Origin of the sequence: Psychrobacter sp. T6-4 (assembly GCF_052258425.1) — a bacterium.
GTDB lineage: Bacteria > Pseudomonadota > Gammaproteobacteria > Pseudomonadales > Moraxellaceae > Psychrobacter.
In genome coordinates, this window is sequence record NZ_JBQQEZ010000014.1 from 1 (window position 1) to 57671 (window position 57671).

Annotated in this window: 54 protein-coding genes (1 of these 54 running past the window's edge); 26 read left to right on the top strand and 28 right to left on the bottom strand. The window is 44.8% G+C overall.

Annotation, left to right across the window (positions count from 1 at the left end):
* Window positions 1–308: 308 nt before the first annotated feature.
* From fusA to ACTXGE_RS10335, 4 genes are all read right to left on the bottom strand, one after another.
* Window positions 309–2435, bottom strand: a complete 2127-nt coding sequence (gene fusA, locus ACTXGE_RS10320) for an elongation factor G (RefSeq protein ID WP_317200588.1) — start codon at window positions 2433–2435, stop codon at window positions 309–311.
* Window positions 2436–2846: 411 nt separating this feature from the next.
* On the bottom strand, window positions 2847–3320 hold the full coding sequence (rpsG, locus tag ACTXGE_RS10325) for a 30S ribosomal protein S7 (protein WP_317200587.1): 474 nt from the start codon (window positions 3318–3320) through the stop codon (window positions 2847–2849).
* Between the two features lie 232 nt (window positions 3321–3552).
* On the bottom strand, window positions 3553–3927 hold the full coding sequence (gene rpsL / locus ACTXGE_RS10330) for a 30S ribosomal protein S12 (RefSeq protein ID WP_201557636.1): 375 nt from the start codon (window positions 3925–3927) through the stop codon (window positions 3553–3555).
* Window positions 3928–4273: 346 nt separating this feature from the next.
* The gene (locus ACTXGE_RS10335) at window positions 4274–5401 is read right to left on the bottom strand and encodes an EcsC family protein (protein ID WP_443543350.1); all 1128 of its coding nucleotides are present in this window, start codon (window positions 5399–5401) and stop codon (window positions 4274–4276) included.
* Between the two features lie 284 nt (window positions 5402–5685).
* Between ACTXGE_RS10335 and ACTXGE_RS10340 the strand changes: the two genes are divergently transcribed.
* Both ACTXGE_RS10340 and ACTXGE_RS10345 read left to right on the top strand, forming a co-directional pair.
* Window positions 5686–6921, top strand: a complete 1236-nt coding sequence (locus ACTXGE_RS10340) for a beta-ketoacyl-ACP synthase II (protein WP_443543348.1) — start codon at window positions 5686–5688, stop codon at window positions 6919–6921.
* A gap of 11 nt (window positions 6922–6932) precedes the next feature.
* A complete protein-coding gene (locus tag ACTXGE_RS10345) occupies window positions 6933–8594 on the top strand; it encodes an anthranilate synthase component I family protein (protein WP_443543346.1) in 1662 nt (553 codons plus the stop codon).
* Between the two features lie 2 nt (window positions 8595–8596).
* On the opposite strand, the gene hisC is transcribed toward ACTXGE_RS10345, so the two are convergent.
* The 9 genes from hisC to ACTXGE_RS10390 all read right to left on the bottom strand — a co-directional run bounded on the left by hisC (window position 8597) and on the right by ACTXGE_RS10390 (window position 17478).
* A complete protein-coding gene (hisC, locus tag ACTXGE_RS10350) occupies window positions 8597–9724 on the bottom strand; it encodes a histidinol-phosphate transaminase (protein WP_443543344.1) in 1128 nt (375 codons plus the stop codon).
* Window positions 9725–9864: 140 nt separating this feature from the next.
* Window positions 9865–11160 carry a histidinol dehydrogenase gene (gene hisD / locus ACTXGE_RS10355; protein ID WP_435949700.1) on the bottom strand — a complete coding sequence of 432 codons (1296 nt, stop codon included), beginning with the start codon at window positions 11158–11160 and terminating at the stop codon, window positions 9865–9867.
* A 186-nt stretch (window positions 11161–11346) separates the two neighbouring features.
* Window positions 11347–12042 (bottom strand): ATP phosphoribosyltransferase, encoded by a 696-nt coding sequence (gene hisG / locus ACTXGE_RS10360; RefSeq protein ID WP_443543342.1) that lies wholly within the window; start codon window positions 12040–12042, stop codon window positions 11347–11349.
* A gap of 82 nt (window positions 12043–12124) precedes the next feature.
* Complete coding sequence (murA, locus tag ACTXGE_RS10365) at window positions 12125–13393, bottom strand: UDP-N-acetylglucosamine 1-carboxyvinyltransferase (protein ID WP_317200580.1); 1269 nt, start codon at window positions 13391–13393, stop codon at window positions 12125–12127.
* Between the two features lie 118 nt (window positions 13394–13511).
* Window positions 13512–13757, bottom strand: a complete 246-nt coding sequence (locus ACTXGE_RS10370) for a BolA family protein (RefSeq protein WP_443543358.1) — start codon at window positions 13755–13757, stop codon at window positions 13512–13514.
* Window positions 13758–13946: 189 nt separating this feature from the next.
* Complete coding sequence (locus ACTXGE_RS10375; protein ID WP_443543339.1) at window positions 13947–14414, bottom strand: hypothetical protein; 468 nt, start codon at window positions 14412–14414, stop codon at window positions 13947–13949.
* 281 nt (window positions 14415–14695) lie between these two features.
* Window positions 14696–15709 carry an alpha/beta hydrolase gene (locus ACTXGE_RS10380; protein WP_443543337.1) on the bottom strand — a complete coding sequence of 338 codons (1014 nt, stop codon included), beginning with the start codon at window positions 15707–15709 and terminating at the stop codon, window positions 14696–14698.
* Between the two features lie 233 nt (window positions 15710–15942).
* Window positions 15943–16833, bottom strand: coding sequence for a BON domain-containing protein (locus tag ACTXGE_RS10385; protein WP_443543335.1), 891 nt, complete (start codon window positions 16831–16833; stop codon window positions 15943–15945).
* 168 nt (window positions 16834–17001) lie between these two features.
* Window positions 17002–17478 carry a YraN family protein gene (locus tag ACTXGE_RS10390; RefSeq protein WP_443543333.1) on the bottom strand — a complete coding sequence of 159 codons (477 nt, stop codon included), beginning with the start codon at window positions 17476–17478 and terminating at the stop codon, window positions 17002–17004.
* Window positions 17479–17610: 132 nt separating this feature from the next.
* Between ACTXGE_RS10390 and rsmI the strand changes: the two genes are divergently transcribed.
* Window positions 17611–18555 (top strand): 16S rRNA (cytidine(1402)-2'-O)-methyltransferase, encoded by a 945-nt coding sequence (gene rsmI, locus ACTXGE_RS10395; protein WP_443543331.1) that lies wholly within the window; start codon window positions 17611–17613, stop codon window positions 18553–18555.
* Window positions 18556–18609: 54 nt separating this feature from the next.
* Window positions 18610–19644 (top strand): adenosine kinase, encoded by a 1035-nt coding sequence (locus ACTXGE_RS10400; RefSeq protein WP_443543329.1) that lies wholly within the window; start codon window positions 18610–18612, stop codon window positions 19642–19644.
* 96 nt (window positions 19645–19740) lie between these two features.
* Here the strand turns inward: ACTXGE_RS10400 and ACTXGE_RS10405 are convergent, their stop codons facing one another.
* Both ACTXGE_RS10405 and nfuA read right to left on the bottom strand, forming a co-directional pair.
* Window positions 19741–21054 (bottom strand): O-acetylhomoserine aminocarboxypropyltransferase/cysteine synthase family protein, encoded by a 1314-nt coding sequence (locus ACTXGE_RS10405; RefSeq protein WP_443543327.1) that lies wholly within the window; start codon window positions 21052–21054, stop codon window positions 19741–19743.
* Window positions 21055–21194: 140 nt separating this feature from the next.
* Window positions 21195–21884: a Fe-S biogenesis protein NfuA gene (nfuA, locus tag ACTXGE_RS10410; protein WP_317200572.1), complete on the bottom strand. Its 690-nt coding sequence runs from the start codon at window positions 21882–21884 to the stop codon at window positions 21195–21197.
* A gap of 365 nt (window positions 21885–22249) precedes the next feature.
* Here nfuA and ACTXGE_RS10415 point away from each other — a divergent pair, with 365 nt between their 5' ends.
* The 6 genes from ACTXGE_RS10415 to ACTXGE_RS10440 all read left to right on the top strand — a co-directional run bounded on the left by ACTXGE_RS10415 (window position 22250) and on the right by ACTXGE_RS10440 (window position 27562).
* On the top strand, window positions 22250–23206 hold the full coding sequence (locus ACTXGE_RS10415) for an alpha/beta fold hydrolase (RefSeq protein WP_443543325.1): 957 nt from the start codon (window positions 22250–22252) through the stop codon (window positions 23204–23206).
* A gap of 69 nt (window positions 23207–23275) precedes the next feature.
* Window positions 23276–23569 (top strand): glutathione S-transferase N-terminal domain-containing protein, encoded by a 294-nt coding sequence (locus ACTXGE_RS10420; RefSeq protein WP_443543323.1) that lies wholly within the window; start codon window positions 23276–23278, stop codon window positions 23567–23569.
* A gap of 12 nt (window positions 23570–23581) precedes the next feature.
* A complete protein-coding gene (locus tag ACTXGE_RS10425; RefSeq protein ID WP_443543321.1) occupies window positions 23582–23920 on the top strand; it encodes a glutathione binding-like protein in 339 nt (112 codons plus the stop codon).
* A 195-nt stretch (window positions 23921–24115) separates the two neighbouring features.
* Window positions 24116–25168: a bifunctional nicotinamide-nucleotide adenylyltransferase/Nudix hydroxylase gene (locus ACTXGE_RS10430; RefSeq protein ID WP_443543319.1), complete on the top strand. Its 1053-nt coding sequence runs from the start codon at window positions 24116–24118 to the stop codon at window positions 25166–25168.
* Between the two features lie 166 nt (window positions 25169–25334).
* Window positions 25335–26732, top strand: coding sequence for a nicotinate phosphoribosyltransferase (locus ACTXGE_RS10435; protein ID WP_443543317.1), 1398 nt, complete (start codon window positions 25335–25337; stop codon window positions 26730–26732).
* Window positions 26726–27562, top strand: coding sequence for an SGNH/GDSL hydrolase family protein (locus ACTXGE_RS10440; RefSeq protein WP_443543316.1), 837 nt, complete (start codon window positions 26726–26728; stop codon window positions 27560–27562). The genes ACTXGE_RS10435 and ACTXGE_RS10440 overlap by 7 nt, the downstream gene beginning before the upstream one ends.
* A 90-nt stretch (window positions 27563–27652) precedes the next feature.
* Here the strand turns inward: ACTXGE_RS10440 and ACTXGE_RS10445 are convergent, their stop codons facing one another.
* Window positions 27653–27928: a type B 50S ribosomal protein L31 gene (locus ACTXGE_RS10445; protein WP_317200566.1), complete on the bottom strand. Its 276-nt coding sequence runs from the start codon at window positions 27926–27928 to the stop codon at window positions 27653–27655.
* A gap of 484 nt (window positions 27929–28412) precedes the next feature.
* Here ACTXGE_RS10445 and ACTXGE_RS10450 point away from each other — a divergent pair, with 484 nt between their 5' ends.
* Window positions 28413–29516: a GNAT family N-acetyltransferase gene (locus ACTXGE_RS10450; RefSeq protein WP_443543314.1), complete on the top strand. Its 1104-nt coding sequence runs from the start codon at window positions 28413–28415 to the stop codon at window positions 29514–29516.
* 84 nt (window positions 29517–29600) lie between these two features.
* Here the strand turns inward: ACTXGE_RS10450 and ACTXGE_RS10455 are convergent, their stop codons facing one another.
* Window positions 29601–30038 (bottom strand): COG4315 family predicted lipoprotein, encoded by a 438-nt coding sequence (locus tag ACTXGE_RS10455; RefSeq protein ID WP_317200564.1) that lies wholly within the window; start codon window positions 30036–30038, stop codon window positions 29601–29603.
* 721 nt (window positions 30039–30759) lie between these two features.
* On the opposite strand from ACTXGE_RS10455, the gene ACTXGE_RS10460 reads away from it, so the two are divergent.
* The gene (locus ACTXGE_RS10460; RefSeq protein ID WP_443543356.1) at window positions 30760–32301 is read left to right on the top strand and encodes an FAD-dependent oxidoreductase; all 1542 of its coding nucleotides are present in this window, start codon (window positions 30760–30762) and stop codon (window positions 32299–32301) included.
* Between the two features lie 107 nt (window positions 32302–32408).
* Here ACTXGE_RS10460 and ACTXGE_RS10465 read toward each other — a convergent pair whose 3' ends face one another.
* On the bottom strand, window positions 32409–33086 hold the full coding sequence (locus tag ACTXGE_RS10465; protein WP_435949712.1) for an LOG family protein: 678 nt from the start codon (window positions 33084–33086) through the stop codon (window positions 32409–32411).
* Between the two features lie 228 nt (window positions 33087–33314).
* Between ACTXGE_RS10465 and ACTXGE_RS10470 the strand changes: the two genes are divergently transcribed.
* Window positions 33315–34253 carry an alpha/beta hydrolase family protein gene (locus ACTXGE_RS10470; RefSeq protein WP_443543312.1) on the top strand — a complete coding sequence of 313 codons (939 nt, stop codon included), beginning with the start codon at window positions 33315–33317 and terminating at the stop codon, window positions 34251–34253.
* Between the two features lie 8 nt (window positions 34254–34261).
* Here the strand turns inward: ACTXGE_RS10470 and ACTXGE_RS10475 are convergent, their stop codons facing one another.
* Window positions 34262–34951, bottom strand: a complete 690-nt coding sequence (locus tag ACTXGE_RS10475) for a 3'-5' exonuclease (protein ID WP_317200560.1) — start codon at window positions 34949–34951, stop codon at window positions 34262–34264.
* Between the two features lie 127 nt (window positions 34952–35078).
* Between ACTXGE_RS10475 and ACTXGE_RS10480 the strand changes: the two genes are divergently transcribed.
* Window positions 35079–35699 (top strand): M23 family metallopeptidase, encoded by a 621-nt coding sequence (locus ACTXGE_RS10480; protein WP_443560307.1) that lies wholly within the window; start codon window positions 35079–35081, stop codon window positions 35697–35699.
* A gap of 58 nt (window positions 35700–35757) precedes the next feature.
* On the opposite strand, the gene phoR is transcribed toward ACTXGE_RS10480, so the two are convergent.
* The 3 genes from phoR to dtd form a co-directional block, all read right to left on the bottom strand.
* Entirely contained in the window at window positions 35758–36855 is a 1098-nt protein-coding gene (gene phoR, locus ACTXGE_RS10485) for a phosphate regulon sensor histidine kinase PhoR (RefSeq protein WP_443543309.1), read from the bottom strand.
* Between the two features lie 48 nt (window positions 36856–36903).
* On the bottom strand, window positions 36904–37611 hold the full coding sequence (gene phoB / locus ACTXGE_RS10490; RefSeq protein ID WP_435949717.1) for a phosphate regulon transcriptional regulator PhoB: 708 nt from the start codon (window positions 37609–37611) through the stop codon (window positions 36904–36906).
* 140 nt (window positions 37612–37751) lie between these two features.
* On the bottom strand, window positions 37752–38192 hold the full coding sequence (dtd, locus tag ACTXGE_RS10495; RefSeq protein WP_435949718.1) for a D-aminoacyl-tRNA deacylase: 441 nt from the start codon (window positions 38190–38192) through the stop codon (window positions 37752–37754).
* 320 nt (window positions 38193–38512) lie between these two features.
* On the opposite strand from dtd, the gene asd reads away from it, so the two are divergent.
* The gene (asd, locus tag ACTXGE_RS10500; protein ID WP_443543306.1) at window positions 38513–39346 is read left to right on the top strand and encodes an archaetidylserine decarboxylase; all 834 of its coding nucleotides are present in this window, start codon (window positions 38513–38515) and stop codon (window positions 39344–39346) included.
* Window positions 39347–39540: 194 nt separating this feature from the next.
* Here the strand turns inward: asd and ACTXGE_RS10505 are convergent, their stop codons facing one another.
* A complete protein-coding gene (locus ACTXGE_RS10505) occupies window positions 39541–40068 on the bottom strand; it encodes a peroxiredoxin (protein ID WP_435949720.1) in 528 nt (175 codons plus the stop codon).
* A 568-nt stretch (window positions 40069–40636) separates the two neighbouring features.
* On the opposite strand from ACTXGE_RS10505, the gene pstS reads away from it, so the two are divergent.
* The 5 genes from pstS to phoU all read left to right on the top strand — a co-directional run bounded on the left by pstS (window position 40637) and on the right by phoU (window position 45516).
* Window positions 40637–41746 (top strand): phosphate ABC transporter substrate-binding protein PstS, encoded by a 1110-nt coding sequence (gene pstS / locus ACTXGE_RS10510; protein ID WP_443543304.1) that lies wholly within the window; start codon window positions 40637–40639, stop codon window positions 41744–41746.
* Window positions 41747–41798: 52 nt separating this feature from the next.
* Window positions 41799–42749 (top strand): phosphate ABC transporter permease subunit PstC, encoded by a 951-nt coding sequence (gene pstC, locus ACTXGE_RS10515; RefSeq protein WP_443543302.1) that lies wholly within the window; start codon window positions 41799–41801, stop codon window positions 42747–42749.
* Window positions 42750–42826: 77 nt separating this feature from the next.
* A complete protein-coding gene (gene pstA / locus ACTXGE_RS10520) occupies window positions 42827–43723 on the top strand; it encodes a phosphate ABC transporter permease PstA (protein ID WP_443543300.1) in 897 nt (298 codons plus the stop codon).
* Window positions 43724–43806: 83 nt separating this feature from the next.
* Window positions 43807–44715 carry a phosphate ABC transporter ATP-binding protein PstB gene (pstB, locus tag ACTXGE_RS10525; RefSeq protein ID WP_443543298.1) on the top strand — a complete coding sequence of 303 codons (909 nt, stop codon included), beginning with the start codon at window positions 43807–43809 and terminating at the stop codon, window positions 44713–44715.
* 78 nt (window positions 44716–44793) lie between these two features.
* Complete coding sequence (gene phoU / locus ACTXGE_RS10530) at window positions 44794–45516, top strand: phosphate signaling complex protein PhoU (RefSeq protein ID WP_435949725.1); 723 nt, start codon at window positions 44794–44796, stop codon at window positions 45514–45516.
* Between the two features lie 146 nt (window positions 45517–45662).
* Here phoU and ACTXGE_RS10535 read toward each other — a convergent pair whose 3' ends face one another.
* The 4 genes from ACTXGE_RS10535 to fadB form a co-directional block, all read right to left on the bottom strand.
* Window positions 45663–46274: an HD domain-containing protein gene (locus ACTXGE_RS10535; RefSeq protein ID WP_443543296.1), complete on the bottom strand. Its 612-nt coding sequence runs from the start codon at window positions 46272–46274 to the stop codon at window positions 45663–45665.
* A 41-nt stretch (window positions 46275–46315) separates the two neighbouring features.
* Window positions 46316–46891 (bottom strand): isochorismatase family protein, encoded by a 576-nt coding sequence (locus ACTXGE_RS10540; RefSeq protein ID WP_317200548.1) that lies wholly within the window; start codon window positions 46889–46891, stop codon window positions 46316–46318.
* Between the two features lie 233 nt (window positions 46892–47124).
* The gene (gene fadA / locus ACTXGE_RS10545; protein WP_443543293.1) at window positions 47125–48297 is read right to left on the bottom strand and encodes an acetyl-CoA C-acyltransferase FadA; all 1173 of its coding nucleotides are present in this window, start codon (window positions 48295–48297) and stop codon (window positions 47125–47127) included.
* A 100-nt stretch (window positions 48298–48397) separates the two neighbouring features.
* Window positions 48398–50557 carry a fatty acid oxidation complex subunit alpha FadB gene (fadB, locus tag ACTXGE_RS10550; RefSeq protein ID WP_443543291.1) on the bottom strand — a complete coding sequence of 720 codons (2160 nt, stop codon included), beginning with the start codon at window positions 50555–50557 and terminating at the stop codon, window positions 48398–48400.
* 647 nt (window positions 50558–51204) lie between these two features.
* Here fadB and ACTXGE_RS10555 point away from each other — a divergent pair.
* The 4 genes from ACTXGE_RS10555 to ACTXGE_RS10570 all read left to right on the top strand — a co-directional run bounded on the left by ACTXGE_RS10555 (window position 51205) and on the right by ACTXGE_RS10570 (window position 55091).
* Window positions 51205–52266, top strand: a complete 1062-nt coding sequence (locus ACTXGE_RS10555; RefSeq protein ID WP_443543289.1) for a polyprenyl synthetase family protein — start codon at window positions 51205–51207, stop codon at window positions 52264–52266.
* 43 nt (window positions 52267–52309) lie between these two features.
* Window positions 52310–53128, top strand: a complete 819-nt coding sequence (locus tag ACTXGE_RS10560) for a DUF72 domain-containing protein (RefSeq protein ID WP_443543287.1) — start codon at window positions 52310–52312, stop codon at window positions 53126–53128.
* Between the two features lie 181 nt (window positions 53129–53309).
* A complete protein-coding gene (locus ACTXGE_RS10565; RefSeq protein ID WP_443543285.1) occupies window positions 53310–54458 on the top strand; it encodes a metal-dependent hydrolase in 1149 nt (382 codons plus the stop codon).
* A 225-nt stretch (window positions 54459–54683) separates the two neighbouring features.
* The gene (locus tag ACTXGE_RS10570; protein WP_443543284.1) at window positions 54684–55091 is read left to right on the top strand and encodes a GFA family protein; all 408 of its coding nucleotides are present in this window, start codon (window positions 54684–54686) and stop codon (window positions 55089–55091) included.
* A 339-nt stretch (window positions 55092–55430) separates the two neighbouring features.
* On the opposite strand, the gene ACTXGE_RS10575 is transcribed toward ACTXGE_RS10570, so the two are convergent.
* Window positions 55431–56066: a superoxide dismutase gene (locus ACTXGE_RS10575; protein WP_443543282.1), complete on the bottom strand. Its 636-nt coding sequence runs from the start codon at window positions 56064–56066 to the stop codon at window positions 55431–55433.
* 345 nt (window positions 56067–56411) lie between these two features.
* Between ACTXGE_RS10575 and rdgB the strand changes: the two genes are divergently transcribed.
* Together rdgB and tig are read left to right on the top strand one after the other, a co-directional pair.
* On the top strand, window positions 56412–57062 hold the full coding sequence (gene rdgB / locus ACTXGE_RS10580; protein WP_443543280.1) for an RdgB/HAM1 family non-canonical purine NTP pyrophosphatase: 651 nt from the start codon (window positions 56412–56414) through the stop codon (window positions 57060–57062).
* A gap of 291 nt (window positions 57063–57353) precedes the next feature.
* Window positions 57354–57671, top strand: partial view of a trigger factor gene (tig, locus tag ACTXGE_RS10585; protein WP_443543279.1) — the 5' end (the start) only. It continues 1026 nt past the right edge of the window; the window shows 318 of its 1344 coding nt (coding positions 1–318); it begins with the start codon at window positions 57354–57356; its stop codon lies off the right edge, out of view.

The window sequence follows — 57671 nt, forward strand, 5'->3', positions numbered from 1 at the left end:
ACGTGTCCGATGGTGCCGACGTTAACGTGGGGCTTTACGCGTTCAAACTTGGCCTTTGCCATGAGGTTTTCCTTTTTATGTGGAGTCAGCCTTTAGCCTATAATCTTATAGAAGATAAGAGTAAGGGTTAAAACAAGCTGAGCCCTTAAGATAATGAGTAAGGGTTGCACTTTTAGTGTGCAGATATTATAAGAAAATTACGACCAATAACAAGTCTTTTAACCAATTATTGGCGTATTCTATAGTGGCAATACAGAAATAAAGCCTGTATTGCCCTTGTTTAATTAAATTATAGCGAGCAAATAAATTTACTCGTCGTCATCTTTTGAGTTGAACTTAGCGATGATCTCAGCAGATACTGACTTTGGAATCTCAGCGTACTTTTGGAATTCCATTGAGTAAGTAGCACGTCCTTGCGACATAGAGCGCATTTGCGTGGCATAACCAAACATCTCTGCTAGTGGTACTTCAGCGCGGATCTGTTTAGTTCCACCAGGTAAGTCTTCCATGCCTTGTACCATACCGCGGCGACGGTTAAGATCGCCCATGATATCGCCCATGTAGTCTTCTGGCGTTTCAACTTCAACCTTCATGACAGGCTCAAGTAGCGCAGGATTGGCCGCTAAGAAACCTTTTCTAAAGGCCATAGAACCTGCCATCTTAAATGACAACTCATCCGAGTCAACGTCATGGTAAGAACCATCATACAAAGTCGCTTTGACACCGACAACTGGGTAGCCTGCAAGTACGCCATTTTTCATGCGCTCTTGGATACCTTTGTCGACCGCACCGTGGAACTCTTTTGGTACCGTACCACCAACAACTTCTTCAGCGAACTCATATTCTGTGTCGCCTGCTGGATCGAGTGGCTCAAGGCGTAACCAGACGTGACCGAATTTACCACGACCACCAGTCTGACGGACAAACTTGCCTTCTTGCTCAACGGTTTCGCGGATAGTTTCGCGATAAGCAACCTGCGGCGCACCGATGTTAGCATCAACACTGAACTCACGCTTCATGCGATCAACCAAGATCTCAAGATGCAGCTCGCCCATACCACTGATGATCGTCTGACCAGACTCTTCATCCGTATGTACACGGAATGAGGGATCTTCTTTTGCCAAACGGCCAAGCGCAATAGACATTTTTTCTTGATCCGCTTTAGTCTTAGGCTCAACCGCTAGGCTGATAACTGGATCTGGGAATTCCATACGCTCTAGCGTGATGACGTTGTCTTCATCACACAAGGTGTCACCAGTTGTCACATCTTTCATACCAACCAAAGCTGCGATATCACCAGTACGAATCTCGCTCAACTCTTCTTGCGAGTTTGCCATCATCTGTACGATACGGCCAACACGCTCACGCTTCATCTTAACTGGGTTATAGACGCTGCTACCTTGCTTAAGTACACCAGAATAAACACGAACGAAGGTTAAGTTACCAACGAACTTGTCATTCATGATTTTGAATGCTAGTGCTGAGAACGGGCCTTCATCCGACGCTTCACGAGTACCTTCAGATTCGTCTTTGTCGTTTAAGATACCGCGAATAGCCGGTACATCCATAGGTGCTGGAAGATACTGAATAACAGCGTCCAACATCTTTTGTACCCCTTTGTTTTTAAAGGCAGTACCACAAAGAAGTGGGATGATTTCGTTATCGATAGTGAGCTTACGAATAGCATCGTTGATTTGATCAACAGACAATTCGCCATTCTCTAGGTAAGCATCCATAAGCTCTTCTGATGCTTCAGCCGCGCTTTCAACAAGATATTCACGATACTCTTCTGCTTTATCTTGTAGCTCGCTTGGGATTTCACGCTCTTCAAACTCCATACCTTGAGACGCTTCATCCCAATATAGAGCTTTCATAGTCACAAGATCAACAACGCCTTCAAAATCGTCTTCTTTGCCAATTGGAATAACCAAAGGCACAGGCTTGCCGCCTAGGCGAGTTTTGATCTGCTCAATGACGCGGTAAAAATCAGCACCAACGCGATCCATTTTGTTAACGAATGCTAAGCGAGGTACTTTGTACTTGTTCGCCTGACGCCATACGGTTTCAGACTGTGGCTGTACGCCACCAACAGCACAATAAACCATACACGCGCCGTCAAGAACACGCATAGAACGTTCAACTTCGATCGTGAAGTCAACGTGACCTGGGGTGTCAATAATATTGATGCGATGCTCATCAAACTGCTTAGCCATACCTGACCAAAAGCAAGTCGTTGCCGCTGAGGTGATAGTAATACCACGCTCTTGCTCTTGCTCCATCCAATCCATGGTAGCTGCGCCGTCATGGACTTCACCAAGCTTGTGGCTAACGCCAGTATAAAATAAAACACGCTCAGTAGTAGTGGTCTTACCAGCATCAATGTGTGCTGAGATACCAATATTGCGATAGCGTTTTAGGGGAGTTTTACGAGCCATAGTATTTTCCTAAGAAAAGTCGTGAATGTATTAATATAGGGTGGTGCTCTACCTCACAATCTCAATAAAAGCGCTATCTAGATAAAAGCAATCGGCTTTTATACTTTTAGCTTTTATATTTTCAGCTTTTATACCTGAAGCTTTTAAACGCTCAGCTTTTACAAAACATAAAAAGCGATAGGTCAATAAAAAGAGATAATACGAAAATATGGAGGCATCGAATTTGGAATACTGCTAAAGCACTAACTATAAAACAACGCGCTCAAAACAGTATCAGGATAGATGTCCGCCATCTACATGCTTATAATTTAAACTTAAAACATAAGCAATCTAAACGATGGCGGCAATCAGTAGAATAAATAAACGTCAAACCATCACAGCAAAACTTGTGATTTAAAACAGGCAATGTGCCTAGAAGCGGTAATGTGAGAACGCTTTGTTCGCATCAGCCATACGGTGAACTTCATCACGCTTTTTCATAGCATTACCTTTGCCTTCTGATGCATCTCCAAGCTCGCCTGCAAGGCGTAGAGCCATAGATTTTTCAGAACGCTTAGCAGCCGCTTCAGCAAGCCATCTCATAGCCAAAGCAGTACGACGGGAGGGACGTACTTCCATAGGTACTTGATAGGTTGCACCGCCGACGCGGCGAGCTTTTACTTCTACCATAGGGCGAACGTTTTCTAGTACGTCTTCAAAGAACGCAACAGGATCTTCAACGTTACGTTTTTCACCGATAGTCTCAAGAGCACCGTAAACGATACGCTCAGCGGTAGATTTTTTGCCATCACTCATGATGTGGTTGATGAATTTGGCGATGGTTTGGCTACCAAACTTAGGATCCGGTAGGATCTCACGGGTAGCGACGACGCGACGTCTTGGCATAATATAGTCCTTGTCTTCAGGAATGTCTGACATTCACAACATCTCACTGCTTAGCAGGAATGATAAAGTTGTCAGTCAGCCTTACTGCATAGTGGTATGTTATTTATACAACACCAAGCCTATGCACAGTTAATGGGGGTAGTACTAACTTTTTAAGTTTAAAAGCTTAAGGTAAGTTAAGTTTAAAAGCTTAATGAGTCTAAAAGCTTATTTAATAACTGATTATCAGTGATTAAACTTTAGGCTTCTTAGCACCATATTTAGAGCGACCTTGCTTACGGTCTTTTACGCCTGCGCAATCTAATGCACCGCGAACGGTGTGATAACGTACACCTGGCAAGTCTTTTACACGACCGCCGCGGATAAGAACAACACTGTGCTCTTGTAAGTTATGACCTTCGCCGCCGATGTAGCTTGATACTTCATAACCTGAAGTTAAGCGTACACGGCATACTTTACGCATGGCAGAGTTAGGTTTTTTTGGCGTAGTTGTATATACACGAGTACATACACCACGGCGCTGTGGGCACGCTTGCAACGCAGGAACTTTTGACTTTTCCTTGATGGTTTTGCGACCCTTACGAATCAATTGGTTAGTTGTTGCCATAAGGCATCCTTCTCCCGTTGGGTATAAAACAAAAAAATGGGCCAATCCGGCAAAATCTTGTCAAAAACAACATTTTGTGGCACCCATTTTTAGGACAATGTATTATAAAGACTTGTTACTGTTATTTCAACTACTTATAAGCAGGCTAACTTTTCGCTATCACTGCAAAACAGGCACCTTGATATCGTCTTTGAGAAGCAAGTACTTCTCTACAGACAGACGCTTTTGACGTATAGGCATTAGCCAGTAGTGTCTTTAAGAATAAGTAAATGGCGCTATTAGTCTATTTTTCAAGAGCTTATTGAGTAATAGCGTCATTCAAATAAAAAATTATTATGGCTAAAGATTATTTGCTGCTAGCGGCCTTTTCACTATCCGCTGTTTTTTCTTCCTTATCGCTACTCTCTTGTTTGTCATCAGACTTGCTATCAGCAGCAGAGTTGTCTTGTTTTTCCTTCTCTGCATCCTCTACTTTATCGTCATCTTTTTTGGCATCAGCATCAACATCCACCTTGGCTTCGCTAGCGCTGTCATCAGTAATAGCAGGACTGGCAAGCTTTGGCTCTGGACCAAAGGTCGCTTTGGCAACACCAATCACTTCATCAATCAGGCGGCTATTATAGCTCATACCGATAGCGACCGCGGTCACAGGTAAGAAGCGGCGTAACCAAGCAAGGTTGATATTATCAAGGTCTATGCCGACTTGACTTGCGATACTGTCGACTTGCTCAGCGTAGTAGTTGACGTTTTGATTTTTTAGACCTAGGTTCTTAAGCTCGCTGTGTAGACCGCTGCTTTGTGCGTTGTCTAGTAAGCCTTTACCAACGCCTAGACCTGCTAGCAGTGCCTGTTTTTCTTGCATCTTACTCAAATCAGCGCTCGAGAGTAGCTCATAAGCCATCTTGATCCCTTGCTTACCTGTCAGTGGCTTATCGTATACTGCTGCTAGTTGATAAACCGTACGTAACGACACCAGTAACAACCAAAGCGTATCGGCGAGCAGTCCTGGCAATCCAGCGAGACCTGTAATACCGCCTAAAGTCGCTAGAGCGCGGTTTTGATTGGCGATATCAGTGGCTAACGCATAGCGCTGTTCGTCATCTAAATCAGTGATGTCCGCAAAACGGTGTTCGTTTGGTAAGTCAATCTGGCTCCAAGTGGCGGCAAGTTTAGCCACTTGTGCAAATGCACCATCTACCGTGTTTTGAAATAGGCTATTTGGCACAACCTTTTTGGCATACTTACCGTAAGTGGCAAAGCGCGTACCTATGAGCTGCTGGGTTGCTTTTAGCGTTTGCTCACGAAACAAGTCTTGCTGGTAATCGTCATCGCCTAGGTTTACCGCTTTGTATTGACGCGGTTTGCCCGCCTTGGCATTGACCCCATCGATAAGCGAGCCCATACGTTCAAGATTGTTACGCGTAAAATGACCTACTAAACTGATGCCTTTGTTCAAAGGGTTCTGCTTTGCCATAATGCTATCCTTAATATAGTTTTGATGAGATATTATTTTAATAGAAACACTTAAACTCAAAGTCTAACTGCTTTGCCGCTTAAATTCAGCCTATCAGTTTACTCAAATTGCGCAGGCTTTGTCAGTGCCAACAATGTTATTGCTCATATAAATTTGTATCAAAGTTTTGGTTGGCTACAAATGTTAATAGTAGGGTTATGGCAAAAGCCTCACTTGTGCCATAATGCTACTTATTATAGGTATAAAAATTTAGAGTCAAACACCGCTATTATAAGGAGTAGAATATGCGCCGAGTTGTTATTACAGGAGCAGGGATCGTCTCTTGTATCGGACACGATTTGGACGCTGTGACTACAGCGCTAAAACAAGGCCAGTCTGGTATTACCTTCAACGAGTCCTACGCTGAGCACGGATTTAAGTCGCAGATAAGCGGCAGTATCAACAAAGAAGAGCTAGATACAGCCGGTATCGACCGTAAGCTCAAGCGTTTTTTTAGTGATGCCAGCCTCTATGCTTATGTCAGCGCGCTAAACGCTATTGAGCAAGCTGGCTTATCGCTTGAGACTATTAACAACAACCCGCGAGTAGCACTAGTGGCCAGCTCAGGTGGCGCCTCTACTGAAAATATTGTCAACGCGGTAGACGCTATGCGAGACAAAGGGCTGCGCGGCGTTGGCGCTATGGCTGTACCAAAAACTATGGGCAGCTCGGTATCAGCAGCGCTGGCGACGGGTCTTAAAATTCAAGGCGTCTCCTACTCGCTTGCCTCCGCGTGCGCCACCTCTACTCACTGCATCGGTCACGCCGCCGAGCTTATCCAATTAGGTAAAGCGGATGTGGTGCTCGCAGGCGGCAGTGAGGCGGAGCACTGGACACAGTCTTGTATGTTTGATGCGATGGGCGCAGTCAGCACCCAGTACAATGACACCCCAAAGCAAGCCTCAAGAGCCTATGATAAAGATCGCGATGGTTTTGTAATTGCTGCAGGGGGTGCGATGGTTGTGGTTGAGAGCTTAGAGCATGCCGAGGCACGCGGCGCAAATATCTTGGCTGAAATCGTCGGTTACGGTGCCAGCTCAGATGGCGCTGAGATGGTCGCCCCAAGCGGTGAAGGCGCTGTACGTTGCATGCAGCAGGCTTTGAGCGAGGCAGGACTTAAGACTGTCGATTATATCAATAGTCATGGTACCAGCACCCCGCTCGGTGATATCACTGAGCTCAAAGCCATCGCCAAAGTGTTCGGTGATAATATCAGTCAAGTCCCTGCCATTAGCTCTACTAAATCTATGACAGGTCATAGCTTAGGTGCAGTTGGGGCGCAAGAGCTGATCTACTGCTTACTAATGCTACAAGATGGCTTTATCGCGCCTAGTATCAATGTTAAAGAGCTAGATCCTGCTGCTAAAGGGTTTGATATCGTCACTCAAAAACGTGATGTGGATCTAAACACTTTGATGAGTAATAGCTTTGGTTTTGGTGGTACTAATGCCACTTTAATTATCAAGAAATTTACCCCTTAGACAATACCTTTATGAGCTTATTAAAAAACCCATATCCTCTAACAACGCCAGTTATTCAAAGTAATAGCTGGCGTTTTGGTGATTTGGCGGCAGCTGATTTGTTGCCGATACTGCAGCGGCATCTATTGGCGCAAGACCAAAAGGCGAGATGGCAACTGGTCTGGCTCAATAATAAGGATCAGCCTGTTATCGGTCTACTACCTAAGGTCAGCTGGCAGGTTTATCCTGATAGCTCTTATCAAAATGACATCGATAACAGCGCGACTTATCAAATTATTAAACACTGCCGTGATACTGGCTCAAATAATGATAAAACAAGTAACGATAAAACCTGCACTAAAATAATGACTTATCATGCTTGGCAAAATGAGCTCATCACCTATAGCGAAGACTATAGAAGCGGTAATAACCACTCAGCTCTAACTGATGCACCTAAATATCATCATGGGCTAATGGGTTTTATCGGCTACGATATTGCCGCGCATCACTTAAGTCCAAACTCAAATATCAAGCAAGCGCATCAACCCTGCGCGGTACTTGGGCACTACGATATTTATTTAAGTGCTGATAAAGATCAAACGCAGTGGACACTACAGGTAACATCAGATAATAGTGCTTTACCTCAAGACTCAAAAGCGGCGCTCATAAAAAAGCTGATAACTTATTTAGATGTATTAAATAGCCAATTAGCGATGACAAACACTTTTAAATCGGCAACCAAGCCTTTAGTGCTTACAGCAAAATGGCAAAAGAGCGATTACCAGCAAGCCTTTATTCAAACTCAGAATTATCTACAGCAAGGCGACTGCTATCAGATCAACTTGACGCAAGCGTGGCTTGGTAGTTTTGATGCTGATGCGAGTTTTAATGATAAATCAGCGACGCAGCTTCTTGATTACTTGCCTGCTCTGCATCGCAATACCCAAGCGCCGTTTGCTGGATATATGAGTGTGACTCCCTCTATTCAACATAGCCAGATAGATAGACAGAAGGCGCATTTTGAATTACTAAGCTGCTCACCTGAGTTGTTCTTTACTTTTATCAGTGATAGCAAAACTAGTACGCATCATATCCGTACCAAACCTATCAAAGGCACGCAGCCGCGCGGCGCAACTGCTGAGCAAGATAAAAGGCTCAAACAGCAACTCATCAATAGCGCTAAGGATCGCTCTGAGAACGTGATGATTGTGGATTTGCTGCGTAATGACTTGGGCAAATATGCCAAGATAGGTAGCGTTAAGGTGCCGCAGTTATTTGATATTGAGAGCTTTAGTAACGTGCATCATATGGTGAGTACCATTACCGCTGAGCTAAAGCCAGATACCCATCCATTAGCGGTATTATTTGGCAGTTTGCCTGCAGGCTCGATCACAGGCACACCAAAAAAACGTGCGGTTGAGATTATCGCAGAACTAGAAACCGTGCCACGCGGTGCCTACTGCGGCACCATGGGCTACATGAATTTTAATGGTAGTGGTCAGTGGAATGTATTGATTCGCACGCTACAAGCTCAGCATAACCCTAAAAATAACAGTGATAGCCAAGTGAGCTTGTGGGCAGGTGGCGGGATAACAGTGGCGTCTGACTGCTCCGATGAGTATCAAGAATGCCTCGATAAAGTCGGTAATTTACTTGCTGTATTGCACCAAAACAAAGACAAGACAGCAAGCTAATATCAAGAAGACAAGGCGTCCTGATTTTGATCTATCTTATCATGAAGCACCGTTAGAGCGTCGATTAGACGTTTGTGCTGATCAGGCGTACCAACCGTGATGCGCACATATTCATTAATCCGCGCCTTATCAAAATGACGTACGATAATGCCCTGCTCGCGCAATTGGCTTGCGATTTCTTGCGCATTACCCAAAGGCGGACGCGCAAATACAAAATTGGCGTGGGACGGTAGCACCTCATAACCAAGCGCGCTCAAACCAGCCGTTAGTGACTGACGCAAATCTATAACTCGCTGGCAAGTTTGCTTAAAGTAGTCGCTATCTAAAACACTAGCCTTTGCCCCTGCTTGCGCCAGCTTATCGAGCGGGTAGCTGTTAAAGCTGTTTTTCATACGCGTTAGCGCTTCAATGAGCGAGAGGTTGCCAAAGGCCATCCCTACCCGCAAGCCTGCAAGTGAGCGCGATTTTGAAAAGGTCTGCGTCACTAGCAAATTATCAAATTCATTGATGAGACTAATCGCTGAAACATCCTCATCTTCTGCAAAATCAATATAAGCTTCATCGATAACAATCACAGCATTAGTGTGCTCGCTGGCAAGCTTGCTAATATCAGCTAGTGACAAAAGCAGCCCTGTTGGCGCATTAGGATTGGCTATGATAATCCCGCTACAAGGCTGGCGATAGGCGTCAGGATCAATACTAAAGTCAGACTCTAGCGCTATCTGCACCAGCTCCACGCCAAAGGTTTGTGCATATACTGGATAAAAACTATAGCTGATATCAGGTGCAAGCACAGGGCGCTCTTTCATAAAAAAGCTGGCAAAGACTAGGGCCAATACCTCATCAGAACCATTACCGACAAACACTTGATCACGCTCAAGGTCATAATGCTCTGCTAGTGCTGTGCGTAGCTCATCAGACTCAGGATCAGGATAAAGGCGCAAATTGTCCGCTTGCTGCGCGAGCATATGCGTAATTGCCTCGCCGACTTTCGGTGACGGCGGGAAGGGATTTTCATTGGTATTTAATTTGCACAAATTGTCGTGCTGGGGCTGCTCACCTGGCACATAAGGTGATAAGTTACGCGCTTTAGCTGACCATAATCTGTTGTCTATTCTTTGCTCGCTCATAATTTATCCTAAAGCTAATCGATAACTATTTATCGCATCATTTATGACATCTCTATGTCAAGAGCATAATCGAATACTGCTCATCAATGGTGCTTTATTTCTACTGTTTTGTCTATTTAATCAGCGTTAACATCAACTGATTACTGATAGCGATAACGCGCTGATCTGGCGTGTGCCTCTAGATCTTCGTGCTGCGCGAGGATATCTGCCGTTCTTGCCAGCGCTTGACTGCCGCTTTGCGTACAATAAATTATTGAAGATTTTTTTTGAAAATCATAAACCCCAAGCGGTGATGAGAACCTTGCAGTACCTGAAGTTGGCAGTACGTGGTTGGGGCCTGCGCAGTAGTCACCGATAGCCTCTGGCGTATGACGACCCATAAATATCGCACCTGCATGACGAATATCGTTAAGTAAGATATCAGGATCATCCACGGATAATTCTAAATGCTCAGGCGCAATACGGTTAATCAGTGCCATGCCCTCGGCTCTATCTCTGACCAGTATTAACGCGCCGCGGTTCTCAAGAGAGTCACGTGCAATATCCGCTTTTGGTAACTCAGCCAACGCTTTTTCGATCTCTATCGCCACTTCTTTAAGCTGTGACGCACTGGTCGTTACAAAGATAGCTTGCGCAATACGGTCATGCTCGGCTTGTGAGAGTAGATCCATTGCCAGCCAGTCAGCGCGATCCGCCGCTTCGCCCTCAGCATAAACCAAGACCTCGGATGGGCCTGCGATCATATCGATGCCGACTTTACCAAATACCGCACGCTTGGCAGCCGCTACGTATTTGTTACCAGGCCCTGTAATTTTATCAACCGCTGGAATCGTCTTAGTACCGTAAGCCAGTGCTGCGACGGCTTGCGCGCCGCCAATAGTAAAGACACGGTCCACTTGAGCCAGATGAGCGGCAGCCAATACTAAAGGATTAAGCACCCCTTTGGGCGCAGGTACGACCATGATGATTTCAGTTACGCCTGCAACTTTTGCAGGAATCGCGTTCATGAGTACTGAAGAAGGATAAGACGCTAGACCACCTGGCACGTAGATACCAACGCGATCGAGTGGCGTGACTTTTTGTCCTAAACGGTTACCCAGCTCATCCTCGTACTGCCAAGTCTCTTGTACTTGGCGCTCATGGAAACTCTGAACTCGGGTCGCCGCCGTAGTCAAAGCGTCACGAACTTCATCATCAAGGCTATCGAAAGCTTTAGCTAATGCCTCTTTAGATAATTCAAGCTCACTCATTGATGTTGCTGGATGCTGATCAAACTTCTGCGTCAACGCCAGTACCACATCGTCGCCATCAGCGCGAACTTGCGCGATGATGTCATCAACGGTGCTTAGTAATTTGGCATCGTTGACGGTCTCAAAAGCTAACAACTGCGTCAATTGACTATCAAAATCAGTATCCAAAGTGCTTAACTGGCGCATAATTTGTCCTATATTCTATCTATTTGACTAAAAATAATGAGGGCGGCCTAACCGTAGACACAACAAAACCAGTTTAGCATGCCATATTCCTTTTATAGCGCTCAACTGGTTTTATAATCTGTATAACTGTGTTTAATTTTATGCTTACTATCAGTACTGACAGCTAACGTTATCATTAGAGATGAGCTAGGCTGTGGCAGCAATACTGTCTTTAAAACTGTTTAAAATAGGCTCAAGCAAAGCAAATTTACGCTTATAGCTGACTTGATTAACGATTAAGCGCGAAGACACATCACAGATATGATCGCGCGGCTCAAGTCCGTTAGCACGCAGGGTATTGCCTGTATCGACCACATCAACGATCAAATCGCCCAAACCGACTAAAGGCGCAAGCTCCATCGAACCGTACAGCTTAATCAAATCGACCTGCTGACCTTGACTAGCAAAGTAAGCACGGGCAACGTTGACGTATTTAGTCGCAATACGCAGACGGCGGTTAGGAAGCGCGGCTCCCTTAATGCCTGCGGTCATCAGCTTACACTGGGCAATGCGTAGATCAAGCAGCTCGTACACATGATTGGCCCCATGCTCAAGCAAGACATCTTTACCCGCTACGCCAAAATCAGCCGCACCGTGCTCTACATAAGTCGGTACATCACTTGCGCGCAGGATTAGTACGCGCACGTTGGGATTAGATGTCGGAAAAATAAGTTTACGCGAGGCCTCTGGGTCTTCTAATAAGTCAACACCAGCCGCTTGGAGTAGCGGCATAGTCTCCTCTAAGATACGCCCTTTAGATAACGCTAAGGTTAAACCTGAAAACTCATCGTTTACTTCGTTTAGTAAGCCACTATTTGAGTCGTGCTTGGTTGCTTCGGTCATAATGACACAGTGTCCATTTGCTATTTATAGTCTAATTGAAATCGGTATTGATACTAATTTTGTTCTTAGTGCTTAATGACTACTAATCATTAGTATTGACGCGCTCAATATTCACGCCTAACGCGCGTAGCTTGTTTTCGACGTCTTCATAACCGCGATCAATATGATAAATGCGATCGATGAGGCTCTCGCCTTCAGCCGCTGCCGCTGCCATAACGAGTGACATAGAGGCGCGCAGATCAGTCGCCATTACGGGAGCAGCAGTGAATCTCTCAACCCCTCTGACGACTGCAGTGTGACCATCGACCTGAATAGAGGCGCCGAGACGATTAAGCTCAGGCACATGCATATAACGGTTTTCAAAAATGTTTTCTATAAAAGTGCTAGTACCATCAGCCAAACAGGCAATCGCCATCACTTGCGCCTGCATATCAGTTGGGAATCCTGGATGCGGCTGGGTACGAATATCGACAGGCAAAGGACGACCACTCATTTGGGCGCGAATCCAATCATCACCTGTGGTAATGACTGCACCCATGTCTTCAAACTTCTCTAGCACCGGCGTTAATAGTAGCGCTGAAGTGTTTTTAGTGAGTACATCACCGTGCGTCATTAAAGCGCCAGCCAAATAAGAGCCGGTCTCAATACGATCAGGAACGACTGAATACTCGCAGCCATGCAAGCGCTCAACGCCTTCGATGGTCATGATCGAGGTACCAATGCCGCTTATCTTGGCACCCATCGCAACTAGCATATTCGCCAAATCAACGACTTCTGGCTCAAGCGCGCAGTTACCTAGTACTGTCGTACCTTTGGCAAGAGCGGCTGCCATAATGACGTTTTCAGTACCGCCAACAGTCACCATATCAAAAGAAAAATGACAGCCTAGCAGTTTGCCACCTTTAGGTGCTTGCGCTTTGACGTAGCCATTCTCAACCGAGATCTGTGCGCCCATCGCTTCAAAAGCTTTGAGATGTTGATCCACAGGACGTGAGCCAATAGCGCAGCCGCCTGGCAAGGAGACTTCTGCCTCACCAAAACGCGCCAGCAAAGGCCCAAGCACCAAGATGGAGGCGCGCATAGTTTTAACTAAATCGTAAGGCGCGTAAAAGCTGTCGATATTTTTGGTATCGCAAGTAACAGTATCCTCTTGCTTTTGAATGTCGATACCCATACCACCGATCAGCTTAATCAAGGTTCGCACGTCTTGTAGTGAAGGGACATTATGCAAAGTCGTCGGACTCTCAGCTAGTATCATCGCTGCAAGCAGTGGTAATGCTGCGTTCTTGGCCCCTGAAATAGTAACTTCCCCTGCGATACGACTACTACCGGTGATTAAAAACTGATCCATAAAGGTAACAACCTAGCTGTGCTTGCAAATAAAAGTATGCAGGCGAATAAATAGAAAAAGAACAAAGGTAAAAGTGCTAAATGAGTTCACTTCAAATTTTGATCAAATACAAAAGCCATTAGCCTTTGGACTGAATATCCCACTCTGCTGGCGTAAGCGCTTGAATGTTAAGCGCATGGATATCGCCGCTTGCAATCTTATCGTTGACCAAGGCATAGATGGCCTGCTGACGCTGAACGGTGCGTTTGCCCTCAAAGCTGGCGTCCACCACGCGGACATCAAACTTGTTGCCTTGGTTAGCGGCTTGAATAAAAGCCTCTGGATAATGCTGCTGTAAAAAGGCGATAAGATCGTCGGCATTCATGCTCATAGAGTAACCTGTTATTAGATGTTTGGATAAATTAGTGGACGTATTATAACAAGAGTTTAGCTATCTTACAGCACTGTCTGTGTATAAGCGCACATGACATATACACAGACGATATTCACATTACTATAGTGAGATAATAACGGCTTTTACGATTATGCAAAAGCGAAGCGCTTTATCTTAGCTTTAACGCATTCTCATCTGCGCAACACGCTTTATCGTTCGTTTTTCAATCACTCGATCCGATTGACTCGCTAAGCTAAACTTAACATCGGACTGACGCAGATTCTCTGAAATATTGAGTTGGATAATGATATTTGATTTAGCATCGCAAGGCACGGTGATACACCACTGCTGCTCAATGCCTTTTTCGATGATTGGATTCCATTTTATATCATAGTTGTACTTTTGATTGACGCGCTCAAGCTTCGGCACGATGACTTTATTGAGATAAGCGTGGCGATCACTCTCTCTTAGCTCGTTATATTGATTTATCTCTGAATTAGTGAAGGGTATATTGGCGATAGGCTGCGAGCTAGGATCTTTGAGTATGATAATATCAATCCCTAATATAGGATCACTACCTCCCGCGGCAAATGACAACGAAGGTACGGCTAAAGTTAGGCTTAATAGTGACAATTTGAGTAGTTTCATGGTGGTAGTCCTTTAGTTGATTTAGATTTCCTTAACTTATAATCTTGTATATTTTAATAGTATTTCTTCTATAATAGAGGTAGACCGCATTGAATGAACAGTCTTTTGTTGTATTTATACTTCTAAATATACAGATATAGCGAAACATAAAAAACCCCAGCAGGCGCTAGGCCAAACTGGGGATTTAGTATGAGAGGTTACTTAACAGTGCTGAAGACCTATCAAAAATCTATTTTAGGGCTGTCTAAGACGCTATCAAAAAACACCCTAAACTATTTTAGTTATTTTAGCTCTTTATCCAAATAAGCGACCACTTGCGCGCGCACATCATTGACCCAGCGTAGTGGCGGCGCCATGGCGCCAATACTCGTCGCATGACTGGCGCCTTTGATAACGCCTGTCTCAACGGCGACGCCTTTTTCTTTTAGTGCTTGCGTCATTTTAATGGTGTTTTGATCATGGACAATTTTGTCATTCTCAGCGGTCAGTAACAGATATGGTGGCTGTGGCCCTTTGATCTGTCTATCTGGCATTACCTCATCTGGCGTTGCATTATCACCAAAGGCACTCGCGCTACTAAATTTACGAAAGTCATAACTATAAGGGCCTGCAATACCAATGACGGCGCTAATATCATCAGGCTTAACCCCATATGGCGCTAAAAAGTCTTCGTTAGAGACCGCGGCCACGGCATTGAACGCACCTGCTGAATGTCCAATAACCGCAAAACGCTCAGGGTCGCCATAGTAGTTTTGGGCATTGTCATAGCTCCAAGCGATCGCTTTTGCCGTATCTTTAACATAATCAGGATAAGCGTGTTCAGGCGCTTTACGATAATTGATGACCGCTGTGATATAGCCTGCCTGCGCTAGGCTTTGACCGACGAACGCATACTCTTCTTTGTTACCACTCTCCCAAGAGCCGCCGTGTACGAACACCACCATAGGATAAGTATCGCTAATGACCTGCTGCGACTTCATAGCTTGCGCTAATGGTTTTGGATAATAAATATCCAAATCTTGCAAAGGCTCATCACCGTACAAAATATCCTTGCTAACGCCAACGCCGCCACTTGCGGTGATGCCATTGACGATAGCCAATGCTGACAAGGCTTGTGCTTGCTGCGTTGCAAGCGCAATACCGCCTATTGCGACAGCGGTGCTGATGCCTACCGTACCCAAATTAAATTTGCGTGACCCAGTTTTACCTGACTTAGTCTTACGTGACTCTGTCTTACGTGATTTAGTTTTACCTGACTCAATATTGATATTTAACTTTTCATCGTTTATAGCCATTATTCCTACCCTATATTATCCCTATTTTATTTTAGTGTCAGTCAACAACTTAAATGCTGCATTGCAAGTACGACGTTATAAGCATTACGTTGACTCCTCCCTTGATTTTACTGGTTATAGTGTAATGGCTATCGCTTTAGTTATCGTGCTTTTCCTGTTATGTCTGTTTAGGGTTATTGTCATTCACGTTGCACTAACTGCTTATACTATCTTTGAGCGCTTTTTATTTTAAGTTATTGATCCTTATACAGATCGATGTAAGGACTTGATGAGTTTTGATAGGAGGTCGGGCTTTGTGTCTCTGGACTTTGCGTACTTGGGCTTTGAGTGATGACTGGGGTTTGGTTGGTAGAAGGTACAGGGCTTGTATTTACTGACCCGACAGGTGCATTGACGCGATTGGCAGTATCTAACTGTCTGACAATAGGCTGAGCTGGCATCTGACTTGTCGCATCGGTGGCCAAATTAGCCTCGTACATAATGTCATCACGGCTAATCTTGATACCTCTATCATCGACCACAGTCGTTAGGAGCACCAGCTCTGTTACGCCAACGGTACCATTAACAATGTCGATCAAGTGGCTTTGCTGCGTTGGGGTCAGGCGTCCCATTAGGTAGACCACGCCATTGTTGCTGACCGCTTTGATTTGTGAGGCTTTGACGCCGTCATTAGCGGCGGCCTTTGCCACGAGTTTTGAGGTGATATAACCATCTTGCACAGTTGAGCTGTAACCGCGAGCCACGCCGACGTTGAGCTCGTTGTAGACAGCTCGTACATCTGGCATGGAGCTGATGACCTTTTCAACTTGGGTCTTTAACGTCTCGGTAGGTACTTCGCCCGTGAGCAAAACTTCACTATTAAAGCTATCGATACTCATTCGGCTGGTTTGCTGTAGATTCTCTTGTAGACCATAGACATTTATCTTGGCGGTATGTTCGATACTGCGATCAAGAAGGCGCTGCGGTATAGTACGCTCAGTGACAGGCACGCCGTATGTACCCTCAGTGCTATTGGTCAAATAGTTCGTCGTACAACCTGTTATCGCTATACTAGTAGCAAATGCTAGGCTTACTATCGCTTTGTAAGATAAAGGTTTGGCAGCAGTTGCATACGTCCGTGTCATGGTTTACTCCATAAAGTTATTGGCTTGTTTTAGGACAAATTATTTCTGTGAGATTTTTTGTGATCGCTTAAAATATAATCTTTACTACGTGATGTCATTCTTTATTTATACGTTTTATTCATAGTGTATCTTCTTGCCATTTGAAACTTGTTAAATAGTAGCGACGACTTACCAAGCAGTAGTGACAAAGGCGCCTTTGAGCCACTCTGGTACTTCACTATCAAACATAGTTGTAGTAGAAGGCACAACATCGTAAGCTAATACATCAAAACGGCATTCGTAATCGGCGTACTTTGGATGCTGCTGCAAAAAGCACTTAGCTGTCTTAATAATCTTTTTTTGTTTAGCTTGGGTTACGCTCATCGCAGCACTACCAAAACCTGAACGCTTACGCTGACGCACTTCAATAAAAACTAAAATTGGCCATGCTACGCCTGCCTCTATCATGACTAAATCGAGCTCACCGACTTTAGGCTGTTGCCAATTTTGAGCGATAAGCGTTAAGCCTTGTATCTGTAAAAACGAGCAAGCTTGCTGCTCAAAATAGCCGCCTTGGCGCTGTTTGGGTGAGGACAATTGTAGCGGACGCTTGACAATATTGGTGCTACTTCGCTCGCTAGTATCACTGGTACTTAGATCAGCCATAACGCTGACTTCCCTACTCGAACATTTCATAATTATCATAGCACAACATGCTAAACTAGCTATCTTAATACCCTGCATTTATGTTTTAGCACTTTTTTATCTCATTTATCGTCAAACTATCTTGAGGTCTTCATGTCTACTGTCACCGCGATGCCAGCCTGTCTTTATATCATCGCCACCCCTATCGGTAACTTAAGTGATATGACGCCGCACGCTATCGACACCCTCAAACAAGTGGCTATTATCGCCTGCGAGGACACGCGCACTTCTGGCAAATTGCTCTCACACTTTGGCATCAATACTAAAAATAAATCTGATGACATCCAAAGCAAGGCAAATGCATCAGACAAAGAGACAAAAAACGCTACAGATACTGACCGTGGACATAACAAATTGTGGGCGTATCACGAGCACAATCATGCCATTCAAACGCCCAAAATTATCGAGATGATCCAGCAAGGACACTCAGTCGCGCTGATTAGCGATGCAGGTACGCCACTGGTCAGTGACCCCGGCTACCAGTTGGTGCAAGCTGCGCACGCAGCGGGCGTGAGCGTCTCCCCTATCGTCGGTGCTTGCGCCGCTATTGGCGCGCTATCGGTCGCAGGACTGCCCTCGGATCGATTTAGCTTCATTGGGTTTTTGCCTGCCAAGACTCACGGCCGACAAAAACAGCTTGAGGCGTTAAGTGCGCGCACCGAAACGCTTATATTCTATGAAGCGCCGCACCGTATTCTTGCCAGCCTGACAGATATGGCAACGGTGTTTGGTCACGACCGCGCGGTGACCTTTTGCCGTGAGCTGACCAAGACCTTTGAGACGGTATACAAGTCAACGCTTGGGGCGCTGATTGATTTTGTCAAAGCAGATGATAATCAGCAGCGCGGTGAGATCGTGTTGGTGATAGCAGGCAATAACACTGCAACTGGTGATGACGATATGAGTATTCATGATACTTTGCTACAGCGACTATTGCTGGATCTATCGGTAAAAAAAGCAGCAGCGCTGGCATCTGATATCACGGGCGTCAAAAAGAACGCTTTGTATCAGCGGTTGCTAGCATTACAAGAGAAGTAGGCATTGAACAAAACCGAAAACTTAACACAGATAAAGGTATAGGAGAGTAAAGCGATGTATGACGTAATGGCGATAGGTAATGCTTTGGTGGATCATGAATATGTGCTAAGTGATGCAGCACTAGAGGACACTGACCTTATCAAAGGTCAGATGACGCTGGCCGATCTTGATGAGCAACAAAAGCTATTGGCGTTTTTTGAACTCGCTGATATAGCGCCCTCCAAGCAAGCAGGCGGAGGCTCAGCTGCAAATAGCATGTACGTGTTTGCAAGTTTAGGCGGCAAGCCGTTTTATGCCTGCCGCGTAGGCGATGACACGCCGGGACAGTTTTATTTACAGGACTTGCATGAAGCAGGCGTTGCCACCTCAGAGCAGTCGATACACGCAGGCGGAGTAACAGGCTCCTGCGTCGTGGCAGTGACCGAAGATGGCGAGCGTACTATGCAGACCTATCTTGGCACCTCAAGCGAGATTACCGCAGACAACGTCAATTTTGATGCCTTGACTCAAGCGGATTGGTTGTATCTAGAAGGCTACCTAGCGATGTCTGAGGGTATTCAACCTGCAATGACCCAGTTGCGCCAACAAGCGGGCATCAACGGCGCCAAGATTGCGGTCAGTTTTGCCGACCCTGCTGTGGTGCAGTTCGCCAAAGACGGTCTGCTTAATATGCTCGGCAACAAGGTTGAGGTGATATTTTGCAATAGCGAAGAGGCCAAAGCCTTTACCGATAAAAAACAGATCAAAGCAGCGGCGCGTGCGCTACTTGAGTACTGCCAAATTGCGGTAGTGACCGATAGTGCCAATGATACTATTATTGCGCAAGCTGGCAGCGCACAAAGTGGCGATAACCAGACCGATATTATTATCCATGAAGTGCCTACGCCTGCGGTAAGTAATGTCATTGATACCAATGGCGCGGGTGATAATTACTCGGGTGCGTTTTTATACGCGTTATCGCAGCATTACAGCCTGCCTGAATGTGGTCGTTTGGCGAGTGAAATATCCGCGCAGGTGATTCAACAGTTTGGGCCGCGTCTTAGCTCACAAGATTATAAAGACATTGCTAAGCGTGTCTTAACGGTTTAAATGCGACAACTTTGCTTTACGTTATCTTAAAACCACAGCACTCCAAAACAAAAGCCCGTATCCAGAAAGATACGGGCTTTTTTAGCACTATTTAGTTTATGCTGATGCCAACGCCTGCTCCAAATCAGCCTTGATATCTTCGATATGTTCAATACCAATTGATAAACGTACCATATCCTCGCTCACGCCAGCTTGCTCAAGCTCTTGACCATTAAGCTGACGATGAGTGGTCGTTGCAGGATGACTTGCCAAAGATTTGGCATCACCGATATTAACTAGGCGGGTGATGAGTTGCAGGGCATCGATAAAGCGTGCGCCCGCTTCACGACCTCCCCCTTCTTTATCACTTCGGACGCCAAAAGTTAAGATCGCAGATGGTGTACCTTTCATGTACTTCTGAGCCAATTCATGATCGGGGTGATCTGCTAGACCTGCATATTTAATCCAAGCGACCTTGTCATGGTCACGTAGATATTCAGCGACCGCTTGTGCGTTTTGTACATGACGCTCCATACGCAGGCTCAGCGTCTCTATCCCTTGCAAGATACTAAAGGCATTAAGCGGACTGAGCGCGGCACCGGTATTGCGTAGCGGAGCCACGCGAGCACGCGCAATAAAAGCCGCCGCGCCGACGTCTTTGACGAAGTTAACGCCGTGGTAGCTCACATCTGGTGTGTTTAGTAGCGGGAAACGCTCTGGATAATCTCCCCAAGCAAAGTTGCCACTATCTATAATAGCGCCGCCGATTGAAGTGCCCGTACCGCTCATATATTTGGTCAAAGAATGAATGACGATATCTGCGCCAAATTCAAAAGGACGGCATAGCGCAGGCGTAGCTACGGTGTTATCAATAAAAACAGGAACGCCGTACTCATGCGCGATATCACTGACCGCTTGAATATCGATGATATTACCTAGTGGATTACCGATACTCTCGGCAAAGACCATTTTGGTTTTGTCATCGATTAAGTCGCGAATAGACTCAGGTTTATTGTGGTCAAAGAAGCGCACTTCGATCCCTTGGCGCGGCAAAGTGTGCGCAAATAGATTATAAGTACCGCCATACAAGGTTGATACCGCCACGATGTTATCGCCCATCTCACAAATCGTCTGCACCGCATAAGTGATAGCAGCCATGCCTGACGCTACCGCCAGACCGCCTATACCGCCCTCTAATGCGGCGACGCGCTCTTCTAAAACGGCGTTAGTCGGGTTCATGATACGCGTATAGATATTGCCCGCCACTTTTAAATCAAACAAGTCAGCGCCGTGCTGGGTATCATCAAACGCATAAGAGCTGGTGTGATAAATAGGGACAGCGACCGCTTTGGTCGTCGGTTCAACACTGTAGCCTGCATGGATAGCGAGGGTTTCTAGACGTTGGGCTGGGGCTGTTTGGTCATCACTCATAATACATTCCTTGATCATTATTAGGGTTGGTTAAACGCACTCTTAAAAGCTGTACATAAAAAAAGCTGAGTTTATAATAACCCAGCTTTTTTATGAAAAGAACCATAAGTCTTTGCTTTGCTAATTCCAATAAGGAATATCTACTTATAATAGGCGTTTTCTGTCAGCGTATGATCAGTCTCATCAACGACTTGAGTCAGCTCAGGTATTTGCTGCTTAAGCTGCACCTCAACGCCCTGACGCAAGGTCATATCGACCGCCGAGCAGCCCTGACACCCACCGCCGAATTTGAGTACCGCGGTAAGACCAACGCCCTCTTCTTCGATCAGCTCAAGCAACTGGACGTCACCACCGTGCGCCGCTAGGCTTGGGTTAATCTCAGATTGCAAGACATAGTTGATACGCTCCTCGACACTGGCATCCGCGCCGACTTTTGGCACTTTTGAATTTGGCGCGCGAAACGTTAACTGACCACCAAAGCGGTCTTTATTATAATCGATGACCGCATCTTCTAAATACGGAACGGATGCTGCATCAATAAAGGCGGCAAAGCTATCATAACTAAACTTTAAATCTGCGCTGTCCTCTTCACCTGGCTGGTTGTACGCCATACAACATTCAGCACGCGGCGTACCTGGATGCTCAACAAAGATACGCACACCGATGCCGTCAGTATCTTGCTTAGCTAATAAGTCCGCTAAGTAACCTTGCGCCGCTTCAGTGATAGTAATATTGCTCTTAGTTTCAGTTTGCTCAGTATCTAATGCTGATTCAAACTCAGCAGAATCTTGGCTTGTTGGAGCAGTTTCGTTTGGGTTGTATTCGCTCATAATGCTTCCTATTAATTAAAACAGACGCTGTTTTAGCGCATCTAGTCATCATTGTAAAAGTATGCTGGATATCAAATCTGTGTAGCGCTGTTGTTTATCTATAAAAAGTTGTCAATTGATGTTACCTAGTATACCGTATTTAAAAGATAATTCCGACCGTGCCACTAGGGTTTAAATGTGTCGAAAATTTTTATAAAGGGAACTACAATCACTATTGACCTTTATATTAAGACGCTTTAGTCAATTATCAAGCGCTACTCTATATTTGCAACAACTCTTTATTTGCAAAGATTAAGGCGGCAAGTCAAATATTTTATACCCTATAAAAATAACAACAAACGCCTTATTTCAAGTGAGCCTTTTCCATGATAACAAAGCACTTAACTCTAATTCCTACGTCTGATAATGAGCAAACCGCACTTTGGACAGTAGCTGACGATAATCCTGAACACTATGTCTCAAAGCGGCAAAATGTGTTTTTGACGCATGGCACTTTTTCAGATAAAGGCGTGTGTATGGGTATTGCTAGTTATCTTGCTGCTTTAGGTCATACGTGCTACATCATGGAGTGGCGCGGACATGGTCATAGTCCTGTACCAAAACATAAGTATAAGTTCGAAACTATCGCCCTTTATGATTATAAAGCGAGCTTTGATTATTTATTCGATGAGCTAAAATTAGATCATGTGCACACGGTTACTCATAGCGGCGGCGGGCTGTGTTTGACCATGTTTTTGATTCAAAATCAGCAGTACATCGACAAGGTAAGCAGCGCTACTATATTTGCCTGCCAAGGATATGGCGCGGCCCTCAACCCTATAAGTTACATAAAAGTCATAAGCGCCAAAATAATCAATCGACTCTATGGCTATATCCCTGCCAAAACATTTAAATTAGGTCCCGTCAACGAGAGCTATTACACGATGGTGCAATGGTATGACTGGAACTTGCATAAAAACTTTAAAAGCAGTCTGCTCAAACAAAACGGCAGCGCATTAGGCGCTACCGACGCTCTTGATGACCGTTTTAATTATAAAAAGCATATGTCTAAAATCACCATACCTATCTATGCCATCAGCGGTAGTGGCGATCGCTTTATTGCCCCAAGTCGAGGCTGTAAATTGCTGTTAGATGACTTTGGTCATGATAAGAATGTATTTCGGGAGTATTCAACGCACAGCGGTGATTTGGAAGATTACACGCATAGCCGCATCATTATAAGCCGCAATGCAGCCAAAGAGATTTGGCCAACGGTAGCGACTTGGATTGAAACACACAGCGCCACTTCACCCTGTACATCTCCTCAAACTAACTTCACATAATATAACTGAACTAAGTTTGTGCGCTGGTTACACTCAATAGCGTTATCTATTAATTTGATGGAGTAAATTATGAAGTTATATGTCATACCAGGTACTTGCGCTGTCGTACCCCATACCACACTTGAATGGACGGGCGCAGATTACGAGCTTGAGCTATTAGATCACGACTCCTCTAAGTCAGCAGAATATTTGCGTATCAATCCACAAGGCACTGTCCCTGCGATCGTTGATAGCAGTAGCGATGGCTCTGAAATCATAGTCACTCAAAACATCGCCACTCAAGTCTACATTGATGCCAATTATCCTAAAGCCAATATCTTTGGTACAGATGCTTCAGCTATTAGTAGAGCAAAGGTGATGTAGTGGCTAGCATTTGTGAATGCTGATGTGCACAAAGCCTTTGCGCCACTCTTTGGACCTGATGGCTTCGTTGAAGGCGACTCGGCACAAGAGAATCTAAAGAAAAATGCAAAAGAGAAGATTGCCCATCTCATGAGATTGCCAAACGAGCAATTGGGTAAACACGATTATTTGACCGGCAATAAAACCACTGCTGATGTCTATCTATATGTGACGCTAACGTGGGCAAAGAAGTTTGAGATTGATCTATCTAAGTACAGCAATCTAAACGGGTTTATCAAACGTATGGAGTCAGACGAAGGTTTGAGCGCTGTCATCGAGCAGCAAGGCTTAGATAAGATTGGGTCGCTATAAGTTATGTTATTTTAATCAAATTCGTAAGCCTTCTTTATTAAGTTAAAGGAGGCTTTTTGTTTTATTTATAGTAAAAATCCAATGTCGTCAGCGTCACAAAACATCTTTACACTTGTCAGCCCCTAAGCGCTTGTGTCAGTATTAGCGTCATTGCAGGTACATACCAAAATCGTTTGTCGTAGGGAATTGGCGTTTATGAGTGCATCGTTAGCAAACAGCACAGATAACAAGAATAATAAGCATTATAAATATCTAGTCTTTATCGGACGCTTCCAGCCCTTTCATTGCGGACATAAAGCCGTCGTGGATGAGGCGCTCAAACGCGCAGATAACGTCATCATGCTTATTGGTTCTGCTAATTTGCCGCGTAGCCTGCGTAACCCGTTTTCGGTGAGCGAGCGTACCGCTATGATCAAGGGCGCATACTCAGATGAGGATGCTGCGCGCATTCACTGCGTAGCCTTGGACGATGCGCTATACAATGACACACGCTGGCTCAAATATGTACAAGCGGGCGTGCGCTCAGTCACCCATGACTTGAACGCGGATATTGGCTTGATTGGTCATTCAAAAGACAGCTCTTCTTATTACTTGTCACTATTCCCCAATTGGGCGTCGGTCTCTGTACCCAATTACCATAATCTATCAGCGACACCTATCCGTGATAGCTATCTAATGGGCGCTATGCCAACGCCTGAGCGTACCCCTGATGCCACACGCGGGGTATTAAGCCAGTTTAAAAACACGGCTGAATATGAGCGCTTACATGAAGAAGCAGGCTTTATTGATAAGTATAAAAAACAGTGGGAATCTGCGCCGTACCCGCCGACCTTTATGACCGCAGATGCCTTAGTTGTGCAATCTGGACATATCCTACTCGTTGAGCGCCGTAGTATGCCAGGACGCGGACTGTGGGCATTGCCAGGTGGGTTCTTGAACCCCAAAGAGACGCTATTTGATGCCTGTATACGTGAGCTGCGCGAAGAGACGCGGCTCAAAGTGCCAGAACCAGTACTGCGCGGCTCTTTTCACAGTCAGCATACCTTTGATGATCCGTATCGCTCAGCGCGCGGTCGCACCATCACCCAAGCCTTTTATTTACAGCTCAAAAACGATGCCAAAGGCTTACCCAAAGTAAAAGGTAGCGATGATGCCGCTGCCGCATTTTGGCTACCATTAGCTGAGCTTGACGCGCAAATGATGTTTGAAGATCACTATGCCATTATTACCAAGATGGTTGGGCTTTGACGCTTTATTAGAAATATAGAAGGTTAGGTTCAAAGTATGCCCTTATTTTTGTGATATTGGTCTACATAACTTGTATAAGACGTAACCAGTTTCACCGCCTGCGCCGATAGACGGCAAAGGTTAATCGCCGCAACGCTGCGGCATTTCAAAGCAGAGGAGTTCTGTGATGTACACCAGTAATTTTAATAATTTAATCTTAAATTCAGACAGCTACAAAACCTCACACTGGCTACAATATCCGCCCGGTAGCGAGTACATGTCAAGCTATGTCGAAGCGCGTAGTGGCGATTACGATGTAGTGTTCTTTGGTTTGCAAGCCTTTATTAAAGAGTACTTGCAAACGCCTATTACCACCGCTCACATCGATGACGCTGAATTGGTGATTAAAGCCCATGGCTTACCTTTTAACCGATCAGGTTGGGAGCGTTTGGTTGACAAGCACGATGGACGACTACCGATACGTATTCAAGCCATCCCTGAAGGCAGTATCGTACCTGTGTCTAACGTCGTCTGCCAAATCGTCAATACTGACCCCGAGTTCTATTGGTTACCGAGCTATCTTGAGACTGCACTGCTACGCGCGATTTGGTACCCTTCAACCGTCGCCAGCTTATCTTATTATTGTAAGAACATTATCAAATCAGCGCTGGAAAAGTCCGCCGATAGCATAGAGGGTCTGCCGTTTAAGCTACATGACTTCGGTGCGCGCGGGGCGTCCAGCATGGAGACAGTCGCGTTAGGTAGCCTTGCCAATTTAGTGAACTTTTCAGGTACTGATAGCATGACCGCGTTGGTTGCAGCTAGCCGCTGGTACGGTATGGACAAAGATATGCCCGCCTTCTCTATTCCTGCCGCTGAGCACAGTACGATGACCGCTTGGGGACGCGAGCGCGAAACGCAGGCTTATGAGAATATGCTAGAGCAGTTCGGTGGAGACGGTAACTTAGTCGCTGTCGTCTCTGATAGTTATGATCTGTGGAATGCCATCGATAATATCTGGGGTGTCGCGCTCAAAGATAAAGTCGAGACCATGGGCGGCACTTTGGTTATACGTCCTGACAGCGGCGACCCTGCCAAAGTCGTGCGCGAAGCCTTGGAGCGCTTAGCGATAAAATTCGGTACGACGACTAATAGCAAAGGCTATAAAGTGCTGCCTGACTATGTGCGCCTCATTCAAGGCGATGGTATCAACCCGCAAAGCCTTGGCAAGATATTGGGTACGATAATGGAAGCGGGCTTTAGCGCGGACAATGTCACCTTTGGCATGGGCGGCGGTCTGCTACAACAAGTCACCCGCGATACTATGAGCTGGGCGATGAAATCCAGTGCAATCTGTATTGACGGCGCGTGGATGGATATCTTTAAAGATCCAATTACCAGTCGCTCAAAACGCTCTAAAAAAGGTCGATTGGCTCTGATAAAGAGTGATAATAACCAGCTTACCACTATTAAAGAAGATGCCTTGGCAAATTCTGCTGATAACCTACTCCAAGATGTATTCGTCGATGGTCAACTATTAATCGATGATACTCTAGTCACTATTCGAGGACGTACAGGATGGTAGCCTCTATCAATAAAAAAACGACTGGCAAAATCACTGCCGCCGCAAAAGATGTGCTGCTTGCGCCAATCTATCTATACCAAGGCAGTAAAGTAAAGCGCGATACGGTGCGTTTGCCAGAACCTGAAGGTGAGCGTCATGGATCTGTTTCACTACATAGTATTGAGGATAGCGTGTTGCCTGCGCTCAATCTCATGCTCGTTGGTGACTCTGCTGCCGCAGGCGTCGGTAGCCAAACGCAAGCGGATGCCTTAATAGGTAAACTAATACCAGCGTTGCAAGACCAATCAATAATCCAAGCCATGTTCGGTGTACTTAACTGGGCAGTGCAAGCTACCACAGGACATACCAGCTTTGATATTTTGCGTAGGTTGTATGTCCTGCCGACTCCAAGCCAGTCTGTAGACGTCATGGTATTAAGTGTCGGCGTTAATGACACCACATCCAACATCTCTGAGCGCAAGTGGCAACAGCAACTCGAGGAGATCATCGCTATTGCTCAGCGTAAATTTGGCGTGCAGACTTTGATATTCTCAAGCCTACCACCGATGGCAAAGATGCCTGCCCTGCCTATGCCACTCAACGGCTATGTCGGTGCAAAATCTGACAAGCTCGATCGGATATTACAGCAAGTATGCGACAAGCATAGCGATGTGCACTATATGGCAGCAGACTTTGCTCGTATGGCTAAAGAGTATGGCAACGGCAAACCTATAGATAGCAAAGCTATGTTTGCAAGCGACGGCTTTCATCCTAGCAGCCTAACATATGGTTACTGGGCGCTACAGTTAAGCGATCTGATCAGTGAGTTGCTTAACGATTCAAAGACTTAGGCAGGCGTTAAAGTGATAGTGTTAAATAAACAAGCATAAAAAAACCGCTGAATATTCAGCGGTTTTTTTGTTTTGGATATTAAATCAAAATTACTCAGCAGCATCAGCTTTTTTAGCACGGCCACCGAATGCACCAAAACGCTTGTTAAAGCTAGCAACACGACCTTCAGTTGAGCTTTTACGCTGCTCGCCTGTATAGAACGGATGTGATGCACTTGAGATATCAAGTGGGTAGTATGGGTATTCTACACCCTCATACTCGCGCGTGGTTTTAGTCTTCGCCGTAGAACGGGTCAAAAAATACACGTCGGCATTAGTGTCATGAAACAGTACTTCTTGGTAATTGGGATGGATATCTGCACGCATAATAAACTCTCTAGGTCCGATGTATGTATAAGCTGTTGCTATAAAAGCGCTACATACGTAACTGAGGCACTAAGCACATTGGTAATGCTGGCAATTGTGTCACTGGCTTATTCCAGCACCCAACACCACATCACAGCTCTCTTAGCCTATCCCCAGCGGGAAAATGAAGCAGCGATTTTAACGGTTTTTGCCATTCTTTGCAAGGTACTGCTGAAAAACTACATCTGTTAGATTCGCTCCGTAGAGAATAAAATTATGTTCTGATAATGAAAAACGTACTTGTTTAACCTGGTAAATAAAACATGCTTTTGGATAATTTTTCTTTTCTTACCACAAATACAACTCAAACAATCATCAATTCAAAACAAACATTTCTCTGAAGCTTGTGTATATATTCGTTTATTGATATATTATATATTCGTTAATTAGAATATATAAGTATTAATGACATATTGCATTGCTTAGCTCTAAGGGAGATAACGAAATGAACAAAATAGTAGTTAGTTTTAGAGATATTGATGAAAAATGGGACCAAGATATTTTAAATTATAGATTTGATATTTACCATTTGTCTGGTTGGATTAATAATTCGGCACCTATGGATGGCGGGCAGGCTCAAGGGATTGTTGCTGAATACAAGAACAAAAAGCTTTTTTTACCTATTATTATTAGAAACATTGACAGTGAATATTGGGATGCCACTTCTACATATGGCTATTGCTGTCCCTTAATTGATGACACTTTAACTGATGTCGAAACGAACATGATTTTAAAAGAGGTCAAACAGTTCTTATACAAAGTAGGATGCGTCTCCCTATTTATGAGATTGCATCCAGTGATCAGCCAAAAATGGACCCCTTCTATTGGTAGCTCCTTTACTCACGGTGTGACGCTCATGTCCGACCTGACGAAGACTGAAGCTGAACATTGGGCAGAGACTCAAAACCAACATCGTAGAGGCATTAAAAAGGCGTTGAAGATGGATGTAACTACTAAAATTGAGCAGTTAGATGATAGAAATATTGATACCTTCTCAAAGATATATAAAGAAACAATGACACATGTTAATGCAGATGAGTATTATTTCTTTGATGATAGTTACTTTGATGGTTTATCAAAAAACCTTGGTCATAGACTATTATTGATCACAGCTTATAAAGATGGTCACGCCATTGCCTCATCCATTTATACTTGCTGTAAAGAGTCGGGCATTATGCAGTTTCATTTAGGTGGCACTGTTAGTGAATATCGACATTTACAACCCTCTAAACTTATCACTCACGTGGCACGCGAGTGGGGTCGCCAAAATAACTATAAGATACTGCATTTAGGCGGCGGTGTTGGTAGCAACCTAGATACTTTGTATGAATATAAAAAAGGATTTAGCTCTCAATCGTTGCTATTTAAAACCTACAGATTAGTGATTAACCAAGATAAATACGACGATTTGGTAGATGGTGCTGGATTTGATAACAGCGAGCTTGATTCAGACTTTTTTCCTTTATATCGACAAGTTGCTGCTCAGAAAGTACAACCTGTTGAAGAGGTCGCTGAAGTAGTCGAAGAAGATATGGCTGAGGTTGCATAACTACTCGTATCAGCAAAAAAGCAGCCAATATAGTGGCTGCTTTTTTATGTTTATAAATAGACTCAGACTGTATTTAGCTAAAGATTACTTAGTGCGGACAATGTGCCAGACGCCGCCTTTATTATCGCCATCTTTATCGCCGACTTTAGTGTCGTTGGCGTAGAAATATAAGGGTTTGCCATTCATGGCCCACTGATAACTGCCGTCTTCGCGCTGAAATGCTGCAAATTGACCAGAAGCTTTAGCATTACTAGGTGCCATAAGGGCCGGCCAAGCGACCATGCAGACAGAGCCACATTCTGATTTGTTTGCCATCGTATCTTTATCATAAGTATACAAAGTCATGTAGTCTTTTGAATCGACCAACATACCGCCTCTACTGGTTACAGGCGCCATGTTGCTACTAGTGGCTTTTACTTCATGCATACCTGAGTCATCATTGCCGATGACACTTTTAAGTGTCGTACAACCAGTCAAGGTAAGCACACCTGTTAACGCTGACAACATTATAATATTTTTCATTGTTATATCCTTGTGATCTAAAATTTGATTTGAATATCCATATAGTGCTCTGTCCAACACGCTCACAAGGAGTACTTAGTAGCACTCCTTTTTTTGAAGTTACTTATTTTAAAGTTACGTGTTTTTGCCAAGTAAATATAGCATGTCTGTTTAGTCAATCAATTATGTACGCTTATAAAATTACAAAACTATCTCAAAAGCGATTTCCTCATATAATTACCACACGCCTATTATCTGTAGTGTAGAGATCAAAAATCTTATATCACACGTAAAAAAATAAACATCTTTCTGCTTAGATATTCATATTTCTTATTTATGTAAATTCCCTCTAGCTTTATACACACTTTATGTTATCTGCTGACAAAAACAGTGCATGTTTTTACGCATATATCCCAAATAAATTTGCTTTTTTTTATATCATAGGCTAATGATTATTTAATACTAACAATGACTCACAAGATACAGATCAGACATTGAAATCAGTAGGTATCACGCTTATATAGTCTATATAGCACTATTTAACTACGCTTCACTTAAGTAGCACTCTCTTTAGTCATTGACGACTTAACTTAAAAATCAGATTGCTAGATAACATCTGATAAATACACTGAAATTTTAGGTATAGCGGCATGTAATATGATGAGCCGATGCCAGCAAGGATAAAACAACGCTGATGAATTCAATTACTATAGACGACCGGTACAAAGACCTCAAAATTACGATGCCTAGTACCCGTTATGGTCAAGCAAAACGCGTAGGTATACTCGGCGGTGGTACTGCAGGTGCCACTATTGCTATTCGCTTGGCTGCGCTTGGCATTGAGACTCATTTGTTTGAAAAAAAGACCTCACTTATTGATGGCCCTCCCATGTGTCATCTACATGCTGGTGGTAATTTGTACCGTGAAATTCCAGACGAGGACTGCGTAGCGCTACTTGAGCAGTGCATTGATATATTGCGTCTGTACCCGCATACGATGGATGTGCGCCCTACTGTCTTTGCTGTACCTAATCGTGATGAAGGTCAGCCTGAAGATTTGCTGCCGCGTTTGGACATCTTGACTGAGGCTTATCGTAAGCTTATTGAGCAAGACCCTAAGAATAAAGTTTTAGGAGAGCCTGAAGATTACTACCAGCTCTATAGCCATGAAGATCTTATCGCTTTATCTAAGCGTGAGCAGGTTCTTGCGCCTAGCACGGTAGATGAATGGGTAATACCTGCCGCTAAACACTTGGATTTGAATAAGATTAAATTCCCAGTGATTGTCGTACAAGAATACGGCTGGAATATCTTTCGTCTGGCAGCTTCAGCGCAATTAGCGTTAGAGGGTTATGACAACGCTCATGTCTTTACCGATACGCAGGTTAAGCAAGTGACAGCAGTTGATTGTGAAAATTGTACTAATGCTGATCATCATGTGACTAAATGGCGTATTGACTATCAGCAAAACAGTCAATCTGAAACCGAGTCTGTTGAAGTGGATTACTTAGTCAATGCTTGCGGATTTCGTACTGGTGTTATCGATGACATGGTCGGTGTTGAAGTCACGCGTATGGTCGAGTTCAAATCCTCTTATATTACTCATTGGGATGATGCAGGTGGACAGATACCTGAGATTATTATCTATGGTAGCCGCGGTACACCAGAGGGCATGGCGCAGCTTACGCCATATCCAGGCGGTTATTTTCAGATACATGGTATGAGTAAATTCATCACTTTGTTCAATGATGGACTAGTCGCCTCAAATGAGATCAGCGCGCAGCCCAAACTTCCTGAAAAATACGTGCATTATATTGAAGATGGTTGGGATAAAGCGCCATTGCAAGCGCGTGGTCAGCAAGCCATTGAATATGTAGCTGAGTTTGTGCCGACCTTCAATAGTGCGCGTACCGTTGGTAATGCCCTCTTTGGCGGTCAACAAATACCAGGAAAAGATGATACGCTGCGAGTTGCTGATGTGAGCTTGTACTCAAACATCCGCTACGCACGCGCTGAAAACGTCAAAGCCTCTTCGACGCTAATTGCCGCCGACCAGATCGTTGATGAGTTAACTGCTCTAGGGTTAGTTGATAAGGATACTACTGCCAATTGTAGTCGTTACGCTCACAATTGGGCTTATCTTACGCGCCATGATAGTGAGGATATTCATCACTTGGCACAAGATATTGCACTACAAAGAAATTTTCCAATTGCAATGGCAGGCGTTAATCGTACTATAGATAGCGTGATAGATGACGTATCAAACGATCTTGCTATCGCATAGATTTCGTATCAGGGTTAAATATTATCTACAAAAAAGGGAGTAGCCTGCTATCGATTAGCGAGCGACTCCCTTTTGCGGTTCTTAATTTTGATTTTCTAAGTAGTCATTTACTGCCCAACCATCTTATCAGTATCGACGCCGCCATTGAGAGTGACGACAGTCAATAACAGATCAATTGCTTCATCGATGCTATTGCACACAACTAAGCGATCAAGGTCTTGCTGCTTCATAAAGCCCTGCTCTGTCGTATATTTAAGATGTTCAATCATCCGATCATAAAACCCGTTAATATTAAGAATAATCATAGGCTTTTCGTGCTGATACAGCTGACGCCAAGTGGCAATCTCCATGATTTCCTCAAGCGTCCCAAGGCCACCTGGTAGAGTAATAAAAGCGTCTGCGTACTCTGCCATAACCGTTTTGCGCGTGTGCATGGTATCAGTCAGGTGCAGGCGCGTAAGCCCTTGATGAGCGATTTCATGCTTGAGCATAAAGGTTGGAATGACGCCGACTGCTTGGGCGCCGCTGTTGATGACCTCATCTGCGACTGCACCCATCAGGCCAATACTCGCGCCGCCGTATACCAATCCCATGCCATTTTTGGCAAGCGCTTGACCCAAATCGCGCGCGGCTTGCTCGTATATCTCGCTGTTACCTAAGCGCGAACCACAATATACGGCGACAAGCGGCATGGTTAACGTTGATTTATCTACGGCTTTTTCGATATGGGTGATATCTTGACTGGTAATTACTTCATAAGTGTCATTATTGATTTTCATTTGCATTACTTTTGCCCTTAGCGTTTTATTTGAATTGTAAGTCTTCAGTTGTCTATTGGAAAACATTCCTATTTATCTTAACATAAGCCAAGTTACTAACCTGTAACCAGCACTTATCAGTACGCACTTACCATACCGACTGCTATTGATAGTCGTACTCTATGTCTTGTTTCAGCTTATGTTTTAATTTTCTCGATTCGCTAACAACCATAATATACTTTTTAGGATGCCGCTATGCTCAATGATGAAGCTCTAAACCAATCAGACGCCAACGATAGCTTTACTGTTGAGAGCAACTTTACTGTTGAGACTTACCTATTGACCATCATGACTGAGCGCAATCAGGCTTTGGCAGCGACCGTTTATCGTCCTAAAGCTGATATCAAAGCGGCGGTAATGATGGCACCTGCCACGGGTATCAAGCGTCAGTTTTATCATAATTTTGCCAGCTATTTGGCAGAGAACGGCTTTGGAGTCATTACCTTCGATAATGAAGGGATTGGTGAATCACTTGCAGGTAATTTGGCAAAATGTGATGCCTCACTCATTAGTTGGGGTCGTCATGATATGCCAGCGGTGCTTGACGCCCTACAAGATGAATTTCCAGATGCAGCTTTCCATTTGATCGGTCATAGTGCAGGCGGTCAGCTGATCGGTCTTATGCCAAACTACGAGGCCATCAGCTCAGTATTCAATGTCGCTTGCTCCTCAGGACAAATCAAAAACATGGATATGCCCTATAAGCTCAAAGCAATGGGTTTTATGGACGCTTTTATTCCGCTGAGTAACTTAGTGCTAGGCTATACGCCAGCCGACAAGATTGGTATGGGTCAGCCGCTACCGCGCGGCGTGGCGCGTCAATGGCGCGAGTGGTGTAATGGTGCCGGCTACATCAAAACCGCACTTGGCAAAACCATTCATAACCATTTTTATAATAAAATCGCTATGCCAGCGCTATGGCTAGGTTTCACTGATGATGAGATTGCCAATAGCGAAAACATCGACGATATGATACGCGTGTTCCCCAACATGTCAGTAGAAAAGCACTATCTAGACCCTAAAGATTTGGGCGTCAGTCACATCGGTCATATGCGCTATTTTAGCAGTAAAACTCATGCCAAAGCGCCGCAACTATGGCAAATGGCGGTCGATTGGTTAAATGAGGGAGAGTAAGCTCTTTACTATATTTTATCTTCTGCATTTTGCTCCTCTACGCGCTTGGTCAAGGCAGAATGCAATGAGGGCTGCATATTGTGGATATTACCTAGCATCCACTTAACATAGCTCATAGGCACGTCTTTTATGAGTTTGCCCTTATGCTTACCAAAGGGCATTTTGCCGACGGGACTTGCGGTATTTGAGATGGTATGCGCCGCCGCAAAGTCAGTCGGCGCAATTTGCAGGCGCTCACAGCACGCTTTGTACAATAGATAACACATACGCGCATCGCCTAGCGCATCATGCGCGGCAATAGTCATAGTGCTCGCGGCATCGACGCCCAATAGTTGTTCAATACATTTGGACTGACCATAGTAGCGCCACTCTGGAAAGGCGGCGCGGGCCAGCCTAACCGTACATATCAGCTTAGCCGAGGGTTTCCCTATCACTCGCCAGTCAAAGCGTACATTGTGACCGATTAAGTACTCTGGCAACTCAAACTGCTCCAAATCGAAGCGCTCACACTCGGCAACATCCTCATCAGTAATGCCATGTACCTTGATGACGATAGGTGAGATAGTGCGGCCACTATTGAAGTATTTCATCCACTCAAAGCCAGTCGCCACATTGATGGTCGCTACTTGAATAGGACGCGGGTCACTACCTTGGTCGGTTTCGGTATCGATAATAAGCGCAGTACTAGGTTCAGTCATAATAGAGATCAATCATCAGGAGTTATTGTAGTTATCGCTACTCGTCAAAGAGCCTTAAACCCTTCATAATACAGCTAAAATTTGTAATAACCGTATTATACCACTCATCAGCTCACAAGAGACAATGATGCCACCAGTTCAGCCGCCGCCTCTGCCTAAGTCCCCTAAGCCCCCTAAGCCCCCTAAGCCAAGCCTGTTTACTCGTTTATTAAGGGTACTGATCAGAGCTATAGTATTGTTTGCACTGTTATTTATCGTTGATAAAGTCCTCCCTACGCTTAAATGGCAGACGCAGGACTTTGTCGTAGCAAAATGGAAGCAGGTCAATCTATTGCAACAACCCTTGCCAGTAGAGAATAGTCTTCCAAATCCACTACCTGGGCAGCATTTGACTGATACGTGGGGTGCGGCGCGTAGTCAAGGGCGCTCTCATGAAGGTATCGATATTTTCGCGGAGCGTGGCACACCGATACACGCTACTACGCAAGGAGTGGTTAGCAAGGTTGGCGAGAATACTTTGGGAGGGCGCGTGGTCGTCGTCGTTGGGCCTGGTGGCGCAGGACATTATTACGCGCATATGGAAGATTACGCAGACATAGAAGTCAACGATTGGGTGGATAGTGGCGACATCATCGGCTATGTGGGCGATAGTGGTAACGCCAAAGGCACGCCGCCTCATGTGCATTACGGCATCTATATCAAGGGTAGCGCGGTGAATCCTTATCCTTTACTTATAAAACCTGAATGATCACGACTTAGGTATCTCATACATTGATCCAATACGATACGTATGGTTAGACAATCCTTTAAGATAGTGAGCGTACATAACTGCTAGCAAAAGTCGCACTAAATGTTGAACCTATGCCTAATTCCGACTCGATTTGTAAGCATGTATTGTATTGATGCAATACATGCTTGACGATAGCCAGCCCCAGTCCCGTGCCTCCTGTAGCACGGCTACGACCACTATCGACACGATAAAAACGCTCTGTTAAACGCGCGATATGCGACGTGGCAATACCGATACCATTATCTGTAACAGAGAACTGACAACCCTGAGAGGTTTTAACCCAGCTAATTTCGATATTGCCGCCTTTTGGCGTATACTTAATGGCATTAATGACTAGGTTCGATAGCGCGCTGTTTAAGTACATCTCTGAACCATACAGCCCGTCATAAGTGTCTATTTGCAAATGAATGGTATGTCCATAGTCCTGATTGTAAGCCTGCGCATCATCGTACACATGCGTGAGCAATTTGGTCATATCGATATAACCAAGCTCATACGTCTCTTCGATTTCGATTTTGGACAACAGTAGCAAATCATTTACGATTCTATTCATACGCGCGGTCTGTTGAGTCATCAGCTCAAGCCCACGTTGCCACTTTGGTGGTATGTCGGATTGGTCTGAGTAGTTCTCTAGGTAGCCCATCAATACGGTCAATGGCGTTCGTAGCTCGTGAGAGACATTGGCTACAAAATCGCGGCGCATTTGCTCTAAATGCTGCAATCGCGTCACATCATAGATCATCAACAGCTTATCCTTATCAAAAGCTGTCATCTCACACTTTAAATAACGCTTGGGATCACGCCATGAGGCCATGTGCACACCATCATTATGGACATCTTTGTGCAGATCGTGATGGGCTGTGACCTCTTGATAATACTCGTGAAACTCAGGCGCCTGAATATAGTCAAAAATGCTTTTGCCCTGATCTTTGTCTTGCAATGATAATAGCTGCGCCGCTGCCAGATTCCACCACGTCAAGCGATCGTCACCGTCTATTAAAACCACGGCATCTTTTAGCGCTTCCCAAGCACGGTTCATCTTTGTCATTACTGTTTTATTATCAAATCGATCAGCTTGCTCAGACGTATTTGGCTTGTGGTGGTCAATCGACATGACTACTCTCATCCTTTCTCGTAGCGAGACTGTGTTTAGTGGTTACGTTTACTGCTTTTTTTCAATCAAACTAGACATGCGATAACCGGTGCCGCGAACCGTTTGAATCAAGGTATCACAGCCATAAGGACGTAGTAATTTACGTAAGCGCCGAATGTGTACATCGACTGTTCGCTCTTCGATATAGACGTTGCCGCCCCAAACCTGATCTAATAGCTGCGAGCGCGTATAAGCGCGCTCTGGACGACTCATAAAAAATGCCAGTAAGCGATATTCTGTCGGACCTATATCGATAAACTGTCCATTAGCACTCACCCGCTGGCTTTGATTATCTAAACTAAGCGCGCCTATTGTTATCGGTGTATTACTACTAAGTGCGCTACTACGGCGTAGCACTGCCTTGATTCTTGAGATCAGCTCACGCGTCGAGAACGGCTTGGTCATATAATCGTCCGCGCCGGCATCGAGACCATGAACCTTGTTATCTTCCTCTCCTTTTGCCGTGAGCATAATGACCGGTATCTCGCGCAGCAACTCATCACTCTTTAGCATGCGACAAAAATCAATACCGCTTTTATCACCGGGCAACATCCAGTCTAGCAAAATCAGCGCTGGCCTATGATCCACCACTTGCTGGTGTGCCTCAAACGCGTCCGCCGCTTGCAAACTCTCAAACCCTGCGCTCTCAAGGGTCATCACTACCATTTCGCGAATCGCAAGCTCATCCTCGACAATCAAAATCTGCTCACTTTGCATATACAAGCCTTGTTATAAAACTTTGAGTAATTAACATATAAAGTCGATGCTTACTGACTACTTATTAAACACTTAAATTGTGACGGTTTGATGACACTTAGCTCTATAACATTAGGTTCTATAATTTATAACATTTAGCGCTATAACACTTCTAATATAAAGTTAAGTGGTCCATCATTAATACTTGCAACCTGCATATTAGCGCCAAACTGACCTGTGGCAACGTTTGCATGCTTAGACTGGGCGTAAGCGACCATCTCAGAAAATAGTGCCTGCGCTTTATCAGGAGCCATTGCGCCGCCAAAGTCGGGACGCCGACCTTTATTGGTTTTTGCCATGAGGGTAAATTGCGATACTAACAATACACCGCCATTCACTTGTTGCACGTTTCGGTCAAGCTTATTGCTCTCATTTTCAAAAATACGGTAGGTTAATATTTTATCGATCATACGCTTGCCATGATCTATCGTATCCTCGTGTCCAAGCCCAATATAAGCTAATACGCCCTGCTCTATAGCGCCAACAGTCTCTGCGCCGACCGTGACACTGGCATTATGAACCCGCTGAATGAGTGCCTTCATTCTGACTCCTTTGTTGAGATTGATACTATAATCAGTCTAATATAAAAAAATACAGCGAGGTTGAAATAGTTTTTTTGCAGCATCAAGCGGCGTAGGCACAGCACGCAAGAAAAAACTATTTCAATCTCGCGCTACAATATGACTTATCTGTTTTATTTGATATCGACTATAGCTTGCACGTTTTAGTAAGAGGGCTAAATAAAACAGTCGTAAACCGATAACTTATGCTCACACAGCATCCGCTTTATCGTGATAAAATACCGCCATTCATGTACTTATACAAACACCGCTCTTATACAAAATACTTTGGTAGCTTTATTATGAATTTATTCGCCACGATCCAACAGTTTGTCCCGCAGCAGCAATTAAGCGAAGTTGCTGGGCGCTTGGCCTCAAGCCGTCACCCTATGGTCAAACGTGCTTTTATCCGCAGCTTCGCTAAAGCTTATCATGTCACCCTTGATGAGTATGAGCGTGATAATTTTAATGCTTATGAGAGCTTTAATGACTTTTTTACCCGCGAGCTCAAAGATGATGCGCGCCCTATCGACGACACTTATAACGGTATCGTGAGTCCTGCTGATGGTGTGATATCGCAGCTCGGTCAAATTAGGGATCAGAAACTATTGCAAGCCAAAGGTCGCGACTATGATATAGGTCAACTGCTCGCCAATAGCGCGGATGGCGAATATTTTGCGGACGGTAGCTTTGCAACCGTTTATCTTGCGCCAAGTAACTATCACCGTGTGCACATGCCTTTTGAGGGTAAGCTGATAGCGACTCGCTATGTGCCGGGTACGTTATTTTCGGTTAATAATACCACGGCGGCTAACATACCTGACCTGTTTGCGCGCAATGAGCGCCTGGTGTGTCTGTTCGATACCGAGTACGGCAAAGCGGCGGTGGTGATGGTCGGTGCGATGATCGTGGCCGGTATCGAAACCGTCGCTACGGGTAAAATCACTCGCACTGATAATATACAAGAAGCCCAGCACGATATGGTTTTGGCAAAAGGTGAGGAGCTTGGGCGTTTTTATTTGGGCTCAACCGCTATCGTGGTACTACCAAAAGGCGCAAAAACAGCTTGGCAAGATACCATGCAGCACAGCTCAACCGTACAAATGGGGCAATTGCTAGGAAAGTCTGAAATATGATACTAGTGAGGCGTGCTACCTAAGTGTAGCTACCTAAGTATATATGCTATTTCTAATGTAGCATGATCCCTCCTAGGCTAGCTCGAATCAGCGATAGACAGTCTTAAAAACCATAAAAAACTGCGTAGCCCTTATATTTAAGGACGACGCAGTTTTTTTTCTTGTGTTTGAGGACTGATATTTGAGACTAGTATTTAAGCATTACTTTTTAAATACTCAAGCATAGTGTCTGCATCTGATACTTCAAACGGATCTATTGGGCAATTGTCGCCAAAATCAGGTTCCTTAAACACTTTTTTGATGGCTTTATTGTCGACAAGCATCGAATAACGCCATGAGCGCATACCAAAGCCCAGATTACTCTTATCAACGAGCATGCCCATTTTGCGAGTGAACTCACCATTACCATCAGGCAGCAAAAAAACGTTTTCGCGGTTTTGCTTGAGACCCCATTGATACATGACGAACGCATCGTTGACAGAAACGCAAACGATTTCATCTACGCCTAACGCCTTAAACTCATCGTAAAGCGCTTCATAACGAGGCAGATGGCTGGTCGAACACGTGGGTGTAAAGGCACCGGGTAGTGAGAACACCACCACTTTTTTATTGGCAAATAGCTCATCTGTGGTTAAATCATACCAAGTAAATGGGTTATCTCCTCCAATAGAGTCATCACGAACACGAGTTTTAAAAGTCACATCAGGGACATGGGTAATCATTGTTTTCTCCGATTTAGGGTATTGTCTTCTTTTTAAAATACTGCGTTGATATGATAATAGCTATAGCCGTCCATAAGCAAATCTTTAAACTTATATTCACTATATAAGCTAACAAAGTAATGGGCTTGTATTTAGACTTTGTTAGCTGCTCTTGCCTTCTCGTAAACTGCGCCCTCCTCCAAATTCAGTCCTACTCACTCATCTAAATCCCTTTAAATCTAAATCTCTTTAAATCTAAGTACCTTTAAACAAATGTATAAATAAGTGCCTTTTTTATTTGGCATCATTTAAAGATTATATCGATCCTAGTATTGCCTTTGGCGCTGGCAACTTTTCAGGCTTGTATAGAAACTCTAGAGCGTGTTGAACTTACTTTTCTAGATAAGGGACATGCCCTAACTTCTGTCAATTTTTAACTCTCTTTTGCTTAAATATTATCAATGTCATCAAATTGTCATATTTGCTTGGCATGATGTGCTTATTGATTCACACATCATGCCAAGCATATTCATCACGTTTTTTTGATAAAAGATAATCACTCATAAACCAGTCATTTTTAGGAGCCGTTATGCGTTACTCATTTTTAGTCGTCGCCCTCGCCAGCGTACTTAGCTTAAGCGCTTGTAGTCAGTCAACGAATGATACGGCTGCCGCTCAGAGCAATAATGCTGCTGGCGCTAGCGAAAACGTATCTATGAGTATCACTGGAGCGGGCGCCTCATTTCCGCAGCCTATCTACGCCAAGTGGTCAGACGCTTATAATCAATCGACGGGTGGTCAAGTCAACTATCAGTCGATTGGCTCGTCGGGCGGTATCAAACAAATCATTGCCAATACGGTCGATTTTGGGGCGTCCGATGCCCCTATGACACCAGAGGAGCTAAATGCAGCTGGTCTAATTCAATTCCCAACAGTGATCGGTGGCGTCGTTCCTGTGGTTAATATTAAAGGCATAGCGCCTGGTCAATTAAAATTAGATGGTGACACTTTAGCCGATATCTATCTGGGCAAAATTAGCAACTGGAATGACCTTGCTATCAAAGCCATGAACCCAGATTTGGCGCTGCCTGATGCAGCAATCACTACTGTGTTTCGCTCGGACGGTTCAGGCACGACCTTTAACTTTACCGATTACTTGGCCAAGGTATCTAGCGACTGGAATAACAATGTTGGCGTGGATAAGACTGTCAAATGGCCAACCTCAGCTACGGGCGCAGGCGGTAAAGGTAACGAAGGCGTCGCCAGCTATGTGACGCGTATGAATAACTCAATCGGCTACGTTGAATATGCCTATGCCAAGCAAAACGGCATGTCACACGTCGCGCTCAAAAATGCCGCGGGTAATGTCGTACAGCCTTCTATCGACACCTTTGCCGCAGCAGGTGACATCGACTGGTCACAACAAGAAGGCTTTTACAAAGTCATTACCAATTCTGAGACCGCACAAGCATGGCCTATCGCCGCGGCGACTTTTATTTTAGTGCACAAGCAACCAAAAGATGCGCAGCAAGTCGCAGGCGTCTTAGCCTTCTTTGACTGGGCGTATAGCCAAGGTGATGAAGATGCGCTAGCGCTTGATTATGTGCCCTTCTCTGATAACGCCGTGACGTTGTTCAAAGCGAAATGGAGCGAGGTTGTCGATAGCGAAGGCCAGCCTGTTTACACCTCAAACCTTTAGACGAACACCTAGTCATCTCTATTGTTAAACTTATTAAAATATTGAGACTGTTATGGCAGATCTAAAATTCCAACTGGCAAAACAAAAACGCTTGGATGCAATTTTTGTCACTGCGACCAAAGCTTTTGCTATCTTGGTGCTATTGTCGCTTGGCGGTATTTTACTCTCATTAATAGTGGGCGCATGGCCTAGTATCAGCGAGTTTGGACTTGGGTTTTATACCAGTAATAATTGGGATACGGTCGGCGATCAGTACGGTGCGCTCGCGCCTATTTATGGCACGCTGGTCACCTCCTTTATCGCTATCTGTATCGCGGTGCCTGTAAGTTTTGGTATTGCTATTTTTTTGACTGAGCTATGCCCTACCTTTTTAAAGAAGCCATTAGGCATTGCCATTGAGCTTCTCGCGGGCATCCCTTCTATCATTTATGGTATGTGGGGTTTGTTTGTCTTCGCGCCTTTCTTTGGCGATCATATTCAGCCTTGGTTTATCGAACATATCGGGCCACTGCCTATCATTGGCAAGCTATTTGCGGGTGCACCGATGGGATTAGGGATGTTTACCGCCTCCTTAGTGCTCGCCATTATGATTATTCCTTTTATCGCGGCGACCATGCGTGATGTGTTCTTAGTCGTGCCTGACTTGCTTAAAGAATCCGCTTACGGTATGGGCGCTACTACGTGGGAGGTCATGTTCAAAATCATTCTACCTTATACCAAAACGGGCGTGGTCGGTGGGGTGATTTTGGGTTTGGGTCGCGCCTTAGGCGAGACAATGGCAGTGACCTTTTTGATCGGTAATGCCTTTAATATCAGTCCTAGTCTATTCACCTCTGGGGTCACGATTACCTCAGCGTTAGCCAACGAGTTCGCCGAAGCATCAAGCGAGTTGCACTTAGCATCCTTGTTACATTTAGGGCTGATTCTGTTTGTTATTACCTTTATCGTGCTCTCGATATCCAAATTAATGCTGATGCGTATTGATCAAAAAGCGGGCACTTGAGTTAAATGCATAAGCGCTACAGCCGATAATGTTTTAGAACAAAGTATCACTATTAAACCCAAAAGGATAAATGCCTTATGACCTCAGTGCCTGTGACTACTAAGCCCGCTGCAAGCTTTGATGCTCGCTATAACCAGCATTTATATAACAAGCGCCGCTTGATTAACAAACTAGGGCTTGGATTTGCGCTATTGGCTATGGGCTTTGGTTTATTTTGGCTCTCGTGGATTTTGCTAACGCTTGTCACCGAGGGTGTTCAAGGTCTGGTCACTATGCCCATATTTACGGCAGATACGCCGCCGCCTATGGGCGCAGGTGGTCTGCGCAACGCTATCGTTGGCTCTATGATGCTCGCCTTTTCAGGACTTGCGATTGGTGCGCCGATAGGTATGATGGCAGGCATTTATCTAGCAGAGTTCTCGCATGGCAGTATGTTAGGTAAAGTGACGCGCTTTTTGAATGATATTTTATTATCAGCGCCCTCAATTGTTATCGGTCTGTTTGTCTATGCGCTGATGGTCAAAGGGCAAAGCTTCTCGGGTTGGGCAGGTGCGGTGGCATTAGCGCTGATTGTGATTCCTGTCGTTGTGCGCACCACTGAAAACATGCTCAATCTCGTACCCAATACCCTGCGCGAAGCGGCGTATGCCCTAGGCACACCGAAATGGAAGCTGGTCAGTACGGTCACGCTAAAAGCGGCTAAAGCGGGTCTGACCACAGGCGTGCTCTTAGCTTTTGCGCGCATCACAGGTGAGACCGCGCCCCTACTATTTACTGCGCTGAACAACCAGTATTTTAGTACTGATATGACAGGACCCATGGCTAACCTGCCTAACACCATTTATCAATTTGCGATGAGTCCGTACGACAATTGGCATGCACTGGCTTGGTCAGCGGCACTACTGATTACGGGTACGGTATTAACCTTAAATATTGTCGCACGCTCAATCGGTGGCAGAGACCATACTCGATAGCGCATAACGTTATGGCGCGTTGAGGCGCATTAAAACCTATAGCAACCTTCATTTGATCAAACAAAAAATAGAGAGGTGACACGATGACTGATGTATTGGAAAGAAAAAAAGTGCAGCAAACAGAGACTATCAGCACACGCAATCTGCTAACGCCGTCGATGACCAAAGGTCAACAGCAGCAGCCAGATAAAGCAAGCTTCACGCAGCAAACGATAGCAGATATGCCTGATAACATGCCAGCGGCCAAAATAGCTATTCGTGATTTAAGCTTTTATTATGGTGAATTTCAAGCATTAAAAAATATCAATATCGACATTCCAGAAAAAAAGGTCACAGCGTTCATTGGCCCCTCAGGCTGCGGCAAATCAACGTTACTACGCACCTTTAATCGTATGTATGACTTATATCCAAATATGCATGCAGAGGGTCAAATTAGTCTTGATGGCAAAAATATCTTAGATAAAGATTTGGACGTTAATCTATTGCGGGCGCGCGTCGGGATGGTGTTTCAAAAACCAACTCCCTTCCCTATGTCCATTTATGATAACGTCGCTTTTGGCGTGCGTCTGTATGAGAAGCTGAGCAAGTCAGAGATGAATGAGCGCGTTGAATGGGCACTAAAAAAGGCGGCGCTATGGACGGAGGTTAAAGACAAGCTCAAAGCCTCAGGATTATCGCTGTCGGGTGGTCAGCAGCAACGGCTTTGTATTGCACGTGGGGTCGCCACCAAGCCTGAAGTCCTGCTATTAGATGAGCCAACCTCCGCGCTCGATCCTATCTCGACAGGGGCTATCGAAGAGCTGATTACTGATTTAAAAAACGACTATACCATCGCTATCGTCACCCATAACATGCAACAAGCGGCGCGTGTTTCAGATTATACTGCCTATATGTATCTAGGTGATATGGTAGAGATGGGTGCGACGGATCAGATATTTACCACTCCTGCGCAAAAAGCGACCGAGGACTATATTACTGGTCGTTATGGTTAAATTAATCGTTACTGCTAGCAAAGCTAGTTTTTGCTCGTACCTCCATTGTCGACAATCTATATGACTCAGAGAGCCATTATGCCAATCACTGAAAAACATCTATCCAAAAGCTTTGATAATGAATTACATGACGTGGTCGATTTGTTTATGCAGATGGGACATCTGGCTGCCGAGCAAGTCACCATAGCTACGCGAGCGTTAATAGAAGCGGATGAGCCAGTAGCGAAAAAAGTCATCGCTGATGATCAGCGCATCAATCAGTTAGAGATTACGATAGATGAGCAAATCCTACTCTTGGTTGCCAAGCGCCAACCAGCAGCCAATGACTTACGTCTGGTCATGGCGCTTAGTAAAGGCGTGGTCGATCTAGAACGGGTGGGCGATGAGGCTAGCAAGATTGCGCGCATGGCGTGTCAATTGATCGAAAACGGCGCTTCACCTAGAGGCTATTTGGAGGTGCAACATCTCTCCAATCAGGTGCGCCTTATGCTACTTGATGCTTTGGGTGCCTTTACACAGATGAATCCTCAGCAAGCGTTTTCGGTATTACAAAGCGATGATGCGGTCAATGAAGAATATCAATCAGCCACTCGCGCCTTGATGACTTATATCATGGAGGACAGCCGTCATGTGTCCAAGGTCATCAATATATTATGGGTACTGCGAGCGCTAGAGCGCGTGGGTGATCATGCGCGCAATATCGCTGAATTAGTGATATTTTGTACCAGCGGCAAAGACGTGCGCCATGCTGATTTTGTACAAGTACAACAGATCGTGCAACAAACTACAACTAAGCTTTGATGCTAGCTGCTAGCCATCTAAGTCCGTCAATAGCACTAAAATAGAGCCAAGCTAATAGCGAAAGTGTTTATGAATAGGATAAGCAAAAAGGATATTTTCCTCCCTCGTGCCGCGTCCGATATTATGAAGATGATATCTATCTTGGTTTATCGATTAATCAGCCAGCCTTGCTCAGTTGCATAATCAATTTGTTTGGATAGCCAGTCGTGAATCATCGGGAAGCTATTTTCAATAAATGCATGAGCATTAGCAACCTGCGAACGACTGACACCAAGCTCAAGCCAAGTTTGGCCCTCAGTATTTAGATTGAGTAAAAACGGCAATAGCCGATCGACCACCTTGAGAAGCTGAGCCTCTTTGCTACTGCCCGTTTCTTGCGCCTCCCACACCTCACTTAAATTGGCGATACCATTGCCAGGCTCGCTTTGCAAACGCGCAATACCAGTACGCTCATCGATGTGCGCCTGACTACGAGTGTCAGCGTACAAAAAAGTATCGCCCGCATCAATCTCGCCCAAATCATGTACCAGTGCCATTTTGAGTAGCTGCTCATGATTAACAGCTAACTCAAACGTCTCTGCAATTGACCAACACGCTATGGCTAAATGCCAAGAGTGCTCAGCTGAGTTTTCGCGGCGCGTCGTACCTGTCACGTAACTGCGGCGGTCGACTCGTTTTAGGGCATCTAATTCTAATAAAAACTCTGTTATCTCATCGACAGTAGAAGTTGAGGCAAGTGTTGGTGTTGCTAATGACATAAGTATTCTCAAGCTTTTAGCGATGAATTTAGGTAAAGCCTCTACTTAATTAAATTGCTAATGGTTTTAAACGCCGGATCTTGACTACTACGGCACAGCTCAAACAAAATAGTCTCAACGGTAGTAATTACTCCACCAGCACGGCGAATACGGCGAATAGCTTGTTTTTTATCATAAGGATAGCGCGAACCGACGGCGTCCCCGATGATGACCGGCTGCATACCGTTATCGAGCAGATCAAGCGCCGTCTGTAGGACGCAAACATGAGCTTCGACGCCAAACAGTAAGACAATACTACGATTTTGCTGCGCAAGATGATGCCAAGAATCATCGTTATCACAAGCACTAAAGGTGACCTTTTCAAAGCCCTTAGCATTACTGCCTTCTAATACTTCTTTAACTTCAGGTAGCGTCTCACCCAGTCCTTTTTTATATTGCTCATTGAGCATGATCGGAATGTTTAATGCTTGTAAGCCTTTAATTAAAGTTACCGTCTTTTTGACGATGTTTTCATGATCATAGATGTGCGGCGTTAGACGCTCTTGTACATCGATAATCATAGCCTGCGTATTTTCGCGAGCGATACGATAAGTGCGATCGGTAATCATAGTGGACATAGTACACTCCTTGTACGGCGGTAGCAGTGCGCGACCAGCCAAGCGGTTTTTGAGCTATTTTAAATAATAATTATGCGTCCTCTTATTTAGTCATATTTTGTTGATAGGGTCAATGATGATAATCGCGATTAACAACTTGTCACTCACGCCTGTATATAAAAAAGCTCAATAAAAAAACCCCTAGCCAGAAGGACTAGGGGTTCTTAATAGACTATTATAACTGACTTAAAAGCTTACACACGCTCAATGATAGTAGAGATACCTTGACCTAGACCGATACACATGGTCGCAAGACCGACTTCGGTATCCATCTGCTCCATTGCGTTGAGTAGTGTAACGGTGATACGCGCACCTGAACAACCTAGCGGATGACCAAGAGCAATCGCACCACCATTGACGTTGATGATGTCTTGCTTATCTAGCAAGTTAAGGTTTTTTATTACTGATAAACCTTGCGCAGCAAAAGCTTCGTTGAGCTCGATAGTCTGCATATCATTGATCTCTAAACCAGCGCGCTTTAGTGCTTTTTGGGTGGCAGGTACAGGGCCATAGCCCATGATCGCCGCGTCACAACCCGCGATTGCCATACTACGGATACGCGCACGTGGCTTGAGACCTAAGTCTTTGGCCTTTTGCGCGCTCATGACGAGCATCGCTGAAGCACCATCAGAGAGTGCTGATGAGGTTGCTGCTGTGACCGTACCCCCTTTAGGATCAAAGGCGGGACGCAGTTTTTGCATTTGCTCTATGGTGGCGTCTGGACGAATCACTTCATCGACCGTGCATAATTGCAAGCGACCTTGCTCATCATGGCCTTCAATACCGATGATTTCATTGTCAAAACGCCCTTCAGTCGTCGCTTCCCAAGCGCGGCGATGCGACTCAAGACCAAAGGCGTCTTGCTGCTCGCGGCTAATGCCATTCATACGACCTAACATCTCAGCAGTCAAACCCATCATGTTTGAGGCTTTTGCATAATGCTTAGAGGCCGCTGGGTTTAGATCGATGCCATGCATCATACCGACGTGACCCATGTGCTCAACGCCGCCAATGATGAAGGTATCACCTTGACCCGTCATAATTTGCGCCGCTGCTGTATGCAAAGCTTGCATTGATGAGCCGCATAAACGGTTGACCGTCTGACCACCAGTGGTCTTTGGAATACCAGCGAGCAGACCAATATTACGACCAATATTCATGCCTTGTTCTAGGGTTTGGTTGACACAGCCCCAGATAATGTCTTCGACGTCATTGGTATCGAAGTCATTGCGCTCTACTAAAGCACGAACCAGCTCAGCTGAAATCGTATCAGCGCGAACGTGGCGAAACATACCGTTTTTGGTTCTACCCATGGCTGAACGCACGCCGTCTACGATGACCACGTCATTTGGACTTAAAGTTGTCATACTACTTTCCTTTTTAATGTTGTGAGTGGCCGTAAGGATCTATTTTTTATAAATGAACAGACTTACGGCACTTATCCTAATACGTTATCTCAAATAGAGACTATGCAGTAGCGTAAAACGTTTCGCCTGCAGCGGCCATATCGCGAATCTTTTGCGGGGCTTCATAAGCTTTGCCAAGGTGCGCGTATTTTTCACATAGTGCCAAGTAGTTATCTAGACCCATCTGGTCGATATAACGGCAAGGGCCACCGCGAAATGGCGGGAAACCAACGCCCATAATCATCGCCATATCGGCCTCTGATGGCGTGCTTACGATATTGTCTTCTAAGCAGCGTACCGTCTCGTTACAAAAAGCAAGCATAGTACGGTCAATGATGGTTTGATCATCAAACTCTTGTTTGTCGCTATCAGTCGTAGTTTTTAGAAGCTCATAAGTGGCATCATCAGCGCTCTTTTTCGGCTTGCCGCGCTTGTCCATCTCGTATTTATAAAAGCCAACGCCGTTCTTTTGACCCAAGCGTTTGTTCTCATAAAGATGCTCGATAGCGCCTTTATAATCAGGCTTCATGCGATCAGGAAACCCTTCTGCCATAACCTCTGCGCCGTGGACACCTGTGTCCAAACCAACGACGTCGATTAAGTAGGCCGGACCCATTGGCCAGCCGAATTTTTCCATGACTTTATCCACATGGACAAAGTCCGCGCCTTGCTTAAGTAGTAAGTCAAACGCACCGAAATATGGGAATAGCACACGGTTAACCAAGAAGCCTGGGCAATCATTGACCACAACTGGCACTTTACCCATTTTTGTCGCCAAGGCAACGGTCGTTGAAATCGCTTCTTCAGAGGACTTTTCGCCGCGAATAACTTCTACGAGCGGCATGCGATTTACTGGATTGAAAAAATGCATACCAACGAAGTTTTCTGGACGATCCAGTGCTTCTGCTAAGTAAGTAATAGAGATGGTTGAGGTGTTAGAGGCGATAATCGCGTCTTCTTTAACTAAGCCTTCGACCTCTTTTAGTACTGAGCGCTTGATTTTAGGGTTTTCGACGACGGCTTCGATAACGATATCAGTATCACCAAAATCACCGTAGTTTAGCGTAGGACGGATACGGCTAAGCGTTTCACCCATTTTGGCTGGAGTCATCTTTTTGCGTTCGACCATTTTGCCAAGTAGTTTGCTGGCCTCACCCATGCCCAAATCTAATTGCTCAGATTTGATATCTTTCATGATGATTGGCAAACCCTTGCTCGCCGCTTGATAAGCAATACCGCCGCCCATAATACCTGCGCCTAATACGGCAGCCTCAGAGATATCGTGTGCCAGCTTGCTGTGCTTTTTGGCAAGTTTTTTGACCAATTGATCACTTAAGAATAGACCGACTAAGCTCTCAGCTTGCGGAGTTTTCGCCGCTTTTGCAAAGTAAGTGGCTTCGACCTCAATGGCTTCGTCGCGTGGCAAGTTCACATGCTTTTCAATCGCTTCGATAGCAAGTGCTGGCGCAGGATACTGCTTAGGATTAGCTTTGGCAAAGATCATTGCTTTAGCGCTATTAAACGCCATCGCTTGCTCAAGTTGATTGAGCTTAACAGGGTTTAGCTTCTCTTCACGCTTGGCTTGCCAATCAATCTCACCTGAGATGCATTTTTTGACCAAGTCAGTGGCCGCATCTTGCAAGTCATCAGCGATAACGACCGCGTCAACGAGACCAAGTTTTAAGGCGTCAACTGGTTTTTTGGGGCTACCCGTTGCAATTAATTCTAGTGCATTATCGATACCGATGACGCGCGTACTACGCACGGTACCACCGAATCCTGGGAAAATACCTAGCTGAGTTTCTGGTAGACCGATGATGGCTTTTTCGCTCATGACGCGGTATTCACAAACCAGTGTCATCTCACAACCGCCACCAAGTGCGGCGCCATTGATAGCAGCAACTTTTGGGAAAGGCAGATCTTCAAAACGGTTGAAATCACCGTTGATTTTGATGCCCCAAGCTTTGATATCTTCTTCTGGGTTTTTGAATGAAGCGACGAACTCTGTGATATCAGCGCCTGCGATAAACACGCCTTTGCTTGAAGTGACAATCAAACCTTTAACATTGTCTGAATTCTCAAGCGCAGTGATTGCTTCGCCAAATTGTTTGTTGGTCTCGGTATCGAACTTATTAACGCTCTCACCTTCAGCGTTGAATTGCATATTAGCAATGCCGTCCTCAGTCATGCTGACCGTGATGCGATTTCCTTGGTATACCATTTGAAACTCCTTGCTACGTTTAAAGCGGTGTGATGAAAGTCACCTAATAAACACGGTAATAGTCATCCGCGACTTATTGGTGATTAGAGTAATAATACAGCCATAAAACCCACTTATACTTATAAATGGGATATTTGGCGTACAACGTGATTATCTTTTATTATTTAACGCACAAAAATTTAGAGCAGCTGTTGCTGTTGATTAGCTTGTATCGCTAACGTGTGCCCTCGGCGGTCTTGTATCGTCAATTAGTGCTCTTGACTGGCTTGTACCGTCAATTAGTGTAGGGGATTGTGCCCCTAACTGTCACAAGCTAAAACCGCACTCGTAAGTCACTCTTAAATAAGACGAGCCGTTTACTTAATCAGCGATATCCTTTATGTGAATACTTGTACACTGAAATTAATTTAATAATACTCGTAATGTGCTTGGCTCTTACCAACAGGCGACCCCTTATCAGAACACATTTACATGACAATTTAAATCGATAATACGTAACCAAAGTTAGCTCTCGCGCGTACCTTATAAAGCGAAATACAATATCCAAAATCTGACGTTATCAAAGCGCTTATACTTGCCCTTATATCTATCATGTTACACTAGCAGCGACAGCTTTTTATCTCTCTATTTAGTGGTTGAATTTACCTATGTCCTCTATACCATCCTTAGTACCTCAATTTGTTCCCTTTAGTAATTTTGATGATTTTCATAACGCGGTGCGCGCGCATTTGGCGCAAGATATTGATACCTTATTTGCCTATGCTAAGCTGCCAAGTCCGCTTAATGACGCTTGTCGCTATGTCATGACAGGTCAGGGAAAGCTTGTGCGCCCACTGTTGGTCGCTAGTAGTTTTGCCAATATTTATGAGGGCGGCACAAAGGATGATGAGAATGTAGTCGGCGCTGATTTGATAAATATTGATTCGATGGATGGCGGTTTGGCAAGCGATGACTCAAAAAACAGCGGCTTAGAAAATATCCTAGATTATGACTCGCGCTATGATATGTGTAGGCGGGCTGCGCTAGCAGTTGAGCTGTTGCATACTTACTCCTTAGTACATGATGATTTGCCTTGTATGGATGATGACGAGCTGCGCCGTGGTCAGCCCACCGCTCATATTGTCTTTGATGAAGCCACCGCACTATTAGCAGGTGATGTACTCCAGACCTTAGCCTTTGAAGTGCTTACTGCTGAGATGCCAACCTTTGCACCCTTTGATGCGACGCTTGCCAGCATGATATCAGCAGTATTTGCTCCGCGCGCGCGGCGTATGGTGTCAGGACAAATGCTTGATCTCAATGCCGAAGCCCGCGCTAGTATCACCCAAAGTGAGTTAGAAGCCATTCACCGTGACAAGACAGGTGCGCTGATAGAAGCCGCTATGCTCATGGGTGGTATCTGTGCCGGTGCGACCGCGCAAGAGCGTATGGCACTACAAGACTGCGCGCAGCACATTGGGCTGGCCTTTCAAGTGCAAGATGATATTTTGGATGTGACTGGCAATACTAATGATTTGGGCAAACCTGCTGGCAGCGATGAAAAACTAGACAAATCCACCTACGTCAAACTCATGGGCGTAGACGCTGCCAAAGACTACGCGCAATCGCTCTTCGATAACGGGCGCAGCGCTATTACTCGTGAGCTAATAGACGATAACAGCAACGCCCTGTTAGCCCTTATAGAATGGTTGTGGGCTAGAAAAAAATAGCCTTATAAATGTCAAAAAACTAAATCATCGAAGAGTGGTTAACATGGACAAGCGCTCTACTCCTACCATTTATCTTGGCACTGGCGGCTATAGCGATACGGACTTGCTAGGCACACTTTATCCTCAAGGCACCAAAAAGACTGACTTTTTGCGGGAGTACGCCAAGCAATACGGCGCGGTGGAGATTAACAGCACCTTTTATGCGCCTATCGGGCAAAAGGCTTTTGCGGGCATGGTCAATAAAGCTTATGTGCAAGCAGATAGTGAGCTTAAATTTGCAGTCAAATTGCATCAAGACTTCACTCATGCTAGACGCGGCACAGTGGAACATGCTGGGGCTTTTCTCACCGCCTTAACGCCACTCATTGAAGCCGATTGCTTAGCGCCATTATTATTGCAATTCCCGCATGGCTTTGATCGTACGCGCGAGCATAGGCTGTATCTTGCCAATCTCGTCATCTGGTTTGGCGGGTATCCGCTAGCGGTCGAGTTTCGTCATAATGGCTGGCACACCCCGCAAGTGGTCGATAGCTTTACAGAGCAAGGTCTCATTTGGTGTAGCGTCGACTACCCTAAGGTCAATGGTCTACCGCCTTCGCGATTGATATTTACCCAGCGCACTGGCTATCTGCGGATGCACGGCAATAATACGGGCTGGTGGGATGCGATGAGTGCGAGCGACCGTCATGATTATCGCTACACTGAGGCGGAAATGCAGGACTGGGCACAAGCGATCGCCAATCAGCGCCAGCATTTCGATACGTTATATATCTTCTTTCAAAACACCGTCAATGCGCATGCTTATTATAATATTGCGATGCTACGAGAAGCGCTGGGTAAGTTTGGGTTTGAAGTATTGTAGGATTATAAACATAAGCTCTTTGTAGGCTGTGGCTTTAGCCCAGCAAACCACTATGCAAATTCATATTATCCGAAAACAAAAATTGATTTTAAAAAATAACTATAGATGAAAAACTAATTTTTAAATACTTACAACCCACAAACCTATTCCTAAAATCTTCTGAAAGAGCCAGTCAAAACCAATGGATTCACTCAGTCAAATCGTCCTAGGTGCGAGCGTCCAAGGCGCACTCCTCGGTAAATACCAAGGTCGCAAAGCCTATCTATACGGTGCAATGCTCGGCACGCTACCAGATTTGGACGTACTTATTCGCTACGGTGATCCCATTAGCAACATGACCTACCATCGCGGTTTTAGTCATTCGCTCATTGTCCTAACTGCTGTCGGATTAATCGGCTCATGGTTGATTACTCGCTATCATCAATGGCACGGTATACCTCTGCCCTACTCGGGTAAACGCTTAGCTGCTGCCATGACTTTAGCACTGACGACCCATCCGATCTTAGACAGCTTTACCGTTTATGGCACACAACTACTGTGGCCATTGCAAGAGTCGTTAGCGCTGACCCCTTTTAGCATTGCCTCCATTTTTATTATCGATCCGCTTTATACTTTGCCGCTGCTTATCGCCATGATTATTGGAATCATAAAGGGGCGTAATCTTGGTATTTTTAAAAAAGGTTTACTCGCAAATTGTCAGCGTTTTGCGCTGTGGATGCTCGTTGTCAGTAGTAGCTATTTATTATTATCGCTAGGTCTAAAATATTATGCTCAAGACAAAGCTCAGCAAACGCTAGCAGCGGCTAAAATAGATAATATCACTCGCATCAAAACCATGCCTATGCTGCCAACGATTCTGATGTTTCGATCCGTCGCTGAAGATGAGCAAAATAGATTGATTGAAATACGCGGTAGTGTCCTAGATAGCCGTTTACCTGAGTATCGTTATCTGACGCAATATGATAATTCTCAGAATCTACAAGCAAACTTGCCAGCGTCTAGCCAGCATTATGCCAATCGGCTTGATTGGTTCTCTGGAGATTGGACAGGTTATCGAACACAAATGCCTATCGATAAAGCCGAAGAGCAAAGCACGCAATTAGTCGTTGATGATCTACGCATGATGGCTGGCGACACGGCTTTCTTTAGTTTTGTGTTAGCGAGTAAGGATAAGCAGGATGCAAAGTGGAAAGCTATGATGCCGATAGACGCGCCTATTGTTAGAGACAAAAACGAGCCAGAAGTATCGCGACTTGAACTCGTAAAGCAAGGGTTTGAAAGAGTGTTTGATGAATCGGTTGTTGATGAGGATTGGGTTTTGGTTGATTGAGGCTGAAGCTGAGGCTGAATTAAGTTAAATTATCGCAATCTCGCGTAGGGTGCGTTCCACACACCATTTAAGAACCAGATTTTGAAGTTAAAAGCATTGTTTTTGAATAATTTTGAAGTAGCAAAATTGACATAGATGATTGTATTCAATCTATCTTTTAATACTGATGCGTTGGTGCGCGGGGCGCACCCTACAAAAACTGATTGATGAAGGAAAGAGAATATTATGAATAAAGAGTATAAAGGATCTTGCTTATGTGAAGGTATCCAATTTTCTGTGACGGGTTTTAGCAATCAAGCTGCAAACTGTCATTGCTCAATGTGCCGTAAATTTCATGGCGCAGCATTTGGCACTTTAGTGAGTGTCCAAGGATTAAAATGGCTGTCAGGAGAATCATTACTTAAAGAATTTGTCGCTGCAAATGGCACGACTCGCAGCTTCTGTAGTCAGTGTGGCTCAAGCTTGGGCTTTCGTGTTAAAGGTGCTTCACTAGAACAGATAGAATTAGCCATCGCCTTGTTTGATGATGATATTCCAGTAACCATTGATGCTCAAATATATACTGACTATAAAGCTAATTGGTGTGAGTTAGATAAAGACTTAGCTTTCTTTGGTGAGGGTCGATTCGCTTAAGCCACTCTTAATTTTAGATAAAGTATATTTCACTAGAACTAGGAAGCGTCGCGTAGGGTGCGCCCCGCGCACCATTTAAGAACCAAATCTTGGAGTTAAAAGTATTATTTTTTAAATAAGTTGGAAGTAGTAAAATTGCCGTAGATAATTACCTTCAATCTATTTTTTAATGCTTATGCGTTGGTGTGCGGGGCGCACCCTACAAAAATTTTGAGATTTGAATTAACTTTCAATGGTGGGTTACGCTGCGCTAACCATACCCTACAACTATCTAAAAAACTAAACCAAAAAAAGGACACCAAACGGCGTCCTCTTTTTTATCAATCAAGTACTTAAGTCCTATGAGCGACCTTCGTTACCTGCTTCTTGACCTTTATATTTTGCGTTGGCGTAGTCCCAGTTTACTAGCTTGTCTAAGAACGTATCGACATAATCAGGACGACGGTTACGATAATCGATATAGTATGCATGCTCCCACACATCACAAGTCAATACCGCGATTTTGTCATGCGCTAAGGGGTTATCAGCATCGCTTGTTTTCATGATTGACAGCTTACCACCGACTTTATCAGTGACTAGCCACGCCCAACCTGAACCGAACTGTGAGGTTGCTGCGTTTTTGAACTCTTCACGGAACTTATCATAGCTACCGAAATCTTCTTCGATTTTACCTTTTAGATCACCAGTAGGTTCGCCGCCGCCGTTGTCAGGCGTCATGCAGTTCCAGTAAAACGTATGGTTCCACACTTGTGCGGCTTGGTTAAACATCGTCTGCTTGCTATCATCTTTGGCAGTGCCTTCGATGATTTCTGGCAATGTTTTGTCTTCATAACCAGAACCTGGTAGCAAATCTTTTAACTTATTAACATAAGCGGCATGATGCTTGTCATGATGATACTCTAGCGTCTCTGCGCTGATATGTGGCTCTAGTGCGTCTTTTGCATACGGTAGGTCTGGTAGGGTAATATTTGACATAATTATTTTATCCTTGCTATTTCTAGCCGCTCATATATAAAGCTGATTAACGCCGTATATAAAGAGGAGAGGCTAAATTGGCTGAGTTTATTGTAATGAATTTTCGCTCAAAATTATAAATTTAGAAAATGCTTTTATGTACTAAACAAAGCACTCTAAACATAATGTAATCAAAACCAGAGGATTTAAGCGTTGTACTTAAATCAGCAGTTATAAGCTAACATTCACTGTAGCTTGGCGGCTAGTATAACAACTGCTAGCGCGAATATCCGTTACCGATTGTTATAGACTCCAGTTTGTAGCCCAACTTATTAACTTATAAACAGAATATGGACGACTGCCTTTATGCCAAACTTAAGCTTGCCGCACCACTCAACGGCTCATACTCAAGACAAGTGGATTCTCGCTAGTAATAACAAAGGCAAATTGGCTGAATTTAATAGGCTATTTGCCGCAGCGAATTTAGATATCACTATTGTTCCGCAGAGCGATTTGGGTATTGAAGATGCGATTGAGGATGGACTGAGTTTTATAGAGAACGCCATTATAAAAGCGCGTCATGCCAGCCGTATTAGTGGCCTGCCTGCCATTGCTGATGATTCAGGACTATGCGTGCCGGTGCTCGGCAACGCGCCAGGTATTCACTCTGCGCGCTTTGCAGGCGAGCATGGTAATGATGCCAAAAACAACGCCAAGCTCATTACCGATTTGCAGCCTATACGGGCGCAAAGTCCAGATACGGCTATAAAAGCTCAGTTCGTTTGCGTATTAGCACTCGTGCGTCACGCGGATGATCCATTGCCAATTATCGCGCAGGGAGTGTGGCGAGGTGAGATACTGGAAGCACCACTCGGCGAGGGCGGTTTCGGTTATGATCCGCTGTTTTGGCTACCCAAGTTGCAAGCGAGTGCAGCAAGTTTGGACGCGGCTACCAAGAATCAAATCAGCCATCGTGGTCAAGCTATCCGTCAGCTATTAACGCAATTACCCTCGTAATAAGCTCAGTATAAGCTCAGTTTGACTCTAAAAACAGATAACTTTTACTTTAATTAGCAGATAGATTATACTGTTCTACTTTTAAATTTTGTTTAAAGACGCTGTTGGTGCTGGTAATAGAGCAAAAGGTTTTATTATACAGCCAATCAGCGGGTAATAAGCGTTATCTGATAGTGATACCCATTTGGTAACTGCTATCCCCTATTATTTTTGATTTCAACGGCAATCAGGGCTATCGATTTTTGAGGCGTGATTGTCCACTCTTATTTTAATCCTAAAGGTGTAATGAACATGTCTACAGATTTACAAGTCACAACCAACAAGCTGTCTAATAAAGAAACGCAGCTCACGGTCAAAGTCCCGGTCGAAAAGATTCAAAACAAAGTCGAAGGCCGTATCCGTCAAGTGGCAAAAACTGCCAAGATTGATGGTTTTCGTAAAGGTAACGTGCCGATGTCGCACATCCGCTCACAGTATGGCGCGGGCATTCAGCAAGAAGTTATCAACGATGTCATCCGTGATACTGTCTTTGAAGCGATCAAATCTGAAGACATCCGCGCCGTTGGCATGCCAAATATCGATGATGTCAAACTAGAAGATGATTTTTTA

Excerpts from the sequence above, each read along its gene's own strand:
- murA (WP_317200580.1), bottom strand. The coding sequence starts at position 13,393 with ATGGATCAGTTTTTAATCACCGGTAGTAGTCGTATCGCAGGGGAAGTT.
- ACTXGE_RS10455 (WP_317200564.1), bottom strand. The coding sequence starts at position 30,038 with ATGAAAAATATTATAATGTTGTCAGCGTTAACAGGTGTGCTTACCTTG.
- pstB (WP_443543298.1), top strand. The coding sequence starts at position 43,807 with ATGACTGATGTATTGGAAAGAAAAAAAGTGCAGCAAACAGAGACTATC.
- fusA (WP_317200588.1), bottom strand. The coding sequence starts at position 2,435 with ATGGCTCGTAAAACTCCCCTAAAACGCTATCGCAATATTGGTATCTCA.
- ACTXGE_RS10385 (WP_443543335.1), bottom strand. The coding sequence starts at position 16,833 with ATGACACGGACGTATGCAACTGCTGCCAAACCTTTATCTTACAAAGCG.
- ACTXGE_RS10465 (WP_435949712.1), bottom strand. The coding sequence starts at position 33,086 with ATGCAAATGAAAATCAATAATGACACTTATGAAGTAATTACCAGTCAA.
- rsmI (WP_443543331.1), top strand. The coding sequence starts at position 17,611 with ATGTCTACTGTCACCGCGATGCCAGCCTGTCTTTATATCATCGCCACC.
- ACTXGE_RS10535 (WP_443543296.1), bottom strand. The coding sequence starts at position 46,274 with ATGTCATTAGCAACACCAACACTTGCCTCAACTTCTACTGTCGATGAG.
- ACTXGE_RS10475 (WP_317200560.1), bottom strand. The coding sequence starts at position 34,951 with ATGACTGAACCTAGTACTGCGCTTATTATCGATACCGAAACCGACCAA.
- ACTXGE_RS10470 (WP_443543312.1), top strand. The coding sequence starts at position 33,315 with ATGCTCAATGATGAAGCTCTAAACCAATCAGACGCCAACGATAGCTTT.
- phoR (WP_443543309.1), bottom strand. The coding sequence starts at position 36,855 with ATGTCGATTGACCACCACAAGCCAAATACGTCTGAGCAAGCTGATCGA.
- dtd (WP_435949718.1), bottom strand. The coding sequence starts at position 38,192 with ATGAAGGCACTCATTCAGCGGGTTCATAATGCCAGTGTCACGGTCGGC.
- ACTXGE_RS10390 (WP_443543333.1), bottom strand. The coding sequence starts at position 17,478 with ATGGCTGATCTAAGTACCAGTGATACTAGCGAGCGAAGTAGCACCAAT.
- ACTXGE_RS10435 (WP_443543317.1), top strand. The coding sequence starts at position 25,335 with ATGTACACCAGTAATTTTAATAATTTAATCTTAAATTCAGACAGCTAC.
- ACTXGE_RS10575 (WP_443543282.1), bottom strand. The coding sequence starts at position 56,066 with ATGTCAAATATTACCCTACCAGACCTACCGTATGCAAAAGACGCACTA.
- ACTXGE_RS10405 (WP_443543327.1), bottom strand. The coding sequence starts at position 21,054 with ATGAGTGATGACCAAACAGCCCCAGCCCAACGTCTAGAAACCCTCGCT.
- ACTXGE_RS10460 (WP_443543356.1), top strand. The coding sequence starts at position 30,760 with ATGCCTAGTACCCGTTATGGTCAAGCAAAACGCGTAGGTATACTCGGC.
- ACTXGE_RS10440 (WP_443543316.1), top strand. The coding sequence starts at position 26,726 with ATGGTAGCCTCTATCAATAAAAAAACGACTGGCAAAATCACTGCCGCC.
- ACTXGE_RS10380 (WP_443543337.1), bottom strand. The coding sequence starts at position 15,709 with ATGGCTATAAACGATGAAAAGTTAAATATCAATATTGAGTCAGGTAAA.
- ACTXGE_RS10505 (WP_435949720.1), bottom strand. The coding sequence starts at position 40,068 with ATGATTACCCATGTCCCTGATGTGACTTTTAAAACTCGTGTTCGTGAT.
- hisC (WP_443543344.1), bottom strand. The coding sequence starts at position 9,724 with ATGAGCGAGCAAAGAATAGACAACAGATTATGGTCAGCTAAAGCGCGT.
- rpsG (WP_317200587.1), bottom strand. The coding sequence starts at position 3,320 with ATGCCAAGACGTCGCGTCGTCGCTACCCGTGAGATCCTACCGGATCCT.
- hisG (WP_443543342.1), bottom strand. The coding sequence starts at position 12,042 with ATGACCGAAGCAACCAAGCACGACTCAAATAGTGGCTTACTAAACGAA.
- phoU (WP_435949725.1), top strand. The coding sequence starts at position 44,794 with ATGCCAATCACTGAAAAACATCTATCCAAAAGCTTTGATAATGAATTA.
- nfuA (WP_317200572.1), bottom strand. The coding sequence starts at position 21,884 with ATGAGCGAATACAACCCAAACGAAACTGCTCCAACAAGCCAAGATTCT.
- ACTXGE_RS10400 (WP_443543329.1), top strand. The coding sequence starts at position 18,610 with ATGTATGACGTAATGGCGATAGGTAATGCTTTGGTGGATCATGAATAT.
- rdgB (WP_443543280.1), top strand. The coding sequence starts at position 56,412 with ATGCCAAACTTAAGCTTGCCGCACCACTCAACGGCTCATACTCAAGAC.
- asd (WP_443543306.1), top strand. The coding sequence starts at position 38,513 with ATGAATTTATTCGCCACGATCCAACAGTTTGTCCCGCAGCAGCAATTA.
- pstS (WP_443543304.1), top strand. The coding sequence starts at position 40,637 with ATGCGTTACTCATTTTTAGTCGTCGCCCTCGCCAGCGTACTTAGCTTA.
- ACTXGE_RS10375 (WP_443543339.1), bottom strand. The coding sequence starts at position 14,414 with ATGAAACTACTCAAATTGTCACTATTAAGCCTAACTTTAGCCGTACCT.
- ACTXGE_RS10430 (WP_443543319.1), top strand. The coding sequence starts at position 24,116 with ATGAGTGCATCGTTAGCAAACAGCACAGATAACAAGAATAATAAGCAT.
- fadA (WP_443543293.1), bottom strand. The coding sequence starts at position 48,297 with ATGACAACTTTAAGTCCAAATGACGTGGTCATCGTAGACGGCGTGCGT.
- ACTXGE_RS10480 (WP_443560307.1), top strand. The coding sequence starts at position 35,079 with ATGCCACCAGTTCAGCCGCCGCCTCTGCCTAAGTCCCCTAAGCCCCCT.
- ACTXGE_RS10340 (WP_443543348.1), top strand. The coding sequence starts at position 5,686 with ATGCGCCGAGTTGTTATTACAGGAGCAGGGATCGTCTCTTGTATCGGA.
- ACTXGE_RS10420 (WP_443543323.1), top strand. The coding sequence starts at position 23,276 with ATGAAGTTATATGTCATACCAGGTACTTGCGCTGTCGTACCCCATACC.
- ACTXGE_RS10335 (WP_443543350.1), bottom strand. The coding sequence starts at position 5,401 with ATGGCAAAGCAGAACCCTTTGAACAAAGGCATCAGTTTAGTAGGTCAT.
- ACTXGE_RS10445 (WP_317200566.1), bottom strand. The coding sequence starts at position 27,928 with ATGCGTGCAGATATCCATCCCAATTACCAAGAAGTACTGTTTCATGAC.
- ACTXGE_RS10540 (WP_317200548.1), bottom strand. The coding sequence starts at position 46,891 with ATGTCCACTATGATTACCGATCGCACTTATCGTATCGCTCGCGAAAAT.
- rpsL (WP_201557636.1), bottom strand. The coding sequence starts at position 3,927 with ATGGCAACAACTAACCAATTGATTCGTAAGGGTCGCAAAACCATCAAG.
- pstA (WP_443543300.1), top strand. The coding sequence starts at position 42,827 with ATGACCTCAGTGCCTGTGACTACTAAGCCCGCTGCAAGCTTTGATGCT.
- ACTXGE_RS10370 (WP_443543358.1), bottom strand. The coding sequence starts at position 13,757 with ATGAATGCCGACGATCTTATCGCCTTTTTACAGCAGCATTATCCAGAG.
- ACTXGE_RS10560 (WP_443543287.1), top strand. The coding sequence starts at position 52,310 with ATGGACAAGCGCTCTACTCCTACCATTTATCTTGGCACTGGCGGCTAT.
- ACTXGE_RS10415 (WP_443543325.1), top strand. The coding sequence starts at position 22,250 with ATGATAACAAAGCACTTAACTCTAATTCCTACGTCTGATAATGAGCAA.
- fadB (WP_443543291.1), bottom strand. The coding sequence starts at position 50,557 with ATGGTATACCAAGGAAATCGCATCACGGTCAGCATGACTGAGGACGGC.
- ACTXGE_RS10450 (WP_443543314.1), top strand. The coding sequence starts at position 28,413 with ATGAACAAAATAGTAGTTAGTTTTAGAGATATTGATGAAAAATGGGAC.
- hisD (WP_435949700.1), bottom strand. The coding sequence starts at position 11,160 with ATGCGCCAGTTAAGCACTTTGGATACTGATTTTGATAGTCAATTGACG.
- ACTXGE_RS10570 (WP_443543284.1), top strand. The coding sequence starts at position 54,684 with ATGAATAAAGAGTATAAAGGATCTTGCTTATGTGAAGGTATCCAATTT.
- ACTXGE_RS10345 (WP_443543346.1), top strand. The coding sequence starts at position 6,933 with ATGAGCTTATTAAAAAACCCATATCCTCTAACAACGCCAGTTATTCAA.
- pstC (WP_443543302.1), top strand. The coding sequence starts at position 41,799 with ATGGCAGATCTAAAATTCCAACTGGCAAAACAAAAACGCTTGGATGCA.
- phoB (WP_435949717.1), bottom strand. The coding sequence starts at position 37,611 with ATGCAAAGTGAGCAGATTTTGATTGTCGAGGATGAGCTTGCGATTCGC.
- ACTXGE_RS10565 (WP_443543285.1), top strand. The coding sequence starts at position 53,310 with ATGGATTCACTCAGTCAAATCGTCCTAGGTGCGAGCGTCCAAGGCGCA.
- ACTXGE_RS10555 (WP_443543289.1), top strand. The coding sequence starts at position 51,205 with ATGTCCTCTATACCATCCTTAGTACCTCAATTTGTTCCCTTTAGTAAT.